General features: G+C 50.2%; 48 protein-coding genes and 2 tRNA genes. 12 read left to right on the top strand and 38 right to left on the bottom strand.

Annotation, left to right across the window (positions count from 1 at the left end):
* On the top strand, positions 1-526 hold a 526-nt coding region (locus ACI32D_RS02340; RefSeq protein WP_439775046.1), incomplete at its 5' end, for a DUF3427 domain-containing protein.
* A gap of 25 nt (positions 527-551) precedes the next feature.
* Here the strand turns inward: ACI32D_RS02340 and ACI32D_RS02335 are convergent.
* The 3 genes from ACI32D_RS02335 to ACI32D_RS02325 all read right to left on the bottom strand — a co-directional run bounded on the left by ACI32D_RS02335 (position 552) and on the right by ACI32D_RS02325 (position 2898).
* Positions 552-1109, bottom strand: coding sequence for an ECF transporter S component (locus tag ACI32D_RS02335; protein WP_439775045.1), 558 nt, complete (start codon positions 1107-1109; stop codon positions 552-554).
* 35 nt (positions 1110-1144) lie between these two features.
* A complete protein-coding gene (locus tag ACI32D_RS02330; protein WP_439775044.1) occupies positions 1145-1978 on the bottom strand; it encodes a pyridoxamine kinase in 834 nt (277 codons plus the stop codon).
* Positions 1979-2376: 398 nt separating this feature from the next.
* Complete coding sequence (locus ACI32D_RS02325) at positions 2377-2898, bottom strand: GNAT family N-acetyltransferase (protein ID WP_439775043.1); 522 nt, start codon at positions 2896-2898, stop codon at positions 2377-2379.
* A 259-nt stretch (positions 2899-3157) separates the two neighbouring features.
* On the opposite strand from ACI32D_RS02325, the gene ACI32D_RS02320 reads away from it, so the two are divergent.
* Positions 3158-4318 (top strand): SLAP domain-containing protein, encoded by a 1161-nt coding sequence (locus tag ACI32D_RS02320; RefSeq protein ID WP_439775042.1) that lies wholly within the window; start codon positions 3158-3160, stop codon positions 4316-4318.
* A gap of 80 nt (positions 4319-4398) precedes the next feature.
* Here the strand turns inward: ACI32D_RS02320 and ACI32D_RS02315 are convergent, their stop codons facing one another.
* From ACI32D_RS02315 to ACI32D_RS02290, 6 genes are all read right to left on the bottom strand, one after another.
* Complete coding sequence (locus tag ACI32D_RS02315; protein WP_439775041.1) at positions 4399-5646, bottom strand: ATP-binding protein; 1248 nt, start codon at positions 5644-5646, stop codon at positions 4399-4401.
* A 241-nt stretch (positions 5647-5887) separates the two neighbouring features.
* Positions 5888-6307, bottom strand: coding sequence for a hypothetical protein (locus ACI32D_RS02310; RefSeq protein WP_439775040.1), 420 nt, complete (start codon positions 6305-6307; stop codon positions 5888-5890).
* A 9-nt stretch (positions 6308-6316) separates the two neighbouring features.
* Positions 6317-6664, bottom strand: a complete 348-nt coding sequence (locus tag ACI32D_RS02305) for a hypothetical protein (protein WP_270448937.1) — start codon at positions 6662-6664, stop codon at positions 6317-6319.
* A gap of 1 nt (position 6665) precedes the next feature.
* Positions 6666-7052, bottom strand: a complete 387-nt coding sequence (locus ACI32D_RS02300) for a hypothetical protein (RefSeq protein WP_439775039.1) — start codon at positions 7050-7052, stop codon at positions 6666-6668.
* A 143-nt stretch (positions 7053-7195) separates the two neighbouring features.
* On the bottom strand, positions 7196-7534 hold the full coding sequence (locus ACI32D_RS02295) for a hypothetical protein (protein WP_439775038.1): 339 nt from the start codon (positions 7532-7534) through the stop codon (positions 7196-7198).
* A 1-nt stretch (position 7535) separates the two neighbouring features.
* A complete protein-coding gene (locus ACI32D_RS02290; protein WP_439775037.1) occupies positions 7536-7922 on the bottom strand; it encodes a hypothetical protein in 387 nt (128 codons plus the stop codon).
* A gap of 173 nt (positions 7923-8095) precedes the next feature.
* Here ACI32D_RS02290 and ACI32D_RS02285 point away from each other — a divergent pair, with 173 nt between their 5' ends.
* Positions 8096-9094, top strand: coding sequence for an AAA family ATPase (locus ACI32D_RS02285; RefSeq protein WP_439775036.1), 999 nt, complete (start codon positions 8096-8098; stop codon positions 9092-9094).
* 113 nt (positions 9095-9207) lie between these two features.
* Here ACI32D_RS02285 and ACI32D_RS02280 read toward each other — a convergent pair whose 3' ends face one another.
* From ACI32D_RS02280 to ACI32D_RS02230, 11 genes are all read right to left on the bottom strand, one after another.
* Positions 9208-9975, bottom strand: a complete 768-nt coding sequence (locus tag ACI32D_RS02280) for an ABC transporter permease (protein ID WP_404540362.1) — start codon at positions 9973-9975, stop codon at positions 9208-9210.
* A complete protein-coding gene (locus ACI32D_RS02275) occupies positions 9972-10610 on the bottom strand; it encodes an ABC transporter ATP-binding protein (RefSeq protein ID WP_439775035.1) in 639 nt (212 codons plus the stop codon). The genes ACI32D_RS02280 and ACI32D_RS02275 overlap by 4 nt, the downstream gene beginning before the upstream one ends.
* Before the next feature lie 134 nt (positions 10611-10744).
* Positions 10745-10817: transfer RNA gene (locus tag ACI32D_RS02270), tRNA-Thr, on the bottom strand.
* An 83-nt stretch (positions 10818-10900) separates the two neighbouring features.
* Positions 10901-12475: an ATP-binding cassette domain-containing protein gene (locus ACI32D_RS02265; protein ID WP_439775034.1), complete on the bottom strand. Its 1575-nt coding sequence runs from the start codon at positions 12473-12475 to the stop codon at positions 10901-10903.
* Entirely contained in the window at positions 12465-14045 is a 1581-nt protein-coding gene (locus tag ACI32D_RS02260) for an ATP-binding cassette domain-containing protein (protein ID WP_439775033.1), read from the bottom strand. The genes ACI32D_RS02265 and ACI32D_RS02260 overlap by 11 nt, the downstream gene beginning before the upstream one ends.
* Before the next feature lie 11 nt (positions 14046-14056).
* Positions 14057-15037: a ThiF family adenylyltransferase gene (locus tag ACI32D_RS02255; protein ID WP_439775032.1), complete on the bottom strand. Its 981-nt coding sequence runs from the start codon at positions 15035-15037 to the stop codon at positions 14057-14059.
* Positions 15038-15275: 238 nt separating this feature from the next.
* Entirely contained in the window at positions 15276-15437 is a 162-nt protein-coding gene (locus ACI32D_RS02250; protein ID WP_439775031.1) for a hypothetical protein, read from the bottom strand.
* 19 nt (positions 15438-15456) lie between these two features.
* Positions 15457-17958: a class III lanthionine synthetase LanKC gene (lanKC, locus tag ACI32D_RS02245; protein ID WP_439775030.1), complete on the bottom strand. Its 2502-nt coding sequence runs from the start codon at positions 17956-17958 to the stop codon at positions 15457-15459.
* 6 nt (positions 17959-17964) lie between these two features.
* Entirely contained in the window at positions 17965-19674 is a 1710-nt protein-coding gene (locus tag ACI32D_RS02240; protein ID WP_439775029.1) for an ABC transporter ATP-binding protein, read from the bottom strand.
* Between the two features lie 3 nt (positions 19675-19677).
* Positions 19678-19836 carry a hypothetical protein gene (locus ACI32D_RS02235; RefSeq protein ID WP_439775028.1) on the bottom strand — a complete coding sequence of 53 codons (159 nt, stop codon included), beginning with the start codon at positions 19834-19836 and terminating at the stop codon, positions 19678-19680.
* Between the two features lie 47 nt (positions 19837-19883).
* The gene (locus tag ACI32D_RS02230) at positions 19884-20048 is read right to left on the bottom strand and encodes a hypothetical protein (RefSeq protein ID WP_439775027.1); all 165 of its coding nucleotides are present in this window, start codon (positions 20046-20048) and stop codon (positions 19884-19886) included.
* A 183-nt stretch (positions 20049-20231) separates the two neighbouring features.
* Between ACI32D_RS02230 and ACI32D_RS02225 the strand changes: the two genes are divergently transcribed.
* A complete protein-coding gene (locus ACI32D_RS02225; RefSeq protein WP_439775026.1) occupies positions 20232-21536 on the top strand; it encodes an autolysis-associated sensor histidine kinase in 1305 nt (434 codons plus the stop codon).
* Between the two features lie 4 nt (positions 21537-21540).
* A complete protein-coding gene (locus ACI32D_RS02220; RefSeq protein ID WP_439775025.1) occupies positions 21541-22323 on the top strand; it encodes an autolysis-associated response regulator transcription factor in 783 nt (260 codons plus the stop codon).
* A 22-nt stretch (positions 22324-22345) separates the two neighbouring features.
* Here the strand turns inward: ACI32D_RS02220 and ACI32D_RS02215 are convergent.
* Positions 22346-22418: transfer RNA gene (locus ACI32D_RS02215), tRNA-Thr, on the bottom strand.
* 90 nt (positions 22419-22508) lie between these two features.
* Positions 22509-22733 (bottom strand): hypothetical protein, encoded by a 225-nt coding sequence (locus ACI32D_RS02210; RefSeq protein ID WP_003616378.1) that lies wholly within the window; start codon positions 22731-22733, stop codon positions 22509-22511.
* Positions 22734-22878: 145 nt separating this feature from the next.
* Here ACI32D_RS02210 and ACI32D_RS02205 point away from each other — a divergent pair, with 145 nt between their 5' ends.
* Positions 22879-24036: a DUF2974 domain-containing protein gene (locus ACI32D_RS02205; protein ID WP_439775024.1), complete on the top strand. Its 1158-nt coding sequence runs from the start codon at positions 22879-22881 to the stop codon at positions 24034-24036.
* Positions 24037-24077: 41 nt separating this feature from the next.
* Here ACI32D_RS02205 and ACI32D_RS02200 read toward each other — a convergent pair whose 3' ends face one another.
* The 14 genes from ACI32D_RS02200 to dnaA all read right to left on the bottom strand — a co-directional run bounded on the left by ACI32D_RS02200 (position 24078) and on the right by dnaA (position 39735).
* On the bottom strand, positions 24078-24437 hold the full coding sequence (locus ACI32D_RS02200; RefSeq protein ID WP_439775023.1) for a hypothetical protein: 360 nt from the start codon (positions 24435-24437) through the stop codon (positions 24078-24080).
* 102 nt (positions 24438-24539) lie between these two features.
* Positions 24540-25325, bottom strand: coding sequence for a PBECR4 domain-containing protein (locus ACI32D_RS02195; RefSeq protein ID WP_439775022.1), 786 nt, complete (start codon positions 25323-25325; stop codon positions 24540-24542).
* Between the two features lie 265 nt (positions 25326-25590).
* Complete coding sequence (dnaB, locus tag ACI32D_RS02190; RefSeq protein ID WP_439775021.1) at positions 25591-26961, bottom strand: replicative DNA helicase; 1371 nt, start codon at positions 26959-26961, stop codon at positions 25591-25593.
* Positions 26962-26984: 23 nt separating this feature from the next.
* Entirely contained in the window at positions 26985-27440 is a 456-nt protein-coding gene (gene rplI / locus ACI32D_RS02185) for a 50S ribosomal protein L9 (RefSeq protein WP_439775020.1), read from the bottom strand.
* A 22-nt stretch (positions 27441-27462) separates the two neighbouring features.
* Complete coding sequence (locus ACI32D_RS02180) at positions 27463-29484, bottom strand: DHH family phosphoesterase (RefSeq protein WP_439775019.1); 2022 nt, start codon at positions 29482-29484, stop codon at positions 27463-27465.
* Positions 29485-29624: 140 nt separating this feature from the next.
* Positions 29625-29861, bottom strand: coding sequence for a 30S ribosomal protein S18 (gene rpsR / locus ACI32D_RS02175; protein ID WP_003612635.1), 237 nt, complete (start codon positions 29859-29861; stop codon positions 29625-29627).
* Between the two features lie 26 nt (positions 29862-29887).
* Entirely contained in the window at positions 29888-30478 is a 591-nt protein-coding gene (gene ssb / locus ACI32D_RS02170; RefSeq protein WP_439775018.1) for a single-stranded DNA-binding protein, read from the bottom strand.
* Between the two features lie 40 nt (positions 30479-30518).
* The gene (gene rpsF / locus ACI32D_RS02165) at positions 30519-30812 is read right to left on the bottom strand and encodes a 30S ribosomal protein S6 (protein ID WP_412136694.1); all 294 of its coding nucleotides are present in this window, start codon (positions 30810-30812) and stop codon (positions 30519-30521) included.
* Between the two features lie 212 nt (positions 30813-31024).
* Entirely contained in the window at positions 31025-33502 is a 2478-nt protein-coding gene (gene gyrA / locus ACI32D_RS02160) for a DNA gyrase subunit A (RefSeq protein ID WP_439775017.1), read from the bottom strand.
* Between the two features lie 12 nt (positions 33503-33514).
* The gene (gene gyrB / locus ACI32D_RS02155; protein ID WP_270448922.1) at positions 33515-35476 is read right to left on the bottom strand and encodes a DNA topoisomerase (ATP-hydrolyzing) subunit B; all 1962 of its coding nucleotides are present in this window, start codon (positions 35474-35476) and stop codon (positions 33515-33517) included.
* Positions 35460-36605 (bottom strand): DNA replication/repair protein RecF, encoded by a 1146-nt coding sequence (recF, locus tag ACI32D_RS02150; protein ID WP_439775016.1) that lies wholly within the window; start codon positions 36603-36605, stop codon positions 35460-35462. Before recF ends, gyrB begins: the two co-directional genes overlap by 17 nt.
* Positions 36605-36835: a S4 domain-containing protein YaaA gene (gene yaaA / locus ACI32D_RS02145; RefSeq protein WP_439775015.1), complete on the bottom strand. Its 231-nt coding sequence runs from the start codon at positions 36833-36835 to the stop codon at positions 36605-36607. Before yaaA ends, recF begins: the two co-directional genes overlap by 1 nt.
* Before the next feature lie 230 nt (positions 36836-37065).
* Positions 37066-38193, bottom strand: a complete 1128-nt coding sequence (gene dnaN / locus ACI32D_RS02140; RefSeq protein ID WP_439775014.1) for a DNA polymerase III subunit beta — start codon at positions 38191-38193, stop codon at positions 37066-37068.
* Between the two features lie 177 nt (positions 38194-38370).
* Positions 38371-39735 carry a chromosomal replication initiator protein DnaA gene (gene dnaA, locus ACI32D_RS02135; protein ID WP_439775013.1) on the bottom strand — a complete coding sequence of 455 codons (1365 nt, stop codon included), beginning with the start codon at positions 39733-39735 and terminating at the stop codon, positions 38371-38373.
* A 475-nt stretch (positions 39736-40210) separates the two neighbouring features.
* Between dnaA and rpmH the strand changes: the two genes are divergently transcribed.
* From rpmH to mnmG, 5 genes are all read left to right on the top strand, one after another.
* The gene (rpmH, locus tag ACI32D_RS02130) at positions 40211-40351 is read left to right on the top strand and encodes a 50S ribosomal protein L34 (protein WP_008459582.1); all 141 of its coding nucleotides are present in this window, start codon (positions 40211-40213) and stop codon (positions 40349-40351) included.
* Positions 40352-40399: 48 nt separating this feature from the next.
* Positions 40400-40765 (top strand): ribonuclease P protein component, encoded by a 366-nt coding sequence (gene rnpA, locus ACI32D_RS02125; protein ID WP_439775012.1) that lies wholly within the window; start codon positions 40400-40402, stop codon positions 40763-40765.
* A complete protein-coding gene (locus ACI32D_RS02120; RefSeq protein ID WP_439775011.1) occupies positions 40765-41634 on the top strand; it encodes a membrane protein insertase YidC in 870 nt (289 codons plus the stop codon). The genes rnpA and ACI32D_RS02120 overlap by 1 nt, the downstream gene beginning before the upstream one ends.
* A 108-nt stretch (positions 41635-41742) precedes the next feature.
* The gene (gene mnmE / locus ACI32D_RS02115; protein ID WP_439775010.1) at positions 41743-43128 is read left to right on the top strand and encodes a tRNA uridine-5-carboxymethylaminomethyl(34) synthesis GTPase MnmE; all 1386 of its coding nucleotides are present in this window, start codon (positions 41743-41745) and stop codon (positions 43126-43128) included.
* A 26-nt stretch (positions 43129-43154) separates the two neighbouring features.
* Positions 43155-45050 (top strand): tRNA uridine-5-carboxymethylaminomethyl(34) synthesis enzyme MnmG, encoded by a 1896-nt coding sequence (mnmG, locus tag ACI32D_RS02110; RefSeq protein ID WP_439775009.1) that lies wholly within the window; start codon positions 43155-43157, stop codon positions 45048-45050.
* A gap of 90 nt (positions 45051-45140) precedes the next feature.
* On the opposite strand, the gene ACI32D_RS02105 is transcribed toward mnmG, so the two are convergent.
* Both ACI32D_RS02105 and ACI32D_RS02100 read right to left on the bottom strand, forming a co-directional pair.
* Entirely contained in the window at positions 45141-45386 is a 246-nt protein-coding gene (locus tag ACI32D_RS02105) for a hypothetical protein (protein ID WP_373868171.1), read from the bottom strand.
* Positions 45373-45627: a hypothetical protein gene (locus ACI32D_RS02100; RefSeq protein WP_439775008.1), complete on the bottom strand. Its 255-nt coding sequence runs from the start codon at positions 45625-45627 to the stop codon at positions 45373-45375. Before ACI32D_RS02100 ends, ACI32D_RS02105 begins: the two co-directional genes overlap by 14 nt.
* A gap of 890 nt (positions 45628-46517) precedes the next feature.
* Between ACI32D_RS02100 and ACI32D_RS02095 the strand changes: the two genes are divergently transcribed.
* On the top strand, positions 46518-46800 hold a 283-nt coding region (locus ACI32D_RS02095), incomplete at its 3' end, for a thiamine pyrophosphate-binding protein (protein WP_439775007.1).

The raw sequence follows: 46800 nt of genomic DNA, 5'->3' as shown, positions 1-46800 counted from the left end.
CCTTTTTAAAGACGCGGTCAAAACCGGCTTATTCCTCGCCAAAGAAAAAGACCCAGCGCAAGACTTCACCCTTTACGCGGCTTACGACCGCAAGGAGGTCTGCCGCCTGCTCAACTGGCCGCTAGATGTCAGCCGGCCCATGTACGGCTACCGGCTGACCGGTGACGTCTGCCCGGTCTTTATCACTTATCAAAAAACTGACCAGGAGCAAAGAAACGCCCGCTACGACAACCAAGCCCGCGGCCAGCGCCTGGCCTGGTACACCAGAACTCCCCGCCACCTGTCTTCTCCGGAAGTCCAGCAGCTCTTGCGGGGCACGGAATCCGGCCAGCAAGTCACCCGGATTCCAGTCTTCGTCAAGCGGGCTGATGCCTACGGCCCGAAGTTTTACTACCTGGGCTCGGCAAAAATTGATCCTGCCACGGTCCGCGAGGTTAAGCTCAAGGGCAAGAGCGCGGTTGGCCTGGACCTGGTCCTGCCTGATCCCCTGCCGGCCAAAATCGCCGACCAGCTTTTTGGCAATTAAAAAGGCTTCCCAGCCGGGAAGCCTTTTAGTGTGCCCGCTTCATGACGCGGACGGTAATATCTTTCAATGCAAAGTAGAGAATTGGCGTGCAAACCGCGGTTGAACAGGAGTTGATTACCGTGGCCAGCAGGCTCAAGAAGGCCGCTACCAGGGCCGGCTGCAAAGCCGTCCCGGCCATCAAGGCCTCCACGACCGTCGTCGCGTAAGAGGTAAAAATCTTGGTTACCCCGGCGATGACCGCCAAAATAATGATGTTCTTCTTGCTGTCGTTGTACTTCATGCCCTTGTAGACAGCTGACAAAACGGCAGCCACGACTACGACTTCCAGCATGGTCAGCCAGCTGGTAGCCGCGTAGCCGTTGAGAATGTCAAAGCCGCCCAGGCCGATGATCCCCGCCAAGGCCCCATTGCGGAAGCCCAGGTAGAGAATTGCCACGGCCGTCAAGGTGTTGCCGAAGTGGATGAAAGGCCGGCCCACGACTGCCGGCAGCGGGATCCGCAGGACCCAGATGCCGATATAAATCATGGCCGCGAACAAGCCGGTCATCACGACTGCTCTTAAAGAATTCTGTTCATCGCGCATTTTTCTTCTCCTCCTAAAAATAGATGATCAATGCACTAATTTTGCAACTGCCGCAAGAGCCAAGGCAGGGCCGCCGCGTAATTAGGGCCGAAGCGCTGGTCCTGGTCCAAATCAGTCGCCAGGATTGCCTTGGCCACGAAGTCTCCGGCCACGCCAGCCGCCTGCTCCAAGTCCAGCCCGTGAAGCAGGCCGGCCAAGAGGCAGCTGGCAAAAAGGTCCCCGGTACCAAAATAGCTACGCGGAATCCGGTCCTGGGTCCTTTCCCAAACCCGGCCGCCCCGGCTGAGCCCGTAAACCCCGATCCGGTTGTCAGCCAGCGGTACCCCGGTCAAAACCACCTGGGACAGGGCAAACTTCTGGGCCAGGCGCTGGGTAATCACGCAGGCCCGGTGGCTGTCGACTTCATCAAAGTCGACCGGCTCATTCAAGAGCAGCAAGGCTTCAGTCAAGTTCGGCGTCAAAATCGTTGCCTGCCGGGCCAAGCGCTGCATCTGGACAACATAGCTGTCATCAAAGCCGCGGTAGAGACGGCCGTGGTCAGCCATGGCCGGGTCCAGCAGGATCAGTTTCCCCTGCCGGCTGTATTCTTCCAGCCCCTTCTCCCAGACCCGGCTGGCCGCCTGGCCCAGGTAGCCCAAATAGATGGCGTCAAAAGAGATATTTTCCTTGTCCCAGTGCGCCCAAATATCTGGCAGACTGGCCGACAAGTCCAGGAAGGTGTTCTCCCCGAATCCGCCCGTATGCGTAGACAAAATTGCCGTTGGCAAAGCCGCGGTCTGCAGGCCGCTGACCCCTAAAACGGGCAAGGCGACCGCCAGCGAGACTTGACCAACACAGGATAGATCTTGACTGATCAAGACTGATTTCACTTTTGGCCCCTCCTTGTTGCTCAGTATCTTTATTATATGCTTGCTTAAAAAAACATGAAAGCAATTCGTGCTGACTTTTTTCTAATCTGGTAATAACTAGTATAACACGGACGTTTTCATTTTCAGAGCACAAGAAAAGCCAGTTGCTTAGAAGAGCAGCTGACTTTGGTTAGGAATGTGTTGTGTATGTATAAAATTCAATGCAATGTTACATTGAGGAAAGAAAAATAAAAGAAATTTGGATGTTGCAACTTGCGGCTCTCCACAACCTCAAGCTACGAATCTAATATACAAGATAGTTGTGATGGAATTATGATCTTTTCCTTACGAATTTCAAAACACCTATTATTTTTAAACTGTTCGCTTATATAACTTGCTTATAGCTTAGTAAGTTTATTTTAAGCCGTGACCAATTCGTAGACGTAGCTGGTTTCATTTTCCCGGTAGACCCCATGCAGGGTGCCCACCCGCTTGAAGCCGCTCTTTTCGATCAAGTGCTGCATGGGCAGGTTGTCCTCATGGGTGTCGACTCTGACGGACTTGATGTCATTGAAGCCGCTGGTAAAGTAATTGATCACGGCCTGGTAGAGCTGGGAAGCATAGCCGTGGCCGGTATGGTCGGAGTGGATAGCTACCCGGTGAACAGTGACGTAGTCATTCGTGTCGACTTGCCAGTGGCCGTCCAACTGGTCGTAAGCGTGGTCCGGCGCTGGAATGATGGTCAAAGTCCCGACGGTTTCCCCATCGTCGGCCTTGGCCAAGTAAGCGTAGCCGTTCTCGATGTCCTCGCGGACGTGGTCAGGGTTCGGGTAGTCCCCCTGCCACTGGTCAATCCCGCTTTCCGCCAACTGGTTGCGCCCGTCCTGCAGGATCGCCATCACTTGGTCAAAATCTTTCAGTTCTGCTTTTCTGATCTGCATTTCCTATCGCTTCCTTATCTATATTACTGGTTCATGACAACGACAAAGGGTATTTTACATAAACAGGCGGACAAGCTCAAACGATCTGCTTAAAGTGAAGCCTTTTCAGTGCTAAAAGGCTGTAACATTATTTAAAAATTAGAAAAGTCTGTGTCAAGGTTTTGTAACATTGCAGTTATATAATGAGAATTGTTGCAAAATAAACCACTTATTTTGAGCATTTGAAGCCAACACAATTTTTTTAATGGGAGTACCTTACATGAAGTTTAAACACCTTAAACTGCTTGCATTAGTCTCCACATTGACGGCAGCTGTCAGCATGAGCTTTGCCGGCCTGGCACAGGCCAGCACGACCAGCGCCAGCAGCCGTTCTTATGGGGTCGACGTGTCAAGCTACCAGCCAACCAGCACGACCAAGTACAGCAAGGCGGGCGCCCAGTTCGTCATTGTCAAAGTCAGCGAAGGCACCAGCTACCGGAATCCAAACGCCAAGGCACAAGTAGCCAGCGCCAAGGCCAACAACCTGTTGCCAATGGCCTACCACTTCGCCAACTTCGGTTCCAGCTCATCCAGAGCCAAGAGCGAAGCGGACTACGCTATCGCCAGCGCCAAGGCTGTCAGCCTGCCAGCAGGCTCATACCTGGCTTGTGACTGGGAAACCAGCAGCGGCAACTCAACCAGCGGGAGCAAGAGTGCCAACACCAGCGCCATCATGGCCTTTATGAAGAAGATCAAGGCCGCCGGCTACCAGCCATTGCTCTACTCTGGTTCTTACCTTTTGAACAACGCGGTCAACACGAGCACGGTTACGGCAAGCTACCCTAACTCACTGTGGGTAGCCTACTACACCAGCTCAGGCCGGATCGACGCGCCAGACTTTTCATACTTCCCGTCAATGAACGGGGTCATCATCTGGCAGTTCACTGAAAACTGGAAGGGTCTGAACGTTGACGGGAACATCTCAGTTCTGCCTCTGTCAATCAGCTCAAGCTCATCATCCAGTTCTTCATCAAGCTCCAGCTCATCTAAGACGCCAGCCAGTCAAGCACCTGTAAGCAAGACTAAGAAGAAGATCATGTCTAAGTCTTACGTCTACACTTCCGCCGGCAAGAGAACCGGTGCTTACAAGAGCGCGTACACTTACGTTTACGTGATCGGCGGGATCGTCAAGATCGGCAGCAGCAACTACTACAAGATCGGGACCAACCAGTACATCAAGGCTAACAACGTTGACGGTACTGCCCGCAAGCTGGTCCACAATGCTTGGACTTACAACAGCAAGGGCAAGCGGGTAAAGTCAGTTGCTACCTTGAAGAAGGGCAAGCAAGTCTTCACTTACGGCGGCAAGCGGAAGATTGCTGGCAAGACTTACTACCGGATCAACGTCGGCCGTTACATCAAGGCTGCCAACGTGAAGTAAGCCGGACCGCGAATTAATTTTAGAAACAAACAAAGCTCTAATTGCCACAGAGGCAGTTAGAGCTTTTTTTATGATGAAAATTAGCGGTAATACTTAGTCCCCCGACCAGCGCCAACCTTAGTCAGCAAATGCCGGTCAGTCAGCTTGCGCAAAAGGCGGCTCAAACGGCTGCTGTTGATCCCAGTCATGTCAGCCAGCTCTTTTTTGGCAAGGGGCTGGTTAGGCTCCAGACTTTGCAAAATTAGTTCTTCATCTGGGCTAAGCTGCATATTTTGCTGAGCCAACGGCAAGATGACCCGTACTGACTGGCCACTGACCTTAAAGCGTGGCTGCATGGGCAGTTGGTCATAAGCTTGCTGAATTCTTCTGATTCCTGTTCCGAACAGCTCGATGTAATTCAAGCGATAAAAAACGTTGGCAATAATTGGATTGCGCGGAACGGAGACATAGCCGTCCAGATATTCTTCTTCATTGATACCGAAGGGCAGACCACCTGGCGAAGTCAATTCAATCCTGTCCTCAAACATAGCTATCTGGATGTTAGCCGGCACGTCCCAAGCCCGATGAACCAAGGCATTAGCTACTGCTTCCCGGAAGGCGGTCATCGGAATCAGCCACTTGACCTGCCGCTGGCTGCCCTCGATCACTTCATACTCATAGTATTTTTGAAATTCTTTGATTGCCTCATGATACTGAGTCAAAAGGGAGCAGTGTTTAATCGTGCGGCGATCCATGATTTCATTGATGCTTTTACCAAACCGAATCATGTCGATGCCGGGAAAAGTATTCTCATCTGCCAGCAATTCAGCAGCATGGTTATAGCCGCGCCGGTCAGAATAGAGATTCAGGCTTTTGAGAATATCCTTGGTAACCGCCTCAATACCAACCTTTTCTTGCAACTCCCGCGTCAGCTGCTCAAATGACAACGAATCAGCACTACTGGTTTGCTCGTCAAAACTCTGATTTGTCCCTTGCAAGGTTAGGCGGTTTAATTCTCCCCTGGAAACTTCAATTGATGAAGTATCATTTCTTTTATATGCCTTGCCACGATACAAGTATGGTTTATCCAAACCCTCTTTTACTTCTAAAACAACAGTTTTTTCCGGGGTAACCTGCAAAGTATAGTTGGGTTTTGGACTAATGCTGTCATTGATTTTGTTTTCAACATCCAGACAGGTCTTTTCCGGATCATCAAGGCCTACTACTTCACCCGCGTCATTAATGCCAAAGACGATCTGTCCAGTTCCGTAATTAGAGTAAGCACTGACCGTCTTCAAGAATGTATTTGTTACCTTCTCCTTGTACTCCATCGTCCGTGTTTCTTTCATCCATATCACCCCAATCGTAGCACTTTAAACGACACTTTTTCTCTTAATCATATCATTCATTTTAGCACGATTTCCGTTAATCGTCGCACTTCGATTGCATCGATTTCGCTAATCATCGCGCTTTGATTGCATCGATTATGGCTAATCGTCGCGCTTCGATTGCATCGATTATGGTTAATCGCAGCATATTGAGTTAATTTTGCCGGCTATTTACACAAGTTTTTAGACAGAAAACTAAAAGTCATGGCTTCGGAAGTAACTGTTCCATCACATCCGACCACATTTTCATGTCCTCGTGAGGACAAGCTAGCAAAACTGTCAAGGCAGGAAATTCTGTCTTTAAATACTGTATAGCTTGAACGCAACGTTTGAGAAAGAGCAAATTCATGATCTCTGAATAACAATTAAGATCCAGCTCAACAACTAAATTTGTACATTCCGGCTGAACTTCAACCAAATTTCTCAGTTTCAGCAAACTTTCTGTCTGCAACATTTTTGAAGCAGAAAGCTTCCTTTGACAAACCGGATAATCAAACAGACAGTACACAGAACCTAACTCTAAAACATCAGACACAGTTTCGCTAGACACCAAACGAAGTGGTTTAGCCGGCATCGGCAGCCGGTCTAAATGTATTGTAAGCAAAGAGTATGACTTCTTCACTGATGCCTCCTAAAAGTCAAAGGCAATGCCGGTATTGCACTTAATCGCCAGATTAGCAAATTCCAGCATCTTCTCATAAACTGGACGGACTGTGTCATTCATTGGCTGCTTCATCCTGTCAAGCAACCACTCTCGAAATTTCACGCACTTGTCGGGCTCGAAGAAATCAAAATCCCCCCAGTCAAACATGGCATCAAACTTATCCCACATCTCAGTCAAGAAGCCATCGTCTTCCAAAGCCTGGGCAGTCTTCTCATCAAAGTAGTACTCAGCCGCTGGCTGACCATCGACATAATGGATTTTGTACGCTTCGTCATACTTTAATGCACGATCATCTAACGCAACTAACAACCACATGTTACATCTCTCCTCTCTTTTTAATTTTAAAGTGAGTCTCTTTTAAGTTCCTAGATGGCGTACCATCTAATTTACAAAACATTTCTACTTTTTTGTCAAAAATACGCAAGTAGCCGGCAACCTTATCGCATTTGATTTTATATCTGGTACCCTCGAAATCAAATTTCACTCCACCCTCTGTATGAAATGACCTCTTTGGATCTCCTTTAGGTACAAAACGATCTACAACCTCATTAATATTTACCTTGTTCTTAACCCAATCTTGGTTCCATTCCTTTTCCCGATCTTTGCTCCTGATATACCGGCCGCGATCAATATCATTTTGCGGCACGGTAACATTGACGTAATACTCAGAAGCTTCAGAATACGTCGATTTTGAATCACTCATTATGTTGCTCCTCTATGACACTTATCTAACCCTTAAACATCAGACGCGGTTTCGCTAGACACCAAACGAAGTGGTTTAGCCGGCATCGGCAGCCGGTCTAAATGTATCGTAAGCAAAGAGTATGACTTCTTCACTGATGCCTCCTAAAAGTTAAAAGCAATCCCGGTATTGCATTTAATTGCCAAATTAGCATACTCCAGCATTTTTTCGTACACTGGACGAACCGTATCGTTCATTGGCCGCTTCATCCGGTCAAGCAACCATTCACGAAATTTCACACACTTGTCGGGCTCAAAGAAGTCGTAATCCCCCCAGTCAAACAAGGCATCGAACTTATGCCACATCTCAGTTAAGAAGCCATCATCTTCCAAAGCTTGAGCCGTCTTCTCATCAAAGTAATACTCAACTGATGGCTCGCCATCAACATAATGCACCTTGTAGTACTTCAGAGCCCGGTCATCCAACGCAACTTGTAATCTCATTCTACATTTCCTCTCTCTTAATAATTTTAAAGTGTGTTACCTTTAAATCATCTGATGGTGTTCCGTCTAATTTACAAAACATTCCTACTTTTTTGTCAAAAATGCGCAAGTAGCCGGCAACCTTATCGCATTTGATTTTATATCTGGTACCCTCGAAATCAAATTTCACTCCACCCTCTGTATGAAATGACCTATTTGGATCTCCTTTAGGCACAAAGCGATCTACAACCTCATTAACATTGACCTTGTTCTTAAGCCAATCCTGGTTCCACTTCTTTTCCCGATCCTTGCTTCTGAGATACCTATCCCGATCAATATCATTTTGCGGCACGGTAACATTGACATAATACTCAGAAGCTTCTGAATAAGTCGACTTTGAATCGCTCATTATGCTACTCCTCTATGACACTTATCTACCCTTGCCATCCTACTTCATATTTTACTCTAGTCATGACTTGGTACACCGTCTTTAAGTATTCCAGCCTCCTTGTCCCAAAATAGTGTTTTTTGTCCCGCCTGCGATATAATAGGTTCAGCAAGCAAAGACGAGAGGCGGTACACATGAAGAAGAAGGACATAGTCGATCTAATCAAATATCACGAAGAATGCAATGATTATGCCTTTACCGAAAAAGCTCAGCAAATCGCCGATGACTTTCGGAAATTAGGAGATGAAGAACTCGGCAACTACATAGATACTTTAGTCGCCAAAGCCAATATTTTTGTGCCGCAAACTTCTTCTCTGACTTTCCTAGAAGAAGTTCCATCAACTCCAGTTGGCCAGCTGCCCTTACCGGAAAAAGTTGCTGACAAGCTTGAATGGATCGTTAACGCGGTCTACAACAGTATGAACGTGAACAAGTTCCTTTTTAAAGGCCAGCCAGGTACTGGAAAAAATTCGTCTGCCAAAACAATCTCCAAGATCCTTAACCGCAAGTTGCTAAAAGTTGACTGCCAATCCTTAATCAGCGAAAAAACTGGCCAAATTCCAAGAAATCTCGCTCAAGCCTTTTATGAGATCAACAACTATCCCTACCCTAACCAGATAATCGTTCTTTTAGAGGGAATCGATGCAATTGCTTCAGACCAGGACGCTTTTCTAAAAGGACTCGATAACCTGCTGCCCGGATTTACTATAATTGCCACGGCAAACTCGATTGAGTCCTTCAAGCTGCCATTGAGCTTGCATTTTAAGTTAATTGTCAATTTTGACCAGTACAGCCAGGAAGACTTGACCGAAGTAGCTGTCGCGATAATGAATAACGTTTACCAAGAGTACCAGGGTCTGGCGAAAAATATCCGGCTGTTTAAGAAGATAATTGCTTTATACGGAGACAGGATCCCCCTCCCTGGTGACTTGAAAAAGATGGTTGAAACTGCCGTAACCTTCAGCAACATCCAAGCAGATCCAGCTAAATACCTGCAAAATATCTACCAAAGTGTAACCGGCCACTCACCAGAACTTCACGATCTGCAAAAAGAAAATTTCACTATCCGGGAAATGGCAATTCTGACTGGCATGTCCAAAAGCACCGTTGGCCGGAAGCTAAGGCACGACTAATTTTTTTAAACAAATAGCTACATTAACTCACTCTGTGTGATGTGAGTTAATGTAGCTTTTCTTCTCTATAATATTTCTTACTGAATGCGCGTCAAGTCATGCACTCATCGCTCCTACTCCTCTTCCCGCAGCTGGCTCCGCTTGTTGAAGTAATTGCGGTAGGACAGGTAGCCCGCGATCACGGCGCCCAGGCCAGTCGCTGACAAAAGCATGAAAGTGACCATAATCTGGTACTTGATTGCGTAAACTGGGTCCACGCCGGCAAAAATCAACCCTGACATCATCCCCGGCAGGCTGACCAGCCCCACCGTCTTAGCCGAGTCGATCGTCGGCTGCATGGCAGTCTTGATGCTCCGCCGCAGGATGGTCATACTGGCCGTCTTCACGTCAGCCCCGAGGGCAATTTTTTCCAAAACCTGCTGGCGCTGGTCATGGAAACCCGTGGCTAAAGCCTTATAGCACAGGCCCATCGCCACCATCTCATTGCCGGCGATCATCCCCGTAATCGGAATGATCTGCATCGGCTTCAACTTCACCGTCTGAGTCAGCAGCAGCACGCCTAGGGTGATGTAAGTCCCGATCAAAAGAGCCACGATTGACTGCCAGAGCTGGCGGTTCGGGTTGGGATCCCGCTTGTTAGCGTTCCAGGCCGCGTTAAAAATGATAAACAGGGTCATCAAGAGGGTCAAAATGGCATTGTTGACCTGCATGATGAACTTCAAGACGTAGCCGACGATGACCAGCTGGACGATAGCCCGGCCCACGCTATAAAAAATATCCTTGGTCAAGCCCAGCTTTTCCTTCCAGGAAATCGCCACGGACACCAGGACCAGTGCAAAAGACAAGATTAATGACAGATCGCTGACAGCCATTGATTTCATTTGAGCACTCCTCCTTTTTCCATGTGCAGGAGCTGCTTGGAAGCGGCCAGCTCCTCTTGGTCGTGGGTCACCTGCACGATCGTGGTCCCCTCCTGGTGTACCCGGGCGATCAGCTGGTGGACGATCTGCTTGCTCTCTTCATCCAGCCCTGTCGTCACCTCGTCCAACAGGAGAACCTCCGGCCGGAAAAGCAGGTTGCGGATTAAAGCCACCCGCTGCTTCTCCCCGCCAGACAGGGTGGTAATCTTTTTGTCCAAATAGTCAGCTGACAAATCCACCTGCTTCAAGGCTTCCTGAGCCCGCTTTTCATCAAAGTCCTGCTTGCGGATGGCAAAAGGCAGGGCCAGGTTGTCCTTAACCGTTTCGTCGAACAAGGTTGGCTGCTGGAAGCAGTAGGACACCTGCCGGCGGTACTGGACCAGGTCCAGGTTATCAAGATTTTGCCCCTGGTAAAAAATCTCCCCCTTATTAGGCGAGATCAAGCCCGCGATCAGCTTCAAAGTCGTGCTTTTCCCGCTGCCTGACGGCCCGGTCAAGGTGAGGTAGTCCCCCTCCTCCACCGCAAAGGAGACGTCTTGCAGGATTTTCTGGTCACCAGCCTGGTAGGACACCTGCTTGAGTTCAATGAGTGCCATTTTCTTCCTCCTAATTTCTGTAATTTTCATACTACATTTACATTATAGTCCAAAGCGGATGAAACATTTTTTATAAAAGCTTGAAGGATTTTAGGCAAGAAAAAACCGCCACCCTGCAGGTGACGGTTAAAATATGCTGACTAGAGGATTCGAACCTCCGACCCCTTCATTACTAGTGAAGTGCTCTGCCAACTGAGCTAAGTCAGCGACTCTTGTGCCTTAACACAGTTATTAATTAAACCATAAAAACGTGTCCTTGACAAGAGCTTTCGCGAAAAAAGTTGATTTTTTTAGGCGGGCAGTTTAATTTCCCGGTCAAACAGGTCCCGCTCTTCCTTAGTCAGATTGTGCGCGACCAAAACCACCGTCTGCTTGGATTGAAGCAATTTGTCTAGGATTTTCCGGCCAGCTGCTTGGTCGATCGCGCTGGTCCCTTCATCAATCAAGAGAAGCTGGCTGTCATGAACTTCCGCGCGGGCCATCACCACTTTCTGCTTCTGTCCGCCAGACAAATTGTCCCCCGCCAAGTCAACTGGCGTTTTCAGGCCTTGAGGCCAACTATCAACTGCCTCAGCCAGCTGGGCATCGGCCGCGCTGGCCTCTGCCTTTGACTCAAGATCTGGATCAAACATAGTGATGTTATTCATAACGCTACTTGGCAATAAAATTGCCTCCTGTGGCAAGTAGCCGATTTTAGTCCGGTCAGGCGTCACCCTTTTCCCAGCCTGGTCAAAAAAGCTGATCTGGCCGCCGCTGGCGACTGCTTCCCCTACCAGAAGCTTAAACAGCGTCGACTTACCAGTCCCGTTGGCCCCGGTCAAAAGTACTTTTTCACCCGGCTTGACTTGGATGTCTGGATACTTGATTTCATGTCCATTGGCAAAAGTCAGCCGAAGATCCTTTACAGAGAAGGCTGCTGGCGCTGTCCCCTTTTCTTCTGCTTGAGCCAGTGGCTGCCGCAAGTCCAGAATCTTTTCCTGCAAGCCGCGGCTGGCAACCAGCTGTCCCCGGTAATTGGCAATGTTCATCAAAGAGCCAAACAGGTACAAGCTGAAGTCATTTACCGAGGCAATCAAGCCGAATTCGAGCTGCCCGCGCGCTACCAGATAAGCAGTCAGCAGGAAAATCAGCGTGTTCCCCAAAGAATAAATAGCTTGATTAAGGTATTCCAGTTCCTGGTCAACTTTCTGCTGCTTCACATAAGCAGACTCTAATTCACGGGCGTCAGCGTGAATACTGCTTAAGAATTTTTCCCCGACCGCGTAGCGGCGCAAAGTATCAATGCCATTGAGCCAGTCTGCTAGGGTCTGCAAATATTTCCGGTTGCTGGCCGAAATTTTGTCAGTAGCTTTTTGCAGCGGCTCATCAAGCACGCGCGGCAAGTACATCTGCAAGACGCTTACGACAATAACCAGTAAGAGCAGGCTCCAGCGGAAAGATGCCAGAGAACCGGCAACCAGGGCCAGCAAGACGGCCGAATGAACGATACCGCCAATAGAATCAGCGTACTGTTCCTTCAGCATTTCCAAGTCATTAGTCAATTCATTTTGCAGATTTTCCTTTGTCCCAGCCGCTTCAGCATAAGCGTGGGCAAGAACCTCCTGCCGGATCTGATGAAAATACTTTTCAAGGTGAAGTTCCCAGAAATAATCGGTCACTTGGTCAAGCAGGCTGCCGAGCAGGAGCAAGCAGAGCTGCAGAGCTGCAAACAGCAGAAACTGCTGAAAATGCCGGTCTTTTATCGCGCTGAACTCCCAGGTCAAGGCAAAAGCCGCCCATGCCGTCAGCAAAGCCGTCGATGCCCGGGCCAACAATAATGCCGGAAAGCGGCCGGGATTTAGCCGAAACAAATCTTTAATTTGCAAAATCTTCCCCTTCTTTCAGATTGATCACTTGATCAAATCGCTCCCGCTCTTCGAGCGGTAAATTATGCCCAACAAAAATCAAAGTCTGCTTCCGGGCCAGCAGAAGTGGCAAAATTTTCTGCCGGCTGGCCTGGTCAAGCGCACTCAACGGTTCATCCATCAAAGATACTTTTTTATGGCGCAAGAGTCCGCGGGCCAGGAAAATCTTCTGCTTCTGCCCGCCGGACAGGTCTGCCTGCCGGGGACCGACTTCACGGCCGAGGTCAGCTGCCTTGGGAAAGTCCCGGTCTAAGCCAACCTTTTGCAGTACCTCCGCCAATTCACTTTGCTTTTTGCCATCATACATGGTGATATTGTCAGCGACCGTTCCTGGAAAAATCCAGCCAGCCTGCGGCAGATATTCAAAAGACCGGGCCGGATTTGGGATTTCCTTTCCTTCAGAATCCAAATATGTCAACTGGCCTTTGCTGGGTTTAATTTGGCCAAGCAGGAGTTTGAGCAAGCTGCTTTTCCCGCAGCCACTCGGCCCGGTAAGCAAGACCTTCTCCCCTGCCTTGATCGTAAAATCAGGATATTTGATCACTTGCCCGCCCAAGTTCGCTTCTATTCCCCGGCCGACAATCGTTTGGGGATCTTCAGTCTTCGTGGTCGCTTGAACTTGCAAATGCTGGAGCATGTTTTCATTCAGCTTAGTCGTTGATTTTGCTGAAATATACGCCGAAAAAGCTTCTTGCAGGGAACTGAAAACGCCATTGGCTAAATAACCAGCAGCGATGATTGCCCCGAAAGCCACCTGGCCTCTAAAGTACAGTATTCCCGCCAGAAAAGGGACTCCCACGATCCCGATATTGTCGACTATTTCTTGCGTGAATTCCGCGACTGACAGGCAAGCTTGCCGCTTGATCCGGGCGTCCTCCAATTTTTGGCTTTCCTCACCAAGCTGCCGGCACAGTACCTTTTTTAAAGAAAAACGCCGCAGTTCCTCAATCGCTGCCAGCCACTGGTCCAGTGCCTGCAGATACTTTTGATTGCGGTTAACCACGGCTTCAGTTGCCGCGCTGCTTTTTTCTTCAAAGAGCTTCGGCACAAAAAGAGCCACAATAGCGATTGCCCAAGCACAAAGAACCAGTTGCCAATTAAAGGAAAGAATTGCCACACTGACAAAAAAGGCGTAGAGCACATTGTTGACGAAATAATAGATGCTTTGCCAATAATCTTGGTTGATCACCTGCAAATTATTGACCAAGTCATTCTGCAGATCAGCTGTCGGCCACTGATCATTGCTGCCATAGTAGGCCTGCAGCAAATTTTGCCGGTAGCTGTCGCTCGCTGCTTGACTCTGCTGGCTGAACAAGTAGTTGTTTACCGCCAAAAGCAGGTTGCCAAACAAATCCAAAGCTAATTTAAGCAGGGCTAGGCCGAAAAGCCAAGTAAATTTTCCACCAATCAAGCTGTTCAGCTGCGGGCTGATCAAGTACAGACTGTAGGCTGACACAGCTTGAAACAAAACGCTCAGCGCCAGCAATACGGCTGCCCGCGGCCGATTAGCTTTCAGCCACAATTTTAGCAATTTACTCCTCCTTATCCCGCTACAGAAACATTAATCTTCAAGATTGTCCATCCATCAAAATCTATCTGAATAGCATCTTTCGGAATTCGAATTCCAGTTAGAAACATAATTGCGTAGTAACTAGCCATGCCCGCTGCCATTGCTGTTACAGATGAAATTGCAGCCATTGGAAAACTGTTGTCAATTATGCAGTCTTTTGTAATCTGTTCCTTACCTAAAAATTCACTGTAATCTCTTGTTACACCTGGAATTTTAGGATACACATTTGCTGCAGTTGAAGCGTAGCTGCTAAATATCACAGCTTTTTTAGTCTTATTAGCAACTTCATCAAACCAGCTGTCTAATTCTGCTGGTTGATCCATCGAATTTACAATCAGATCAGTTTCAGCATCAATATTCGCTTCGATATCATCCGTACCTGTAATCTTACAATGTACAGTCTCCACATTAACAGTGCTGTCTATCTTCTTTAAGTAATCTGAACATGCCAGTATCTTAGCTTTATTTACATCGCTTTCCACATAAGCAGTTTGTCTCGTGAGATTTGATTCTTCCACTGTATCAAAATCAACCAGTTTTATGTCCTTTACTCCTGCTCTAACCAGGTATTCAGCCATTGCAGATCCAATCCCGCCAACTCCAAACACAGCTACTTTTGCTTTCTGCAATTTTTCTTGGTATATATTTGGATCAACATTGTCCGACGTGTCCATCCATTCAAAGAAGCTGATATTTCTGGAATATTTTGAGTTATCGCTATACGAATTAGTAGTAATTAAGCCTAAAGACCGAAATTTCTCAATTATATTGATCAGTTCTTGATCTGAAATCTTCAAGTCTTTTCTGTCCAGTTCCCCGTTTAAGTATTTAATGACTTTTTCATTCAATTCGGTATCCGGCACTTTTCTGATTAATCCTTTATTCCCGATACCAAATACAATTTGATCTCCATTGATCAGAGGTTGTAAGGTCCTTTTTATACGTAAATCCATGCTTTCTCCTCCATATACAAAAAGCGCCAAACACAATTAGTGCTTGACGCCTCAAAACTAAGCTATCTTGTACCACAGCCCTTACGCCAACCGATTCTATCACTGTTGCTAAATTCAACGCGCATTTTTCACATCTCCTTTCTAATGATTTTATTCACTGCTATTTATGTTGATATTCTAACGCCCTAAAATGAGAAAGTCAATAATTTTTAATGAAAAAATAATCTTGTTTCATTCACTACTTAAACAGCTTGAAAAGAAGCTCACCGATCCCAAAATTGCTGACGTCATGCCCCGTGCAAAGAATGCTGAGACTGCTGGCAGGCGTAATCTCTTTACGGGACAGTCGCTTAGCATTTCTTTCAACCATTTTTTCAAAATTCAAAATTACATTGTCCATGCTTCTGTCTCCTTGCCTGTCAAAGCGGCAACCAGCTGAACTCATCGCCTTGCCGCAGATCTTTCAGCAGGGTCAACAATCCCGCGCTCCCGGTTGAAAAGTCCAAGCTCAGCTTGTAGCCATATTTTCCAGGCGCCAAAATTTCGTCAATGCCCGCGACCAAATACTGATTCAAAGCGGCCAAAGCATAATCCAGCAACGTATAGTCGCCATCGCTTGCCAGGCTTTTAGCCAGCGGAAGCACGCCGCTATAACCCGATACCAGCGTCTCCATGTAGGTGCAATAGGTCAAACAAGACTTTTTCAGCTTATCAAACAAGAGCTGATATCTCTGCTTAAAAGCCGGATCCTCCCTCATGAATTTATGCATCAGCAGGGCCAGGCCGAAGTTCCCGTTTTCCAAATATGGAAGCAGCCTTGCAAAGCCGCGCGATTGATCGCTAATGGTCAAAGTCTCTGCTTCTTCAGCATGGTCCCGCAAAATCCACGAAACGATTTCTTCCGCCGTTTCTTTTTGCCCTAATTGCCAAAAAAGCCAGCTCACGCCGCCCCAGCCTGTCAGCAGGCCAACATCCTCATCCGCGAAATTGGCAAAATCCACCTGCTCCCATCTGCCGGCCAGCTCTTCCGCGATTTTTTCGCTTACTTCCGGGTCCTTTTCCAGCAAGGCCAGGGCAATCCCGGTCAAGCCCGTGGCCAGCGAATTGTCAGTCATATTCAGATCAACTTTTTGTCGCAGGATTTGCCTCATCTGCTTGGCCAAGTCCGGAAAATCCCGCTTATCCAAGACGCTTGCCAAACCAGCCGTTCCGTTGAACAAGCCAATTGCCGCAGACTCTTCCGCAATCTTGATTATCTTCCCTTGATTTCTTTCTACCCAAGCCTGCAGGTCCGTGTTCTGGTCAACTGCCCATAAAATGCCCGCGGCGCCATGAGCTAAGTTCAACAGCTCCATAGGATCAGCATTTTCCTCATATAAATTTGGCACTAATCCTACCTGATCAAAGCGCGAATGCCGCAGGATCCCCCTAGTTAAGCCTTCTTTAAAAAAGTCCACGGTCTGCCGGCTCAGATCTTTCTCTGGAATAGTCAGGGGCTTTTCCAGAAAAATTGGTACGGACGCCTGCACGTTTCCAGCAATTTTCCGTAAAAATTGGACTACATCCTGGCCAAAATAGCCCCCAATCCATTTTTCCTGCTTGGCAATTATATCCGGCGCCAAATCAGCAACTGGAATGACCGGCAGGAAAAGATAGTAGGCAATCCGCGCCAAGGCAAAATCGTCAGCTTCCGCGTAAGTCTTGGCCGCCCGAGAAACAAAGCCAACCGTCGTCAGACCCGGGACATACTTTTCCCTAGCCTTGCCCGCGTTTTCAAGGTCAATCAGGCGGACGTCCCCATCTTCTGTAACCAGGATATTGCTTAAGGACAGGTCGCCAACGGCGAGACCACGGGCGTGAATCTGCTTTAGCAGCTCCTTCAGCTGCTCTAAAATTTTGCTCGCCTTGGCCTTATAGCGGGCCTTTTTTTCAAGATCCCCAACGACAAAAGGAAATTCCGTGGCCAGAAGCTCTTCCAGGCTTTGCCCGGCAATATATTCCTCGGCCAAAAAGTGGTGCCGCCATGAGGTAAAATCGGCCAGATAATTCACCACGCCTGGCAGGTCCGCCAACTGCCGCAAGATTTCAGCTTCATTTTCAACTCTGACAAAGCCATCCTTCAGATTGGCATCCAGGCCTGCTTGCCGGCGCCCTTCCTTTAAAACTACTTTTTTCCCCTCATACAAGGCCAAATACACCCCACCAGCATTGCTGAAGTGCAGGGCTTCTTTGACTTGATACTCCTCTAAAGGGGCGAAAGCTGCCTGCTTTGGAAAAGTATTTTTGCCAAAAATTGGCAGGTCTTTGACAAAATCAGGTTTCTGGTAATAAGGCAGCCGCTGGTCTTCTACTTTGTTTCCAGCCGGGTCATATATTGCCGGCACCCGCTCGCCAGCCGCGTTGACCAGATAAAGCGGCTTAAAGCCGCCATAACGGAAATAAACGTTGCTCTCCTGCCAGTTTTGGTCGCTCAAAATATATGGTCCCAGAGCAAAAGTTTCCGTCAGCTTTTGCAATTCTGCCAGCAGGCAAGCAAATTCCTCCTCGCCGCGCGGGTAAACCGTGATAAATTTCCCGCTTTCGCCGCGGTCAGCGTACTTGGAATTAGATTCAACGTATTGCTCCAGGCTGCTTTGAAACTTGAAAGAAACTTTCTGCTTGATCAGCCACGGCGCTACTGCATCCAGCATCCCCTGGGCCTGCTTAACCGTGGCACTCAAGTGAATCTTCCAGCCCTGGACTGGCAATTCATCTGGTTCATACAGGACGTAATGCCAATTGGCGGTCTTTTTCTCCAGCCAGGCCGCGTCCGGCCGGTCTTTAAGCGTAAAAAAGTGCTCTTCCTTCCCCTTTTGCCTGGTGTAAAAGAGGCTGCCTCTGTTCCGGGCCGCCTCCAAATACTTTATCTGCTCCTCCAACATGCCTGCCTACCTCTTTTCCTTAAGCTGCTGTTCATGAACATAACGGCGGTAGTCGGGAACTTTTTCCAGCAGTTCCTCATGACTGCCGCTGGCAACAACTGTTTTATTCTTGATGAAATAGATCCGGTCGCTGTTGGCGATCGTGGCCAGCCGGTGCGCGATCGTGATCTGGCCGCAGTTCTTGGTCCGCTTCAATCGGTCCAAGGCGGTCATGATGATTTTTTCAGTATCCGCGTCTAAATTCGATGTTGCCTCATCCAAAATCAAAAATTTAAAGTCGCGCAGGCAGGCCCGGGCAATCTGCAGCCTCTGCCTTTGCCCGCCGGAGAGCTGCTTTCCGCTCTCTCCCAGCAAACTGTCTAACCCTTTCGGCAATTTTTTCGCGTATTCCTCCAAACGCACCAGGGCCAAAGCATCCCAAAGCTCCTGATCCGTCACTTTTCTGTTTAAACCCAAAGTCAAATTATCGCGGATGCTCCCCGAGACAATCGTGTTTTCCTGCAGCACGACGCTGAAAAAGCCCCGCCATTGCTCCAGGGAAAAATCCGTGCTTGCCTGGCCGTTTAAGCTGATTCGGCCCGCGTCAACCGGATACAAGCGCGTGATAACGTTGACCAAGGTGGTCTTTCCAGCCCCCGTCGCCCCAACCAAGGCGATTTTTTCACCGCTTCTGATTTCCAAATCGACCTTTTCCAAGACTGGCAGCTCCTGGTAGGCAAAACTGACCTGGTCAAGCTTGAGCAGGCTGTTGCCTTGCGCGACTGCCCGCTGCTCCTTGCCAGCCGTTTCTTCAGCAGCTTCGTTAATGATTTCGCTGATCTTGCGCGTGGCGCCCAGCATTTGCTTTCTGTCAGAATAAAAAAGCGCGACATTGTTGATGGGAGCAATGATTTGAAAAAAGTACATCATAAAGGCCCCCAGGGTCCCAGATGACAGAGAACCGCTTTTTACCCTCAGTGTCCCATAAAGAACGACGGCCATAATCAGGCAAAAAGACAGCAGCGACTGCAAGGGCCCAATCACCGCCGCGATTCGGTCGCTTTTAAGGGACAGGCTGTAGAGCTTGTTGATCTCCCTGGTATTTTTGGCAAAAACGTCCTCTTCCGCCTTGTTCAATTTAACGGTCTTGATCTGCTTGATGCTTTCACTGGTGACCCCGGTCAAAGACGCCAGGCTGCTTTGGGTTTGGTCAGCGATCACTTCGCTGATTTTTCCTAAAGGAACCGTCACCAGTCCGTCAATAGGAAAGACCAGCAGCATGAGCAGGGTCAGCTTCCAGTCCAAAGAGAAGGTGATGAGCATCGTGCCCAAGATGGTCAAGCTGCCCGTAACCACCGCCGGGATCGTTTCGGTCAAAAAGCTTCTCAGCACGTTGACATCGTTGATGATCCGGCTGGTCAAATTGCCGCTGATCTGCTGATCAAAATATTTCTGTGGCAGGCGCAGGACCTGCTTTTGGAGACGCAGGCGCAGCTGGCGGACTTGGCGATCGCCTTCACTGCTGATCAAGTAGTCGCTTATAGTGCTGACCAGGAGATTGCCAATAAGGATCGCCCCGCCCAGCAGCAAGACTTTTTTAGAAAGTCCTGACCAGGCGAACTGCTTAAGGTTGATAAAATGGCGAACCAGCAGGGGCAGATACAAATTCAGCAAACTGGCAATTATGCTCAGCAGGATGCCCCAGAGCAAGCGTGGCGTGATCTTTAGCAGCTTCATGGCTTAACGGATTTTAAACGAAAAGTGGCTGTGGCTGTTTGGGCACATGATGCTGATGTGGCTGTAGGAATTGTGCCAATTCCAATGCTTGCTTCTTGGCTGCTCCAATTCCTTGAAAGCCTGGTTCAGCTCTTTTTCGATCATCAGAATATAATTTCCCATCAGTATTTCCTCCCTTAAGATCTCTAATCTCTGTCCTAATTCAATCATTAAGGCCAAATATTGATATGGATCTGATCACACAGAATACTAATATTGCTGTGACTGCCACCTCTTGTGCTTCGCCGCTTTTTAGCCCGAAGACTTGTAGCAATTCCTTGTAAATTCAATGCTGGATTATTTTCTGTTTGAAAATTTTGAGTATCTGTATTCATAGTTATTTCCTCCCTTAAGATCTATGCCTCTTGTTATATGCCTTTCCAGCCTCCCGCGTAAAAATAATTTTTGAGCGTCGAATTTTTAGCCTTGAGCGTTGCCAGCATTGAACTTTGCCAGACGCTGCTTTAAGATAAATAACAACCGTTCTGTAACACGTGTATTTTCAAGGAAATAAAAAAATGATCAACAGCTTGTTCAACAATCTAGCTTTTAACCCTTACCTTTTCTCGGTCCTTCTGGCCTTTACCCTTGCCCGCCTAAAAAGGTCTGACCTGCTCCTTTATCCTCTCCTGCTACTCCCGGTGCTCTTTGGCTACCAATATGTCCTGGCGGCAATCATTGCCGTTCAATTAATCTCTCAGCTTTTCGCGCGCGGGCAGGGCAAAATCCTGAGCAGACTCTTCTTCTACTATTTGGTCTTGATCCTTTACCCCATCCTGGGTGAGCTCTTCGGCTGGATCGTCCAACTGCTCTTCTACTTTTTTACTCACCACCTGCTTGATCACGTGGCCATTAATTTAGTTTGCTTCCTTCCGGAAATCTTGATCTGCCTGCTCTTTTACTTTTTGAAAAAGCACTTCGCCCTAAATCTGGAAAAAACTGCTGCTGACGTCAAAGGCAATCCCAAGTTTTTAAACTTGCTGGTTTGGATCATTTGGTCCTTCCTGCTGGTCACCTACGCGATTTGGGTCATGCTTGAGGTATTCAATATCGCCCCCTTGGTGGAACTGGGCTTGATGACTATCGTGCTTTTGCTGATCACGGTCCTCTTTTTCAATCTCTACCAGGCGATTCAAGAGAACCAGGAAATTATGGCCACGCGGGTTCAAAAAGCAGAAATCCAGCAGATCCAGGAATATTCCTCCCGCTTGGAAGAGGCGAATATCTCCCTGCGCAAGGCGCGGCATGATTACAAAAACAGCCTCCTGGCCTTAAACGGCTACCTGCTGACCGACGATGTCGCCGGGGCCAGCAAGTACCTTGAAGAACTGGTCGCAGGCAGCAACCGCCTGCAAGAAGCGGCCAACTCAATGACTTTGGAACTAGCCAATCTGCAGATCAAGGAACTGAAATACTTGATCATCGACAAGCTGCAGCAGGCCCAAGACCAAGGCATCAAGACCAGGGTTGAAATCAACAAGCCAATTGCCTCTTTGCCCGTGAATATCGTGAACATCATCCGCTGCGTTGGCATTTTTTTGGACAACGCGATTGAAGCCTGCCAGTCACAGGCAGACGGGCAGATCAGCGTTCTGCTGACCAAATACTCGGGCAACAATTACTCCTTGATCGTGCAAAATACGATTTCCCAGCCAGTTAATCTTGCCCAAGTTCTGAAGCCAAGGGTAACGAGCAAGCAGGACCATGATGGCCTGGGACTTGATAATGTCAACGAAATAGTCAACAGTGACCCTTATTTGTCCTTGGAAATTGAGCAAAGCCCCAGCGAAATTTCATTTGAACTAGTTATTCAGAAGGGATAGAAAAATGCTAGCCATCATCGTTTTGGAAGACAATACCGCTGAACGTGAAATCATTCAGCAAATGATTGAAAACAGAATCCAGATCAACCCGACGCCTGCTGCTTATGATGCCCGTGTCGTCTTGAGTACCGGTGATCCTCACAGCGTATTGGCTTATATCGCGGAGCATCAAGACCTGAACTACCTGGCCTTTTTGGATATTGACCTGAAGACCAGTCTGGACGGCATTGAAGTCGCCAGCCGGATCAAAAATATCGGTATTTTAAGCCAAATCGTCTTTGTTACTGCCGACGCGACGGCCTTGCGGCTAACCATTGAGCGGCACGTTGAGCCATTGGACTATATCACCAAAGACGCGGCTCCCGCGCAAATCCAGCACAGAATCTATGAAACAGTTGATACCGCGTATAAGCGCTACCGACTGACCATGACTTCGGCAAAGCAGACAAGCTATTTTACCTACAGCAAAATCCGCAATTTCGTTGAAAAAATTCCACTTGCTGACCTCTATTACATCAGTATTCAGCCGAAGAAGTACAAGACCTTGCGGGTTTATGCAAAAAATAAGGTCTTCGATTGCCTGGGCACCCTCAAGGATTATGAAAAAAGGTATCCAAGCTTGGTTCCAGCTGACCGGCAAAGCTTGATAAACCTGGATGCAGTGCAAAATTACGATGAAAAAAAGGGCATCGCCTATTTTGATCAAGGCATTGCCCATTCCGTTGCCGTCCGTCGCCGGCGGTCTGTCATGTTGAAACTGAATGCAACAAAAAATGACCTTGCTTAAACAAGGTCATTTTCTTTATATATGCTGACTAGAGGATTCGAACCTCCGACCCCTTCATTACTAGTGAAGTGCTCTGCCAACTGAGCTAAGTCAGCGACTCTTGTGCCTTAACACAGTTATTAATTAAACCATAAAAACGTGTCCTTGACAAGAGCTTTTACCAAAAAAATTGAAATTATCTGTTTTTAACCGTGAATCGGGGCAAAGAAGTAGAAGATTACCGCCAAAATCACCAAGTACGCCACTTGCACGCCGGCCGCGAGCTTAAGTGTCTTTTCCATCCCCTGCATGGCCGGATCCTGCCGTTGGCTGTACAAGTACACCAGTGGCAGCCAGCCCCAAAATGGCAGGACAAAGCTCAAGACCGTGAGCAAGGTCAGCCAGATTGACTTAACTGTTACAACTTTCATTCGTCTCATCTCCTTTTCATTCTATGCCGTAATCATACACCTTTAAAGTTTTTTGTAAATAAAGAATTACATCAAATCAATAAAAGCCTTCCCTGCCCCGCTTTTTGCGCAATAATGTACAATGTTAGCTAAGGAGGTTTTTGCGATGGCATCAACATTAGACTATCTGCGCTGGCGAGGCGATCTGCCTTTTCAAGCTTGCCCTTTCAACAGCCTGGATGCTTCCCTAATGGCATCCCTGGCCTACCTTCCCTTTGACGGCAGCACGGTTGGCCACAGCCTAGGCGAGGTCTGCCAGTCCGTCTACCAGCGAGAGGGCCATGACTGGCAGGGCCTGGACAAAACTGAACTCCTGCTCTTGCCCAAGTCCCCCCGCCTGGCTGACTTGACCGTCCTGGACTGGGTCAACAAGATGGAGATTGAGCCCGAACCCATCCAGTTCAACGCTGGCGCCTTCCGCTTGGACGACCGGACCATCCTGGTCGCCTACCGGGGCACCGACCAGTCCATGATCGGCTGGAGCGAGGACATGGTCATGAATTATACACCGGAAATTACCGGACAAAAGCTGGCCGCTAAATATCTCAACCAGATCGGCCAGGCCTACCCAAATGACCGGATCTATATCACCGGCCACTCCAAGGGGGGCAACTACGCCCACTACGCTTTGGCCTTTGCTGACCCGCAGATTCAAGCCCGGGTCATCAAGTCCTACAGTTTTGACGGGCCTGGCTACCGGCACCAGATTTACGGGACCAGCGGCTTCCAAGACAATATCAAAAAGATGAAGACCTACATCCCGGAAAGCTCCATCGTCGGCTGCATGCTGGACCATACTGAGCGCGTCTTGGTCGTCAAGTGCACCCAGCCAGCACTCAACCAGCACGACCCAAGAACCTGGAGCGTTGGCCGGGACAGCTATGTTTTGGCGCAAGAAGGCCTTACAGCTACAGCCCGGGTGATCCGCCACTCCCTGATCGCCTTCAACCACCAGATTCCCGCGGAAAAAAGAGGGCAGATGTGGTCCGCTCTTTTTGAAGCTTTTGGCAGCCTGGACATCACCAAGATCAAGCAGATCAGCGGTTTTACCGGCACCTACCGTTTTGGCCGGGCATACTTTGCCATGGATCCGGAAATGCGGACTATCTTCCGGCAGATTTTTAACAACATTATTGAAACGACCCGGCAGAGCCTTACCCTGCCCTTCAACAAAAGCGAGGATCCCTACAAGGACCGGCCTAATTTCAATGACTCAAAGAAAGGGCCAATCTTCTTTGAGGCCTACGACATCAAGCAAGAATAACAAAAAGCGCGAATCAGCAACGATTCGCGCTTTTTTGCTGGCTAAAGCAAATTGAAAGATACTGGATAGACCTTTGGAACAAAGTACATGCCGATCCAACGTACAATATACTTGACTGATCCTTCATCCGCGATTAGCGGCGAGATTCTGGCAAATTCCTTTTGAAAGTCCTGGGTTGTCAGCTTCATCGCATCTTCGGCTGAAAAGACCATATCAACCGTCTTCTTCACTAGCTTATCCTCTACCGTAGGATCATTGACCCCCATTTCCAGTAAAAACAAGCTTAGAGAAACGGGGCTTTCAATACTGTCATTCCGCGACAAAGCCATTTCTTGCATGGCCTCAACCAACATCTTGGTTATAGCCGCGTGATTTTCCTCCGTGATCATGCCGTTATACATTGCATGCTCCTCCTTATATGAAAATTTGCTCTATTTTATCAAACAAAAGTACTTAAAAGCAACGCAAATAGGACTCCTCTGCTTTCATCTATCCGGTCTTCGCTAGATTCCCTTCCGACGTCTAGCTAAACTATTCCGGTTTTCTTCTTGAAATTCCTTTTCGGCTTGTTGGGCGATTGCAACCATCAACTCAGTTGTTTTAGACAAATCTATTTCCACATTATGGTTTGTAGAAATAACATTAGTGCGTACCCCTCTATCGGTCTTTTCAGAGTTATATACCATAACACAATCTTTTTCCCTAACATGACTGTACTTTTCTTTAGCCCGTTCAGAAGCAAGGCTCAGCAGACTTCTAGGTGAGTACAGATTAACTTGAAAATCCTTCAATGCGAGCATGAGATCCCGGTCCTCTGTCCTCAGTGCTCGATTGAAGTTGATCGTCTTTGCTTGTCCAACTTTGCTCAAGTCAGTAATAATCAAGGTATCTGCATCTGTAATTTTCTCTAGCTTATCCAATACTGCCAACTTTTCAAATGTATAACCATAGTTTTCGAGACATAGTGGTCGCCTTGGCGTATAACCCTTTTTGAATCGCTTAAAAACTTGACTAGCTGAAATATTCAAATATTTTAGTCCAAGTAAATGCTCAAAATTCTCTTTTTTAAAGCGAACTGGAAGAATTGAAATGCCTCTATCGTCTTTAAAAGCATAGTTTACCCTCATATTCTTTCCAGAAATAGCATCATAGAATTTTACTGCCTTTTGAATAGATTTAGAATATCTATTCAATAAATCTATTTCTTTCTTGTTAGGAAGATGATAGTTTCGAGGAATATCTAAATCTCTGATGTCACCATAATAGCTATTAAACTTAAAGTTTTCCATCTTAAATCCTCTGTGCTAAAATAAATGTAGGTTAACAAATGAGGCAAATCTGACTTCTAATTAACTGCTATCTAAGCAGGATGGGCCGCCCGATACCCGACGCTATGCCGATGTCAAAATGGCGAATTTAACCACTCAGCAGGTAAAACCTGGTCATGCTAAGGCGGCATGAATTTCCTCCCCCTTCAACACGGAGGGTTTTCTTTTTATTTTTGCAAGTTTAAAAAAGAAGTGCGTTTTTTGCGCACTTCTTTTTCTTTTCCCCCTACCCCTGGGCCTCATGGCCTGGGTCCAGGTTGGAGAAGCGGTTGTAAGGCTTGGAGAACATCAGCTTGGCTGATCCCCGCCGGCCTGACCGGTTCTTTTCAATAATAACTTCAACTTCAACGTTTTCCGGATCGTCCTTCGGTTCCTCACCGTCGTCATCCTCATCCCGGTAATAGTCGTCCCGGTAGAGGAAGCCAACGATGTCGGCGTCCTGTTCGATTGACCCGGATTCCCGCAAGTCTGACAAAATTGGCCGCTTGTCCTGCCGCTGCTCAACTGACCGCGACAACTGCGACAGGGAAATTACCGGCACGTGCAATTCCTTGGCCATCTTCTTGAGCTGGCGGGAGATCGCGGAAACTTCCTGCTGGCGGGACTCAGTCTTTGGCCCTTCAATCAGCTGCAGGTAGTCGATCACGACCAAGCCCAGGTCGCCCCGCTCCTTTTGCAGGGCCAGGCACTCGGCCCGGATTTCGCTGATCTTGATCCCCGGCGTGTCATCGATATAAATCGGAGCATGCCGCAAGACATTCCCCGCCATTTCCAGCTGTTTCCACTCCTTTTGGTCCAGGATCCCCGTTCTGAGGTGCTGGGAGTCGATCAGGCCCGTTGAGGCCAGCATCCGCTGCACCAGCTGCTCACCAGACATTTCCAGGGAGAAGACCGCTACCGGCTTTTTCTCAGTAACGCCCACATTCTTGGCGATGTTCATGGCAAAAGAGGTCTTCCCGACACCCGGCCGGGCCGCCAAAATGATCAATTCGTCATCATGCAGCCCCGTCGTCATCTCGTCCAGGTAGGCAAAACCCGTCCGTAGACCCGTAACCGCGTCCTGGTTCTGAGCATTATTTGAAATCTGCTCCAAGGCCCCGGCAACCAGGTCCTCAATCTGGTGAAAACCCCCGCTCCCCTTTTCATTGGAGACGTTCATGATCTCATTTTCAGCGTTGCTGAGGATCTCATCCACGCTGTCAGACCCTTGAATGGCACTGGAGATGATCTTCTGGCTGGCGTTGATCAGGTTGCGCAGCTGGGCCTTCTGGTGAACGATGCGGGCATAGTCCTTGGCGTGAAAGGCAGTTGGCGTTGCCAGCAAAAGCTCTGACACGTAGGCCATGTCGCCCAGTTCTTCCAATTGTCCCCGCCGCTTGAGCTCCTCTTGCAGGGTAACCAGGTCGATTGACCTGCTCTCGTCATAGAGGGCCAAAAGGGCGCTGTAGACCAGGCGGTTGGCATGTTCATAAAAATCAGTCGGCTCTAAGACCGAGCTAACTTCGTTGATGACTTCGGGATCAATGAAAATCGCCCCTAAAACGGCTTTTTCAGCAGCAGAATCATGCGGGATCTGCTGCGTGACAAGATTATCCATCAATCACGGCTTCTTTCAGCTTCTTAATTTTCTTGGGTAACGTGGACCCGGACCTTTGATTCAACACCCTTGAAGAGCTTGACTGGCACATTAGTGTAGCCCAGAACCTTGATTGGTTCCCGCAGTTCCAGCTTGTGCTTGTCCAGCTTGATGCCGAACTGCTTGTCCAGGCCTTCGATGATCTTCTTGCTGGAGATTGAACCGAAGAGGCGGGAGTCGCTGCCGGCCTTGGACTTCAGTTCAACCATAGTTTCGTCAGCTTCCAGCTGCTTCTTGATCTCTTGGGCAGCTGCCTTTTGCGCTTCGTATTCAGCCTTTTCGTTGGCTTCCACCCGCTTCAGGGTGTTCAGGTTGCCCTTGTTGGCTTCCTTGGCCAGCCCCCGCTTGATCAGGTAGTTTTGGGCGTAGCCGTCTGGCACGTCCTTGACCTGGCCCCGCTTGCCTCTGCCCTTAACGTCTTGCATAAAAATAACTTTCATCTTTCATAGCTCCTTTTCTTCTTTAACTGTTTTCTTCCAGATATTCGTCAATGGCCGCCAGCAAGCGCTGACAGGCCTCTTCCACCGTCACGTCCTTGATCTGGGTCGCCGCGTTGGACAAGTGGCCACCCCCGCCCAGCTTCTCCATGATCACCTGGACGTTGATATGACCCATCGACCGGGCCGAAATTCCGACCTTGTCGCTGCTTCTTCTTGTGATGGCAAAAGATGCCGACACCCCTTCCAAATCCAGGGCCGTGTCGGCTGCCTGGGCGGTCAGGATCGGGTCGATCACCTTGTCCTCCGGCCCCTGCATGACCGCCATCTTCGGCCGCAGCATCTGCAGGCTGGCCACCAAGTGGCTCTTGACCAGGAAGCTGGAAATGTCTTCCTTCAAAAGCTCGCTGACCACCGAGGAGTCCGCCCCGATCGACCGCAGGTAGCTGGCCGCGTCAAAGGTTCTGGTCCCCGTTCTGAGGGAGAATTCCTTGGAGTCGACCGTGATCCCGGCCAGCATGGCCGTGGCTTCCAGGTTGGTCAAGACCCGGTTGTCCTCAGCTGGCTGCTGGTATTCGACCATTTCCGTCACCAGTTCGCTGGCTGAGGAAGCATATGGCTCCACGTAGGTCAGCATCGGGTTCTCCGGGAATTCTTCCCCCCGCCGGTGGTGGTCGATTACCACGATCCGGTTCTTCAAGCGGTCATAGAGCTTCTGGTCATAAGTGATGGAGTACTTGGAGTGGTCCACCATGACCAAAAGGGAGTTGTCCGTCACGACCGCGTTGGCCTCATCCGGGCTGACAAACAGGTCCAGCTGGGGGTCAGCCGCCTGCATCTTCTTGACCAGGCGGTCAACGTCATAGTTGCAGTGGGCCGTGTCCAGCAAAAAGTAGGCCTTGACCCCGTGCAGACGGGCGATCTTGACGACCCCGATCCCGCTGCCGACAGAGTCCATATCAGGCCGCTGGTGCCCTTGGACGAAGACCTGGTCAACATCCTTGAAGAGCTCGCCCAAGGCCTGGGAAACCATTCTGGCCCGGACCCGGGTGCGCTTTTCCATTGGGTTGGACTTGCCCCCGTAGAAGCGGGCCACCTGGCCCAGTTCCCTAAGAACTACCTGATCCCCGCCCCGGCCTAAGGCCAGGTCCAAGTTGGCCTGGGCCTGGTTGGCGATCTTTCTCAGTGACTCGCCCCCGTAGGCAATCCCGACCGACAAGGTCAAAGGAGTGTTGTTCCGGCTGGTTTCCAGGCGGATCTTGTCCAAAACTGAGAACTTGTCTTCTTCCATGGCTTCCAGGTCCTGCAAGTGGGCCAGAAGCAAAAAGTGGTCCTCATCGATCCGCTTCAGGTAGGCCTTGAACTTCTTGGCATAGTCGTTCAAGGTCGTCTGCAGGTAGGTGCTGGTTCTGGCCAGTTCCTGGTCGTGCATCCGCTCGCTGAGCTCGTCGTAGTTGTCGACAAAAATCTGGCCGATAGCCAGGCGCTCAGCCCGGTACTTGTCAGCCAAGTCAGCATAGCGGGTAATGTCGAGCAGATAAATGACCCCGATGCTGTCTTGGACGACCATTTCAAATTGGTGGTCCCCCCACTTGACCACCTTGCTTTCAGAAGTCTGGGCCTCAAGGGCTTCTTCAACCAGCTTGCCCAGCTTCCGGTCGACTGCCGTAATCGTCTTGCCGATGGCGTCCTTGTCGCCCAGATAGAGCTGCAGGTAGGGGTTGACCCATTGGATGTGCCGGGATTCGTCGTAAAGGAGGATCCCCAGCGGCATCTTGATCATGGCCTCCTGCTCCCCCCGCTTGATCCGGTAGGAGAGGTTGGCCGCGTAATTGTTGGTATTTTTCGCGAGAATGTAAACGCCGAAAACGACCCAAAAGACATCCACGATCAGGACCAGCAACAGCGCCACCCCGAAGATCCGGTTGATGAAGAAAGCCACAACCGTGCTCAGCACCGTCAAGAAGGCGACGCTTGAGAAGGCAATGATCAATCTGGAATCCCGGACGAATTCTGGCAATTCAAGTTTGCGTAAAAAGTTTTTCATAAAATTCTTCCACATCTTTAAAGCAGACTAAACTATCTCCATTATAACCTATTGCCGGCCGCCACAAAACAGAAAAGAAAAAGAGACCGGGAGGAGTCCAGCTCCTTTCGGTCTCTTTATTTGCTTATTGATCCTGCTGCTTAGTCTTCAGCTACGAATGGCAGAAGGCCCATAATCCGGGCTCTCTTGATAGCGTTGGCAACCTTGCGTTGGTTCTTAGCGCTAGTACCAGTGACACGACGTGGCAAGATTTTACCTCTTTCTGAGATAAAACGTTTCAACAGATCAACATCCTTGTAGTCTACGTAGTCGATGTGGTTGGCTGCGATAAAGTCAACCTTGCGGCGACGACGACCACCTCTTCTTTGTTGAGGCATGTCTTCAGATCCTTTCTTGTGTAATTTTAAAATGGAAGATCGTCATTTGAGACGTTGATTGCACCGTCAGAGCTGTCGAACGGGTTGGCATTCGTATCTCCGCCGGCAAAGCCGTCTTTCTTGTTATCTTCATTGAATCCGGCATTAGCAGCCCCGTTTGATTGGGCTGGGTTGCCGAAGGCGTTATTGCCAGCATAGCCGCTGCCGCCGCCAAATCCGGAGTTGAAGCCGGAGTTTTGGCTTTGACCTTGGCCGTAGCCGCCAAACCCGCCGTTTTGCTGACGGCTTTCACGCTCGCGGCGTGATTCGAGCAGTGAGAAGTTGTCCACGAGGACTTCTGTCACGTAAACTCTTTGGCCGTCCTTGTTATCATAGTTTCTGGTCTGGATCCGGCCCTGGATGCCCACCAAACTGCCCTTGCTGGTGAAGTTGCAGAAATTCTCCGCAGCCTTGCGCCAAATCACGCAGCTGATGAAGTCCGCTTCTCTCTGGCCTGATGCATTGGTAAACTGCCGGTCAACGGCTAAAGTGAACGTAGCAACCGAGATGCCGCTCCCAGTAGTACGTAATTCAGGATCACGTGTTAAACGGCCAACAAGTACAACATTATTGATCATACTTATTTCCTTCCTATTCCTGTATTACGGAAAACTACAATTACTTGTCTAACTTGACAGTCATTGAACGCAGAACTGAGTCGTCGATCTTGCTCAAACGGGCAAATTCGTTGACAGCAGCAGCGTCGTCAGCAGTGAAGGTCATGATGTAGTAACTACCTTCACGATACTTTTCGATTTCGTATGCGAAACGACGCTTGCCCCAGTCCTTAGCTTCAACCATTTCACCACCATTGTCAGCGATCACCTTAGTGTACTTGTCAATAATGGCCTTCTTTGCTTCATCGTCAACGTCTGGCTTGATGATGTAAGTAATTTCGTACTTGGTTGTCATAGACTATTGCACCTCCTTTTGGACTAAATGGTTCTTGCTAAAATCAAGAACAAGGAGTAATTGATCTAATTACTCGCAATGCCTAATTTTAGCACAAAATAAAAAAATTACCAAACATTTTTTACACGTGATCCGGGATTTTCTTCCCACTAACTATTACGCCAAAAATGCTGGTAATTTTTTATTTTATCTTACTTTTTTGTTTTTGCTTCTTAGGCTTCCGTTTCCGGCTCGCTTTCAGCTTCGTCTTCGTCTTCAGCCGGTACGACTGCCATGCTTGCCACGGCATTGCCGTCAGCTACCTTGATCAGGCGAACGCCCATAGTTGACCGGCCAGTCTGGGAGACATCGCTGGTCTTGAAGCGGATCATGATCCCGTCAGTGGTGATCAGCATGATGTCGCTTTGCCCGTCAACCACGGCCACGCCAGCCAGAGGACCGTTCTTTTCGCCGATCTTGGCGGTCTGGATCCCCTTGCCGCCCCGGCCCTTGACCGGGTATTCGCTGGCCGCGGTCCGCTTGCCGTAGCCCTTTTCAGAGATGGTCAGAACTTCATCTTCCGGCTTTAAGATCCCGGAGCCAACCACGTAGTCGCCTTCGCGGAGGTTGATCCCCCGGACGCCGGCCGCGCTTCTGCCCATGGCCCGGACGTCGTCTTCATTGAAGGTCACGGCGTAGCCCTGGTGGGTGGCAATCAAAATGTTCTGCTGACCGTCAGTGGTCAGAACGTTGGACAGTTCGTCGCCGTCCTTCAAGGTCAAGGCAATCAGACCGTTGGTCCGGATGTTTTCAAATTCCTTGATCTTGGTCCGCTTGACCGTCCCAAGCTTGGTGATGAAGAAGGCGTAGTCGTCTTCATGCCCTTGCGGCACGCTGACCACGGTCTGGATGTGCTCTCCCTTCTCCAGCTGCAGGAGGTTGACGATTGGCAGGCCCTTGGCGCTTCTGCCGTATTCCGGGATTTCGTAGGCCTTCTTCATGTAGACCTTGCCCTTGTTGGTGTAGAAGAAGAGGTAGTCGTGGGTGCTTGAGTAGAGCAGGTGCTCGATGAAGTCGCCCTTTTGGACGCCCATCCCCTTGATCCCCTTGCCGCCGCGGTTCTGGGTCTTGAAGTCGTCGATCAGCATCCGCTTGACATAGCCCTGGTGGGTCAAGGTCAAAAGGACGTCTTGTTCTTCGATCAAGTCTTCGTCTTCGATCGTGACCACTTCGCTGGCCGTGATCTGGGTCCGGCGCTTGTCGCCAAAGCGCTTCTGGATATCCAGCAGCTCGTCGTAGATGATCTGGTCGATTCTTTCCGGCTTGGCCAGAATGTCCTTGTAGTCAGCAATCTTGACCAAAAGCTCCTGGTATTCGCCTTCGACCTTGTCTCTTTCCAAACCGGTCAGGCGGACCAGACGCATGTCCAGGATGGCCTGGGCCTGGCGGTCGTCCAGGTCAAAGCGGCTGATCAAGCCCGCCTTGGCGATGTCGCTTGATTCAGAGTTCCGGATCAGGCTGACGATTTCGTCGATATGATCCAGCGCTACCCGCAAACCTTCCAGGATGTGGGCTCTGGCTTCAGCCTTTTCCAAGTCGAACTTGGTCCGGCGGGTGATTACGTCTTCCTGGTGGGCCAGGTAGTACTGCAGCATCTGCTTCAAGGTCAGGAACTTCGGTGCCCCGTCCACGATCGCCACCATGTTCATGGCGAAGTTGGACTGCATCTGGGTTTCCTTGAAGAGGTTGTTCAAAACCACGCTGGCGCTGGCATCCCGGCGCACGTCAATCGTGATCCGCATCCCGCTCTGGTCGGATTCATCTCGGACCCCGGTAATGCCGTCGATAACCTTGTCGCGGGCCAATTCAGCAATCTTCTGAACCAATTCAGCCTTGTTGACCAGGTAAGGAATCTCGCTGACGATGATTCTTTCCCGCCCGCTCTTTTCCGTTTCGATTTCGGTCTTGGCCCGGACGACGATATTGCCCTTGCCAGTTTCATAAGCGTGCAGGACCCCGCCCCGGCCCATCAAGATCCCACCGGTTGGGAAGTCCGGCCCTGGGATGGCCTTCATCAGTTCCTTGGTCGTCACGTCCGGGTTCTTCATCAGCATGTGAATGCCGGAAATGACTTCAGACAGGTTGTGCGGCGGAATGTTGGTGGTCATCCCGACCGCGATACCGCTGGAACCGTTGACCAGAAGGTTAGGAATTCTGGCTGGCAGGACGGTCGGTTCGTTTTCCGTGTCGTCGTAGTTTCTCTGCCAGTCAACCGTGTTCTTGTTGATGTCGCGGAGCATTTCCACGGCAATCTTGCTCATTCTGGCTTCAGTGTAACGCATGGCAGCCGGCCGGTCACCGTCAACGGAACCGAAGTTGCCGTGCCCGTCTACCAGCATGTAGCGGTAGGCAAAGTCCTGGGCCATGTGAGCCATGGCCAGGTAAATGGAGGAGTCGCCGTGCGGGTGGTACTTACCCATGACGTCCCCGACGATTCTGGCACTCTTCTTGTAAGGCTTGTCTGGAGTCACGCCCAGCTCGTTCATCCCGTACAGGATCCGCCGCTGGACCGGCTTCAAGCCGTCGCGGACGTCTGGCAAAGCACGCGCCACGATGACGGACATGGCGTAGTCCAAGAAGGAGCTCCGCATCGTTTGCGTCAGATCGACATTTCTGATCCGCCGGTCTTGTCCTTGATTTTCGTTATCCATTCCTACCTCCCATTAAGCATCCAAGTTTTCAACATATTGGGCATTGTCTTCGATGAACTTCCGCCGCGGGCCAACTTCGTTGCCCATCAGCATTTCAAAGACTTCATCCGCGTCCTTGGCGTATTCCGGGTCTACCCGGTCCAGGCGGCGGTTTTCTGGGTCCATGGTCGTCTCCCACAATTGTTCAGCGTCCATTTCCCCCAGCCCCTTGTAGCGCTGCACGATTGGCTTCGGGCTTGGCTGCAATGACCCAAGGTAGTCGTGGAGTTCTTCGTCAGTGTCCAGGTACTTGATCAGCTTGCCCTGGCGCACTTGGTACAGAGGCGGACGGGCGATGTAAACGTAGCCCTTGTCGATCATCGGCCGCATGTAGCGGTAGAAGAGAGTCAAGAGCAGGGTCCGGATGTGGGCCCCGTCGACATCGGCGTCAGTCATGATGATCAGCTTGTGGTAGCGGGCCTTGGAGACGTCAAAGTCTGCCCCAAAGCCAGTCCCCAGGGCCGTAAACAAGGTCCGGATTTCCTGGTTGGCCAGGATCCGGTCCATTGAGGCCTTTTCCACGTTCAGGATCTTCCCCCGGATTGGCAGAATGGCCTGGGTCAGCCGGCTCCGCCCTTGCTTGGCGCTGCCGCCGGCGGAGTCCCCTTCGACGATGAAGAGTTCGGAGATGTTCGGGTCATTTGAAGTGTTGTCGGCCAATTTGCCTGGCAGGTTGGCGATTTCCAGGCCGGACTTCTTCCGGGTAACTTCCCGGGCGCGCTTGGCGGCAACTCTGGCTCTTTCGGCCAATTGCCCCTTTTCCACGATCTTGCGGGCTACCTGCGGGTTTTCCATCAAGAAAGTGGAGAAGGTTTCAGAGAAGGCCCGGTCAACGGCAGTTCTGGCGTCGGAGTTGCCCAGCTTGGTCTTGGTCTGCCCTTCAAACTGCGGGTTCGGGTGCTTGACGGAAATCACGGCCGTCATCCCTTCCCGGATGTCCTCCCCAGACAGGTTGTCGTCGTTTTCCTTCAAGATCTTGGCCTTGTGGGCGTAGTCGTTGACCACCCGGGTCAAGGCTGTCTTGAAGCCCGCCTCGTGCATCCCGCCTTCATAGGTGTGGATGTTGTTGGCAAAAGTCATCAAAGTCGTCTTGTAGCCGGTCGTGTACTGCAGGGAGACTTCAACGTCGATGCCCTCGTACTTGCCTTCCACGTAGATTGGCTCGTCAAAAAGCACCTCCTGGCCCCGGTTGAGGAAGGAGACGTATTCCTTGATCCCGCCTTCGAAGTGGTAGACGTCGGTTTCCGCCGTATCCTTGCGCTTGTCAGTGAAGGTCAGCTTCAGCCCCTTGTTCAAGAAGGCCAGTTCCCGGATCCGGTTCTTCAAGATCTTGTCGTCAAAAACCGTGGTTTCCGTGAAGATGTTCGGGTCCGGCCAGAAGTGGACGATGGTCCCGTGTTCAGTCAAAGGCACGGTCCCGACTTCCTTCAGCTCTTCAACGACCCGGCCGTGGTCAAAGGCAATGTGGTACTTCTTGCCGTCCCGCATAACCGTCACGTTCAGCTTGGTGGACAGGGCGTTGACAACTGAAGCCCCGACCCCGTGCAGACCACCGGAAACCTTGTATCCGCCACCGCCGAACTTACCACCGGCGTGCAGAACCGTATAAACGGTTTCAACGGCTGGCCGGCCGGTCTTCTTTTCGATGTCGACCGGGATCCCCCGCCCGTCGTCTTGAACAGTCACGCTGTTGTCTTCGTTGACGGTGACTTCGATCTTGGTCGCAAAGCCCGCCAGGGCTTCGTCGATCCCGTTGTCGATGATTTCCCAGACCAGGTGGTGCAAGCCTTGGGAGCTGGTTGAGCCAATGTACATCCCCGGACGCTTGCGTACGGCTTCCAGGCCGCCAAGGACTTGAATCTGGCTGGCATTGTACTTGTCAGCTTCTTTTTCAAACTGCTTGGCCTTCTTCAATTTGTTATCTTCGTCTGCCATTTAATCCTTCCTCTTTTTCTATAATTTGGCCGGAATGGATGTAAAAAATTCGCGGCTGTTTGACTATTTCCTGGGAAATACCATCCAGATCGGTTGTCGTAATAAAAGTCTGGGTTTGACCATGGATGAAATTGAGCAGGGCCGCCTGGCGGTTCTGGTCCAGTTCGCTCATCACGTCGTCCAAAAGCAGGATCGGCTCTTCTCCCGTCAGCTGCTTGATCAGCTGGATTTCCGCCAGTTTCAGGCTGAGGGCAATGGTCCGCTGCTGGCCCTGAGAGGCAAACAGGTGGGCATTCTTGCCGTCCAGCTGAAATTCCAGGTCGTCGCGGTGGGGGCCCAGCTGGGTCGTGGCCCGTCTGAGCTCATCGTCAGCGATCTGGTCAAAGCGGTCCAGCAGCTTCTGCTTGATCTGGGCCGGCTGGTCTTCATCCGTAATTTCCTTGGCTGAGGGCCGGTAAAGGACCCGCAGCTCTTCTCTTTGCCCGCTGATGGCCCGGTAGGCCTCGGCCGCGTAACGGTTGAGGTCGGCCAAATAGCGGTAGCGCCGCCAGATCAGTTCACTGGCCGCGGTGGCCACCTGCTCGGTCAAAACCCCGAGCAGAACCTGGTCACTGGCCTGCCGGCGAGCCAGCTGCTTGAGATAGTTGTTTCTCTGCTGGAGCAGCTGCCGATACTGGCTGGCGAAATAGAGATATTCCGGGTTGATCTGGCCGAATTCCAGGTCCATGAAGCGCCGGCGCAAAGAAGGGGCCCCCTTCACCAGTTCCAGGTCTTCCGGAGAAAAGAGGATGGCGTTAAGGTGGCCCACATACTTGGAAAGCCGGGCCTGCTCGACCCGGTTGACCCAGGCGCTCTTGCCCTTCTTGCTGATGACGATGCGCAGGTCAAGGTCCAGCTGGCGCTTGTGGACCCGGCCAGCCAGGCTGGCAAAGTCCTGGCCGAAGGCAATCATCTCCCGGTCATTGCTGGTCCGATGGGACCGGCTGAGGGCCAGAAAGTAGATTGCTTCCAGCAGGTTGGTCTTGCCCTGGGCATTTTCACCCAGAAAAACGTTCACGTGCGGGTCAAATTCCAGGTCAAGGGGAGCCAGGTTGCGGAAACCGCTCTGCTTAAACCGGCCCAGGTACATTAAAGCCCCTGAACCAGCTCGTATTCCTTGCCGGCAATGGTCAAGCGGTCACCAGGATAGAGCTTCCTGCCCCGGCGGTCGTCTTCTTCCCCGTTGACTTGGGCTGGATTGTCCTTGAGGTACCACTTGGCCTGCCCGCCCGAGGAAACGATACACTCATCTTTCAAAAATTGACCGAGGGTGATGAATTCACCATTAATCGCAAAAGTTTCGATAGTCTTCACCTTCAACAATGTAAAACTAAAACTAGTATTCCACTTATAAATTATAGTCTTTTTTCCAAGGAAACTCAATCAAGAAGGCCATTTTTAGGGCCTCTGAGCGCTCATTTGCCTATTTAGTATCGTGGTACATAAAGCAAGTATTCTGGGCTAAAAGCCGTAAAAAACGCTTGTATGAAAAAATGGTCGAAAAAAAGCCACTCCGGAGAGTGGCTTTTGTAAATTATTGGCAGTCTGTTTTAGAAAGTTCGGATTGGAGTGATCAGCTGGACGAATTCGATTGACTGGTCATTTGGCACGACCGTGAATGGCCGCAGGCTTTCCGTGAAGTTGATGATGACCGAGTCAGTTACTGAGGCCCGCAGGGCAGCGGCCATGTAGTCCGGGTTGAAGGAAATGGTCAAGTCCCGGCCAGTTAGGCTGCTGAAGCCGACTTCTTCTTCAATCTTCCCTACTTCTGGTGAATTACCGGAAACCAGGACGGTTTGGTCGGCCACGTTCAGCGTCATTTGGACAGCGTTGGTCCGGTTGGCGTGCGTCAAGAGGCTGGCCCGGCTCAAAGTCTGCATCAAGTCAGAAACTCTGAACTGGACGCTGGTCGTTGATTCAGTTGGCAAAAGTCGGTCAACGTCCGGGTAGGCTCCTTCCAAAAGGCGGGTGTAGAAGGACAGGTTTTCAAATTCAAAGCGGATCTGGCTGTCGCCCAGGTAAACCTTGATGTCCTGGTCAGCGTCGCCGATGATCTGAGCCAGTTCCTGCAGGTTCTTGCCCGGGATGATCAGGGACAGGTCTTCGCTTGGGCCGGCTTCAACGTCGACGATTCTTTGGGACAGGCGGTGGGAGTCAGTAGCCACGGCCTTGATCTGCCCGTTCTTGAAGCTGAAGTTGACCCCGGTCAGAGTTGGCCGGCTTTCTTCGGTAGATACGGCGAAAACAGTCTGGGTGATCAATTCCCGCAGGGTCTTGGACGGCAGACTGAAGGAAGTTCCGGCAATTTCCGGCAGGCGCGGGTAGGCGCTGGCATCCAGGCCGTTGATGGTGTAGTCAGCCTTGTCAGAGGTGATCTGGATCTGGTTGCCTTCCTTGACTTCGAAAGTAAATTCCCTGCCCGGCAACTTGCGGACAATTTCGCTGAACAGGTGGGCGGTCACGACAATAGAGCCGGTTGATTCAACCCGCAGGTCATCAGAAACCGGCTGGTTCAATTCAATGGAAATATCGGCATTGCTGCCTGTCATGATCAATTCAGTTTCGGTCAAGTCCAGCTTGATCCCACTCAAAATTGGAATCTGGGCTCTTGAGGAAACTGCCTTTAAAACGGAATTCAAGTCATTGATAAAAAGATTGCGCTGTACAGTAAATTTCATCTGATCCTCCTTGGTTAGTTTGCTGCTCTCTTTATTTAATTATTTATTATATAGATAGTTGTAGTAGTAGGTCCTGTGAATTCTGTTGATAACTAACCGGAAGCCCGGTAATTCGGACTTTTGCCAGTTGAAAACTTGTGGATAAATCAAGGACTTGTCCACAAGTTATCAACGGACCTATCTTTCCAGCATCTGCCGCAGGTCGGAAACAGCGGACTTGATTTCAGTGTCCGTTTTGATCTGCCGGGCGATTTTGTCGCAGGCATGCATCACGGTCGTGTGGTCCTTACCCCCGAATTCCTGGCCGATTTTCGGCAGGCTGGCGTCGGTGAGCTCGCGGGACAGGTACATGGCAATCTGGCGTGGGATGACGATCTGCCTTACCCGCTTCTTTCCTTTAAGGTCCGGCACTGAGGTCTGGAAGTAGTTGGCCACGACTTCCTGGATCTTGGAAATCTGCAGTCCCCTGCTCTTCTGGACCAGCTTGAGGTCAGCTAAAGCCGACCGGGCTAAGCCAATGTTGATGTCCTGCTTTTGAATGGTGGCCTGGGCCTGGACTTTGACCAGGGCCCCTTCCAGCTCCCGGATATTAGTATCGACCTGACTGGCCACGTAGTCCAGGGTGCTTTCATCGATCTCCAGGCCTTCGGATTCAGCCTTCTTGCGCAGGATGGCGATCCGGGTTTCCAGGTCTGGCGGGGTGATTTCAACCTGCAGTCCCCAGGCAAAACGCGAGACCAGCCGCTCGGACAGGTCGGGAATTTCCGTTGGCAGCCGGTCACTGGTCATGACGATCTGCTTTTGATCATTATAGAGAGTCTCAAAAGTATGGAAGAATTCTTCCTGAATCCCTTCCTTCTTGGCGAAGAACTGGATGTCGTCGACCAAGAGCAGGTCAGCAGTCCGGTATTTCTCCCGGAACTTGTCCTGGGTCTTGTTCTTGATGGAATTGATGAAGTCGTTGACAAAAGTCTCACTTTGAATGTAGACAACCTTGGCATCTGGTCTTTCCGCCAGCATCTGGTGGCCGATCGCCTGCATCAAGTGGGTTTTACCAAGGCCCACGCCCCCGAAGATGAACAAGGGGTTGTAGAAGGTCCCCGGGTTGTCGGCAACCGCCAAAGCGGCCCCGGCAGCCAGTTTGTTGCCCTCGCCTTGAATGAAGTTTTCGAAGGTGTACTTCTCGTTTAAGCGCAGGTCCTTGGTGAATTCCCGGCCCTGCGGCCGGGCTTTCTCGGGCTTGGCCTGCGGCTGGGGCTCCAGCATTCTTTCGCTGCTGGCTGCCGGGCCGTTCTTAACGACGAAAACCGGGTAGATGTCGATTCCCGCGTAGGCATAAGCCGACTGGATCAGGTTAGCGGAGATGTTTTGCTCCCAATACCCCTTTGCCACGGGGGTTTGGACGGAGATTACCAATTCATGGGTGTCCTTGTTGAAGGAGACGGGCTTGGTGTTTTTGAACCAGGCATTATAGGATACTTCGTTAAATTCGGACCGCATTTCAGCGTTGAAGCTATCCCAGAATTTTTCTAAATCGAACAAAAAACATTCCCTCCAAAAAATTTTTTAGCAAAATTATTTTAGCATTTACTGACCAGGTTTTCCACAGGTGGAAGAAAGAAATCCAGAATCCACAGGCTGTGGACAAGAAATAAAAAGATGACTGTGAACTCTGCTGATAATTTTATCAAAATCGGCCAAAAGTGGATAAGTCCTGTGGACAACTTTTCTTAGAGTGGCAAAAGGAGAGCCCACTTTTGACCAGACATATCCACAGGGTGTTGAAAAAGTTTTTGACAGGGTGTGGACTGTGGATAAGTCTGCAAAAAAGCCTGTTGATTGCCGGGAAAAAATTTTTTCGCGGTCTGCTTTCTGTCCACAGGCGGGGGATTAGCTTCAGGCAGTCTAAGGAAAAAATCGGGCAAGTTTGCAAGAAAAAGCTTGGTTTTTTTTGATTTCCGTGCTATTCTAGATAAGAAATTGTGCACGTAGCACTAAAAAATGGAGGTGCAAATATATGTCAACTAAGAGAACTTACCAACCTAAGAAGCGTCACCGTTCACGCGTTCACGGCTTCATGAAGCGTATGGCTACAAGCAACGGCCGTAAGGTATTGGCTAGACGCCGTGCAAAGGGTAGAAAAGTATTATCTGCTTAAGCCACTGAATCCCAGTGGTTTTTTTAATTTGCAAGAGTGTAAAGAGCTTTGAGAAAGTCATATCGAGTTAAATCTGAACAGGATTTTCAGACCGTCTTTGAAAATGGCGAATCAGTTGCCAACCGGGCTTTTGTGATCTATGTCCTGCCTAGAAAGCAGAATAAGCATTTTCGCGTCGGCATCTCTGTCGGCAAGAAGGTCGGTCACACGGCCGTCGTGCGCAACCGTCTCAAGCGCTACATCAGGGCGGTGCTGACCGAGAACCGGGATCGGATTAAGCCGGACCTGGACTTCTTGGTGATTGCCAGACCCTACGCTCGCGATTTTGATTGGGAAAAGACGCGGGAAAACCTGCTTCACGCGCTGAACCTGGCCCACGTCATTGAAGAAGAGCCAAATAAAGAGGAAAAATAGTGAAGGACATTTTATCGAAGAAGAGTACCAAGCGCCTTCTGGCCGCTCTGGCACTGGTGACGGTTTTTGCCCTTGTTCTGAGCGGCTGCGCTTCGCAGACCACCCAGAAGCCAACGCCGATCTCCCATAATTCCAGCAACTGGTGGGATGCCTGGGTAGTTTACTACCTCTCCCAGTTCGTGCTTTGGATTGCCAAAGTCTGCGGGGGCAGCTACGGCTGGGCCATCATCATCTTTACGGTTATCATCCGGGTGATCCTCCTGCCTTTGAACGCGGTGCAGATCAACAGCACCAGAAAGATGCAGGAGATCCAGCCGGAACTGAAGGCCCTGCAAGAGAAGTACTCCAGCAAGGACCTGGAGACCCGGAACAAGCTGAATGAAGAAACGCAGAAGCTTTACAAGGAAGCGGGCGTCAATCCTTACGCCGGCTGCCTGCCGATGGTCATCCAACTGCCGGTTATGTGGGCCCTGTACCAGGCCATCTGGCGGACGCCAGAGCTGCAGAACGGTAAATTCTTGTGGATGGACCTGGGCAAGCCAGACCCATACTACATCCTGCCGGTTTTGGCAGCGGTATTTACCTTCCTGTCCTCATATATCGCGACTCTGTCGGTGCCTAAGTCTTCCCAGACCACGATGACCAAGGTCATGAGCTATGCCATGGCGATCATGGTCGGGATCTGGGCCATCGTCTTCCAGTCCGCGATCTCCCTTTACTGGGTGATCTCCAACCTCTTCCAGGTTGGCCAGACCCTGGTCCTGCAGAACCCATTCAAGTACCGCAGGGAACAGGAAGCCAAGGAAGAAGCTGAACGCGAGCGCCAGCGCAAGATGCGGCGGGCTTACAAGCGGATCAAGCGGAAATAATTGAATATTCATCTAAAGTTTTTTAGATAAAGTAGTGAAAGTGCTTTATCCATCATTTTTCATGGTGGAAATTGCGCTTTTTTTATTGGAAAAAAACGAGGTAACGAGATGGTTCAACGTTTAACTGAATTTGATACGATCGCGGCGATCTCAACGCCGCTGGGAGAAGGCGGGATCTCCATCGTCCGCGTCTCCGGGGAAGATGCGGTCGCCATTGTCAACCGCTTGTTTAAGGGCAAGGACTTGGAAAAAGTTCCCAGCCACACGATCAACTACGGCCACATCGTGGATCCGGCGACTGGGCAGGTGATTGACGAGGTCATGGCCTCCGTCATGCTGGCGCCGAAGACTTTTACCAAGGAAGACATCGTGGAAATCAACTGCCACGGGGGGATCGTGGTCACTAACGACATCCTGCAGCTGCTCTTGGCCAATGGGGCCAGAATGGCTGACCCGGGCGAATTTACCAAGCGGGCCTTCGTCAATGGCCGGATCGACCTGACCCAGGCTGAAAGCGTGATGGACATCATCCGGGCCAAGACTGACAAGGCCCGGCAGGTGGCGGTCAAGCAGCTCTCCGGCGGCCTCTTGACGGAAATCCGGGCCCTGCGCCAGGAAATCCTGGACGTTTTGGCCAATGTCGAGGTCAATATCGACTACCCGGAATACGATGAAGAAGAAGTGACGGCGCAAAAGATGCTGGCTTGCGCGGAAGATGTTAGCGGCAAGATTGATCGCCTCTTGGAAACGGCCCAGGAGGGGCAGATTCTCAGAAACGGCTTGAAGACGGCGATTGTCGGCCGGCCTAACGTGGGCAAGTCCTCTCTTTTGAACTACTTGACCCAAAGCGACAAGGCGATCGTGACGGATGTGGCCGGAACCACCCGGGACACCCTGGAAGAGTTCGTGTCCGTCAAGGGGGTGCCGCTGGAGTTGATCGACACGGCCGGGATTCACCATACCGAGGACCAGGTGGAAAAAATCGGGGTTGAGCGGTCGAAGAAGGCCATTGCCCAGGCGGACCTGATCCTGCTTTTGCTGGACGGCAGCCAGGAATTAACGGAAGAAGACCGGCAGCTTTTGGATCTGACAAATGGCAAAAAGCGGATCATCGTGCTGAATAAAACGGACCTGGGTCAGAAGCTGGCCGCGTCTGAGATCGCTGAAGAAAGCGGCAGTGAAGTGATCAGCACCTCGATCATGATGAAGGAAAACCTGGACGAATTGGAAGCCTTGATCAAGAAGCTGTTCTTCAAGGGGATCGAAAACTCCAACGACCAGGTTCTGGTGACCAACCAGCGGCAGGCGGGCCTTTTGGCCAAGGCCAAGCAGCAATTGGCCGACGTGGCCAGCGGGATTGAAGACGGGATGCCGGTCGACCTGGTCCAGATCGACTTTACCGGAGCCTGGGAAAGCCTGGGCGAAATCACCGGAGATAGCGCGCCAGATGAATTGATCAATGACCTCTTCAGTCAGTTCTGCTTAGGGAAATAGCGAGGAAGGCAAGGAAGACGAAAAAGATGAAGACTTATGTTTCAAACGAATATGACGTAATCGTGGTCGGCGCCGGCCACGCGGGCTGCGAAGCAGCCCTGGCCAGTGCCCGGATGGGGGAGAAGACCCTGCTTTTGACCATCGGCCTGGACATGGTGGCCTTTATGCCCTGCAACCCGTCAGTCGGCGGCCCGGCCAAGGGGACCGTGGTCAGAGAAATCGACGCTTTAGGCGGGGAGATGGGCAAAAACATCGACAAGACCTACATCCAGATGCGGATGCTGAACACGGGCAAGGGGCCGGCTGTCCGGGCATTAAGAGCCCAAGCTGACAAGTGGGACTACCACGAAGAGATGAAGCGGACCATCGAAAACACCCCTAATTTGACCCTGCGCCAGGCGGTCGTTGACGACTTGATCGTTGAAGACGGGGAATGCCGGGGCGTGGTGACCAACACCGGGGCCCGCTACCGGGCCAAGAGCGTGGTCTTGACGACAGGGACCGCGGCCAGAGGGCGGATTTTTATCGGGGAACTGAACTACTCATCCGGCCCCAACAACACGATTCCAGCCATCAAGCTGTCAGAAAGCCTGGAGAGACTGGGCTTCAAGCTGCGCCGCTTTAAGACCGGGACGCCGCCGCGGGTCAACAAGCACACCATCGACTACTCCAAGACCGAAGAAGAGCCGGGTGACAAGGAACCCCGCCACTTCTCCTTTACCAGCAAGGATGAAGACTACCTGACTGACCAGACTTCCTGCTGGATGACCTACACCAACCCGAAGACCCATGAAATCATCAATGAAAACCTGGACCGGTCACCGATGTTCTCCGGTGACATCGTCGGGGTAGGGCCGCGCTACTGCCCGTCAATTGAAACCAAGGTCGTCCGTTTCGCTGACAAGGACCGGCACCAGATCTTCCTGGAACCGGAAGGGCGGAAGACGGAAGAAATCTATGTCGGGGACTTTTCAACCTCCATGCCGGAAGAAATCCAGCTGGAAATGCTGCACACGGTCGCCGGCCTGGAAAAGGTTGAAATGATGCGGCCGGGCTACGCCATTGAATACGACGTGGTCGACCCATGGCAGTTGACCCACACTTTAGAAACCAAGCGGATCAAGCACCTGTATACGGCCGGGCAGATGAACGGGACTTCCGGCTATGAAGAAGCCGCTGGCCAGGGCTTGATTGCCGGGATTAACGCGGCCTTGAGCGCGGAAGGCAAGCCAGCCTTTACCCTGGGGCGCGATGAAGCCTACATCGGGGTTTTGATCGATGACCTGGTAACCAAGGGGACGGAAGAACCTTACCGGCTTTTGACCAGCCGGGCTGAATACCGCCTGCTCCTCCGCCACGACAATGCTGACCTCCGCTTGACGGAAAAGGGGCATGACCTGGGCTTGATTGACGATGACCGCTATGCTGAATTTTTGGCCAAGAAGGAACTGATCCAGGAAGACCTGGACCGGCTGGGCGAGATCACCGTCCACCCGACCATTGCCGTCAACGAATACCTGGCTGGTTTAGGCGAAACTGGCTTAAATGGCGGGGTCAAGGCAGACGTCTTCCTCAGACGGCCAAAGGTGACGGTTGAAGACGTTGAGCGCTTGACCGGGCAGAAACTGGCCGGGGACCGCTATGTCAAGGAACAGGTGGAAATCGACATCAAGTATGCCGGCTACATCAAGAAGCAGGAGATTCAAGTGGCCCGCCTGCGCCGGCAGGAAGCCAAGAAGATCCCGAAGGACATCGACTATGACCAGATCGAGGGTCTGGCGACTGAAGCCCGGGAGAAGTTCGCCAAGATCCGGCCGGAAACCCTGGCCCAGGCGGAAAGAATCTCCGGGGTCAACCCGGCCGATTTGGCCATCTTGAGCGTCTACGTACAAAACGGAAAATACGCCAAGGTTCAGAAGTAAGTTAAAAGGCGAACCCGGTGGGGTTCGCCTTTTTTTGCTGTGGGGGGATGCATATGGCTTTTTTGAGTGGATAAAAAATGAGAGTAATTCTCAATTGTTTTTGTTCTTTCTAGTGAGCTTAGTTCCGATAGCGATAAGCAAAACGACTACGGTGTAGCCACCGCCAAGCAGCAACTCTGCAAACCAGAATTGGCTGCTGGCACTAGCGAGGTGCTCACCAAAAATCATGGGACCGAAGCAGTAATAGGCATTGTAGAGGGTGATTAAGACTAGACCAAATATAATGATCAAGACTAATCCACCAAGCCAACTGACTAACTTTTTAATGAAATTCATCCCAACCACATTCGGCGCCCCAAAGAGCTACAGATCCCCAACCAATTCCAGGCATAGCAAGTTTTGCAAGACGCTTAACGGCAAAGCTTGCTACTTTCTTAGATGCATATTTAGTTATTGTGCGTACCATTATAGAAGAGGCCTTTTTCCAGGCGTGTGATTTTAAATACTTAACTGTTAAAGGTTTAAATATTACTTTTGCTAGATTTTTAAGTTCACCCATACCCATTTTATTTAGCATACATTTTCCTCTTTTTTCGAAAAACTGTACTGCTCAATTTTTTCACTCTTAGCTAAGGCTATTTCTGTAGTACTAGTTATACTTTCAGAAGTAGCAGTTGCAAGAACGAGAGCAATTAGACAAGAAATCAGGATATTTTTTAGTTTCATAGTTTTACCTCATAACACAACTTATTTATAATATGTATAATAATACGCGAGCAGGAACGTGTCAATATCATTATATAAATACTGGAATACAGGAGTGGGCAGTCAGGTTATAAACTAGTGTAGCGTCATACTGATATTTTTAAAATGTTGCTAAATTCTGGTATGATCTCTGTAGTATATCTATTAATTAGCTACGGAGGATTATCCTCCATGACGCCTACTTCTAAAAAATACATTGTTACTTAAACTTCCCACTTGCAAAAGTGGGAAGTTTAAGTTCTTTACAATAATTGTTAACTTCATTGTCGCTGCAGCCGTAATCATGACCATCGCTGCTAGAGCTGGTTACCGGCGGACAGCGCGGAACATCGGCATCGCCGGAGCAGTGATCATTATTATTGCTTTTTGCGGAATGAATTATTTTATCACGTTCATGTAGTCAAGCGGTCAAGTCCCTAGGGGCTTGACCGCTTTTTTACTTGAAATAATCGACTGCCTTTATACTTTTTTAAAAATTAATAAAAACTTTACCTAAAAATATTCTCCGTAAGTTAGCTACTTTTTCACAAAAAAGAAAGGGAAGATAGCACAAACTTTTTATCCGGAAAAAGCAAGTTTGTGAATTAACTAGCTTAAAAAGCGGCTAATCCTTGCTATAGTAGGTTTTGATAGCACTTGCAAAAGTGAAAAAATGTGGTTTAATAAAGGGCTGTAAGTAATAATTTTTAAGGAGATTCACTTATGGCAAAAATTAAGGGCGCAAACGCCGTTTTAGATGTTATGTACAAGTGGGGCATTGACCACCTTTACGGTTTCCCAGGTGGTTCTTTTGACTCAACCATGAACGCGATCTACGAAATGCAAGACAAGATCAAGTTCATCGAAGTTCGTCACGAAGAAGCCGGTGCCTTGGCTGCCTCAGCAGAATACAAGCTTACTGGCAAGCTTGGTGTCTGCATGGGTTCAGCCGGCCCTGGTGCCATCCACTTGATGAACGGCTTGTACGACGCTAAGTACGACAAGA

It is taken from the genome of Lactobacillus sp. (assembly GCF_051873315.1).
Lineage (GTDB): Bacteria > Bacillota > Bacilli > Lactobacillales > Lactobacillaceae > Lactobacillus.
This window is presented reverse-complemented; position numbering and strand designations above follow the sequence as displayed.

Coding starts and splice junctions, on each gene's coding strand:
- rpsF (WP_412136694.1), bottom strand. CDS start 30,812: ATGACAACCAAGTACGAAATTACTTACATCATCAAGCCAGACGTTGAC.
- ACI32D_RS02105 (WP_373868171.1), bottom strand. CDS start 45,386: ATGAATTTCATTAAAAAGTTAGTCAGTTGGCTTGGTGGATTAGTCTTG.
- ACI32D_RS02290 (WP_439775037.1), bottom strand. CDS start 7,922: ATGAGCGATTCAAAGTCGACTTATTCAGAAGCTTCTGAGTATTATGTC.
- ACI32D_RS02285 (WP_439775036.1), top strand. CDS start 8,096: ATGAAGAAGAAGGACATAGTCGATCTAATCAAATATCACGAAGAATGC.
- ACI32D_RS02250 (WP_439775031.1), bottom strand. CDS start 15,437: ATGGACAATGTAATTTTGAATTTTGAAAAAATGGTTGAAAGAAATGCT.
- ssb (WP_439775018.1), bottom strand. CDS start 30,478: ATGATCAATAATGTTGTACTTGTTGGCCGTTTAACACGTGATCCTGAA.
- gyrB (WP_270448922.1), bottom strand. CDS start 35,476: ATGGCAGACGAAGATAACAAATTGAAGAAGGCCAAGCAGTTTGAAAAA.
- ACI32D_RS02200 (WP_439775023.1), bottom strand. CDS start 24,437: ATGTATAACGGCATGATCACGGAGGAAAATCACGCGGCTATAACCAAG.
- ACI32D_RS02100 (WP_439775008.1), bottom strand. CDS start 45,627: ATGCTAAATAAAATGGGTATGGGTGAACTTAAAAATCTAGCAAAAGTA.
- ACI32D_RS02205 (WP_439775024.1), top strand. CDS start 22,879: ATGGCATCAACATTAGACTATCTGCGCTGGCGAGGCGATCTGCCTTTT.
- ACI32D_RS02335 (WP_439775045.1), bottom strand. CDS start 1,109: ATGCGCGATGAACAGAATTCTTTAAGAGCAGTCGTGATGACCGGCTTG.
- ACI32D_RS02295 (WP_439775038.1), bottom strand. CDS start 7,534: ATGAGATTACAAGTTGCGTTGGATGACCGGGCTCTGAAGTACTACAAG.
- mnmG (WP_439775009.1), top strand. CDS start 43,155: ATGAAGACTTATGTTTCAAACGAATATGACGTAATCGTGGTCGGCGCC.
- lanKC (WP_439775030.1), bottom strand. CDS start 17,958: ATGTTGGAGGAGCAGATAAAGTATTTGGAGGCGGCCCGGAACAGAGGC.
- ACI32D_RS02280 (WP_404540362.1), bottom strand. CDS start 9,975: ATGAAATCAATGGCTGTCAGCGATCTGTCATTAATCTTGTCTTTTGCA.
- ACI32D_RS02325 (WP_439775043.1), bottom strand. CDS start 2,898: ATGCAGATCAGAAAAGCAGAACTGAAAGATTTTGACCAAGTGATGGCG.
- ACI32D_RS02240 (WP_439775029.1), bottom strand. CDS start 19,674: ATGAAGCTGCTAAAGATCACGCCACGCTTGCTCTGGGGCATCCTGCTG.
- ACI32D_RS02220 (WP_439775025.1), top strand. CDS start 21,541: ATGCTAGCCATCATCGTTTTGGAAGACAATACCGCTGAACGTGAAATC.
- mnmE (WP_439775010.1), top strand. CDS start 41,743: ATGGTTCAACGTTTAACTGAATTTGATACGATCGCGGCGATCTCAACG.
- ACI32D_RS02180 (WP_439775019.1), bottom strand. CDS start 29,484: ATGAAAAACTTTTTACGCAAACTTGAATTGCCAGAATTCGTCCGGGAT.
- ACI32D_RS02225 (WP_439775026.1), top strand. CDS start 20,232: ATGATCAACAGCTTGTTCAACAATCTAGCTTTTAACCCTTACCTTTTC.
- ACI32D_RS02315 (WP_439775041.1), bottom strand. CDS start 5,646: ATGAAAGAAACACGGACGATGGAGTACAAGGAGAAGGTAACAAATACA.
- recF (WP_439775016.1), bottom strand. CDS start 36,605: ATGTACCTGGGCCGGTTTAAGCAGAGCGGTTTCCGCAACCTGGCTCCC.
- ACI32D_RS02230 (WP_439775027.1), bottom strand. CDS start 20,048: ATGAATACAGATACTCAAAATTTTCAAACAGAAAATAATCCAGCATTG.
- dnaB (WP_439775021.1), bottom strand. CDS start 26,961: ATGGATAATCTTGTCACGCAGCAGATCCCGCATGATTCTGCTGCTGAA.
- rpsR (WP_003612635.1), bottom strand. CDS start 29,861: ATGCCTCAACAAAGAAGAGGTGGTCGTCGTCGCCGCAAGGTTGACTTT.
- ACI32D_RS02305 (WP_270448937.1), bottom strand. CDS start 6,664: ATGTGGTTGTTAGTTGCGTTAGATGATCGTGCATTAAAGTATGACGAA.
- ACI32D_RS02275 (WP_439775035.1), bottom strand. CDS start 10,610: ATGGCACTCATTGAACTCAAGCAGGTGTCCTACCAGGCTGGTGACCAG.
- rplI (WP_439775020.1), bottom strand. CDS start 27,440: ATGAAAGTTATTTTTATGCAAGACGTTAAGGGCAGAGGCAAGCGGGGC.
- ACI32D_RS02300 (WP_439775039.1), bottom strand. CDS start 7,052: ATGAGTGATTCAAAATCGACGTATTCTGAAGCTTCTGAGTATTACGTC.
- ACI32D_RS02255 (WP_439775032.1), bottom strand. CDS start 15,037: ATGGATTTACGTATAAAAAGGACCTTACAACCTCTGATCAATGGAGAT.
- ACI32D_RS02320 (WP_439775042.1), top strand. CDS start 3,158: ATGAAGTTTAAACACCTTAAACTGCTTGCATTAGTCTCCACATTGACG.
- rpmH (WP_008459582.1), top strand. CDS start 40,211: ATGTCAACTAAGAGAACTTACCAACCTAAGAAGCGTCACCGTTCACGC.
- ACI32D_RS02235 (WP_439775028.1), bottom strand. CDS start 19,836: ATGGGAAATTATATTCTGATGATCGAAAAAGAGCTGAACCAGGCTTTC.
- gyrA (WP_439775017.1), bottom strand. CDS start 33,502: ATGGATAACGAAAATCAAGGACAAGACCGGCGGATCAGAAATGTCGAT.
- ACI32D_RS02195 (WP_439775022.1), bottom strand. CDS start 25,325: ATGGAAAACTTTAAGTTTAATAGCTATTATGGTGACATCAGAGATTTA.
- ACI32D_RS02210 (WP_003616378.1), bottom strand. CDS start 22,733: ATGAAAGTTGTAACAGTTAAGTCAATCTGGCTGACCTTGCTCACGGTC.
- dnaN (WP_439775014.1), bottom strand. CDS start 38,193: ATGAAATTTACTGTACAGCGCAATCTTTTTATCAATGACTTGAATTCC.